Below are 57,671 nucleotides of genomic sequence, written 5' to 3' on the forward strand. Positions count from 1 at the left end.
TTGTCCACAATGGGCCAGGACGATTCTTCTTCGGAAGAGATACAGACCTCCAAGCTCACCGAACTGGCCGATATGCTGGGCACTAGCTATAGACATCTTAATAGAGTCGTTCAAGATCTGTGTAATCGAGATATTATTCGTAAAGTGCAGCGAAAGCTAGTGATCTGTGATCTGGAACAGTTGCGTGTCATCGCAGGAGGCAATATATATGAGTGATGGTATTTTAAAATAAAGACCAAGCCTGCATATCTAAGCGACATGACGCGACACAATAAAATACAATACGGCACAACAAAGAGCACCCTCACGAATAAACCAAGGGGTGCTCTTTTTGCTCTGCACTTCAAGTGGATTAGATATCTCCGTGCTGTTCGAACAATTGAGCGATCTCTACAATAACACGGGTGGCCTTCACCATATTGTCTACCGATACATATTCGAATTTGCCGTGGTAGTTCTCACCACCAGTGAAGATATTTGGTGTTGGCATGCCCATATAGGATAGCTGGGAACCATCTGTTCCTCCCCGGATGGGGCGAATAACAGGTTCGATGTCCAGTCGGGTCATGGCTTCATGGGCAATGTCGACGATCTGGCGTACGGGTTCAATTTTCTCGCGCATGTTATAGTACTGGTCATTCAATTCAACCGTGATGCTTTTCTCTCCATACTTGGTCTTCAGTTCGTTTGCGATATGGAGCAGATTTGTTTTGCGCTCTTCAAACTTCTCCCGGTCGAAATCACGGATGATGTAACTCATCTTTGTCAGCTCAACGTCACCCTCCAAAGACAATAGATGATAGAAACCATCATAACCGTCTGTGAATTCAGGAGCTTCCTCCACAGGCAGGCGTCGATTCAATTCCATTGCAATTTTCAGGGAGTTCACCATCTTATCCTTCGCTGTTCCGGGATGCACATTGGTGCCTCGTACGGTAATTTTGGCGGCAGCTGCGTTAAAGCTCTCGTATTCCAGCTCGCCAAGCGGTCCACCATCAACTGTGTAAGCATATTTGGCTCCAAAAGCAGCTACGTCAAACTTGTGCGGTCCACGGCCAATCTCTTCATCCGGGGTAAAAGCAACCCGAATCTTACCGTGTTTCACTTCCGGGTGCTCAATCAGATAGGCCATCGCCGTCATGATCTCAGCAATGCCTGCCTTATTGTCTGCACCAAGCAATGTTGTACCGTCGGTTGTGATCAGCGTGTGGCCCTTATACTCGTGCAGTTCTGGGAAATCCTTGTTGGACAGTACGACATCCAGTTCCGAGTTCAACACAATATCAGCACCGTCATAGTTATCGATAACCTGTGGTTTTACATTTTTGCCAGTAAAGTCGGTCGCTGTATCGAGGTGAGCCAGGAAACCAATTACGGGAACATCCTTATCGGTATTGGATGGCAGTGTAGCCATGACATAACCGTTCTCATCCATCGTTACATCTTGCAGACCAATGGATGTACATTCTTCAACGAGCAGTTTGCCCAAGGCCAGTTGGCCGGGTGTGGAAGGGCATGTCTCGCTATTTTCATCGGATTGGGTATCCATCTGAACATAAGTACTCAGTCTTTGAATTAATATATCTTTCATCTATTATCGCTCCCTAGCTTAGATTTTTTTCATTTGGGGTATAGTATTTCCTGTGGTTCTCTACGGTTATCATATCATGTTTTGCGGTCATTTCCAGAATGGGGAAGAACCGAAATAGGAGGATGACTAGGTATCAAAAAGGGTACTAGGTCACAAAAATGTACGTACTTGTATTTCTATAACTGAGGTTCATAATAAATGATGAAGAAAGGATGTGTTCAAGACATGCCATTTATCACGGTTAAGGTACTGGAAGGCAAGTCGGTCGAGCAGAAACGTCAGTTGATTGAACGTATGACTCAGGTGGCTTGTGAGACACTGGATGTTGATCCGAGCAAAGTCTTTATCTTCATTGAGGATTTGGAGAAGGACAATTACGGCAAGAACGGAAAACTGTTTTCGGACTTAGACAAATAAGTAAGGGTTCATATATATCATGATCATGGAACAGGAGATGTAACATTAATGACTGAACAATTATTTTCGCCCTATCAATTCAAGAGTCTGCAATTAAATAACCGTGTCGTCATGGCACCCATGTGCCAATATTCTGTCACTGCGAAGGATGGTATTCCGAACGATTGGCATCAGGTTCACTATGTGAGCCGTGCGGTTGGAGGAACAGGACTGATTGTAATCGAGATGACCGATGTAGATCCGGATGGACGTATTACCGATAATGACTTGGGGATATGGTCAGATGAGCATGTGCCGGCCTTCACCAAACTTGTAGATGGAATTCATGCCTACGGCTCCAAAGTAGCTATTCAGATCGCACATGCGGGACGAAAAGCAGAGGATGCTCCACAGCCGGTTGCCCCATCGGTAGTTACATTCCCGGGAGAAAAGTACAAGGAACCACGTGCGTTAAGTACGGAAGAAGTAGAAGCTATGGTGCAAAAGTTCGCAGACGGTGTTCGCCGCGCAGTGCAGGCTGGAGTAGATACCATTGAGCTGCACGGTGCACATGGATACCTGATCCACCAGTTCCATTCCCCGCTGATGAACCATCGTGAGGATGTATATGGACAGGATCTGTCCCGTTTTGGCGTTGAGGTCATTCGTGCAGTGAAAAAAGAAATGCCAGCAGATATGCCGCTGATTTTGCGGATTTCGGCTGTAGAATACGCGGATGGTGGATACGATATCGACCACACCATCAATATCGCTCGTGCCTACCAAGATGCAGGCGTGGACATGTTCCATATCAGTTCAGGTGGCGAAGGTCCTTCCGGACAGCGGAAACCGGGGAACTATCCGGGGTATCAGGTACCGTTTGCCCGTCGTTTCCGTGAAGAACTGAACGTTCCTGTAATCGCAGTGGGTATGCTGGAGGATGCAGCATTGGCTCAGGCGGTGATTGGCAACGGCGATGCGGATCTGGTCGCGGTTGGTAGAGGCATGCTGCGTGACCCGTACTGGGCGAACCATGCCGCTCTGGAACTGGGAGTCAGCAAGGATCAAGCAGCCATTGCAGAGCAATATTCTCGTGGATACTAATCTGCTCCAAATTATACTTACACTTGCCACTCCGATGACAGAATAACCTTCCGATCTGAGGATAAAGGCGAAGTGTATGCTTTCGATGTAGCTTTCTTGCAGAAAGCTTGTAGCTTCGCTTCTTCAAGTTATTTCTGTCCTCTTCGTTTTCGTGTAAATGTTAGTGCAAATTTTATATAGTAAAATAGGCCACAGCATGGGTTAAACCTCATGCTGTGGCCTGATTTTGGATATTGAGAATCATATCCATCCGATTACGGATGACTACGCTCTTCGAGTCGCTTCATAGACGAATTTTTGATTGGACTGCGTGGGTGGTTGATCCGGGTTAAAGTCGGCGTATACTTTAATGTCAGAGAAACCAATGTGTTCGAGAATTAGGCGTAACTCTTCTATGCCGTACCAACGCAAGGTAAGTTGTTGCAGCTCCGTAGCAACAAGAGCACCCTGATGCCATTGTTCGTAGCGAATCAGACTTACTTTATATTGGTGTAGAAGGTTCACCTCAATGGTTTTCACTTCTACCGTGATCGTATCACCATCGGGTAATGAAACGGTTGATGTTTCTACAGAAGAGGGTTGTGTCACATCGGGCAGAAACAGATCAAACACGAGCCTGCCGCCGGGTTCTAAATGCTGAAATAGATTACGTAATGCGTTAATCGACGCCTGTCTGTCTTGGATGAGGAGCAGAGAACCTCCGGGAATGATAATTGCCTCGTATCGATATGGAAGGTCAAGCTTCTCCAGATCGGCAACGAACAGCTCAGGCATGGGTAATGCCCGCTCCATACAACGAGAACGGCAAGAGTCAATCATATCCATTGAATAATCAATTCCATCCACCTTCAAGCCTGCTTCAAGCAAAGGAATGAGCACTCGGCCTGATCCTGACATGGCTTCAAGGATACGTCCATTGCAGCGCTGAAGATAATGGCGATAGAATTCAATGTCTCCTCCCAAGGAGTGTCCCACAGGTTTCGTGAGATCATAAACGGCGGTGCATAATGGACCGTAATAACTGAATGACATAGTATAGGTATCCCCCACATGTAAATGTATTAAAATAAAAACGTGGAAGGGGAATGAGCAGGATTATCCCTTCCGGCAACGGTTGGAATTGGATTTTTCAGAGCAGACTATCATAGGAATCACGCACCTTTTATGTAATATGTTCCAATTATAGGGTGGGGATAAAGCGGAGGTCAACTTCTATTCGGGTAGTTATACGAAATGAAATGTATAAGGAGGTGATTCGAATGGATTCATCATCAAGTTCATCAAGTGCACTGCCAGATATCCGGCAGGAACTTATGCTCCATGCACCTGTAGAGAAAGTGTGGGAGATGGTCTCGACCGAGCAGGGACTGAAAACCTGGTTCATGCCAGGCAATCTGGAACCCGTGGAAGGTCACGAGTTTATATTGGAAGCAGGCCCCTTCGGCCAATCACCATGTCAGGTGACGGAAGTTCTCCCGCTACACAAGCTGTCATTCCGCTGGGGTAAGGACTGGACGTTGACGTTCCAACTGAATGAACAGCCCGAAGGTACGGATTTCACACTGATTCACAGCGGTTGGGATGCGGATAAACTGACCGAGTTTGGACAGGCCCACGCTATCGTACGCGAACGTATGGAAGAGGGATGGGCCGGAATCGTTCAGAAGCTTGCCCAAGTTGTTAAATAAATCTTCATTCAATCAACCCCAGGTCATTTCGCCCGTTCATTCCGGTGAAATTCGGCCTGGGGTTCCTTGGTGTACCAAGAGCTGGCGTAAACAGATAGAGATCCTTAAAATTATAACGAATTTGACCGATTATGATACGGAAACTATTTCCGTGAGCACCAGAAACGTGTAACATGAATTATAGTAATAAATCGACAGAATTAGACGTCTCTCGCCATTGTGGATGGAAGGAATACATAGATGAGAAAACACTGGATTATGCTGACCATAAGCTTCATATGTATTGTCATTGTTCCACTGGGTTGGCTCGCCCAGACGTTAATTAGCGAGCGGATTAACCCCCAGGCTACAGATGGGAAAATTGACCTGACCCAATGGGACTTTGATCGCAAGGGTGCAGCGTCTCTAAAGGGTGTCTGGGATTTCTACCCTGGGCAGTTGCTGAGCCCGGCAGATATTGAAGCAAGTGTATCCGGTCGCAAGCCTTTGCCGGCTTCGTCGGGCACTCAAGTTCCTGCCCGATGGAACAAATCTTTGGGGCAGGCCCATGGGTATGGGACCTATCATTTGCAAGTTCAGCTTACACCCCGGACGATGAAAAATGATTATGGTATACGCACACAGAATATACGCATGGCCCACCGGGTATTTATCGATGGTAAAGAGATTGGCGGCAAAGGCCTGCCAGGAAAGACCAAGGCGACAGATATACAATTAAATCTGCCCTTTACAGGATTCACGTCCATTGAGGGCAATACGGCTGACATTATCATTCAAGTATCAAATTATAGTTACTCGTCCGGGGGCATAGTAGCGCCCATTTTGTTTGGAGACGAGCATAGTATTCTGAAAAGTCAGCAACAAGATTGGCTCAGGGATCTGATGGCCTTATTCGGTTTTATCTTACCAGCCGCCTTTTTTCTACTTCTGTTCAGATTACGACGTACGGAGAAGGAGCTTCGTTTTCTCGGATTATTCAGCCTTTCTGGTGCGGTGTACGCTCTGACACATGGGGAGAAGTTACTGGGTACGTTTGTACCGTTCCTGACCAATAATGAGATACTTCGGATTCAGCTCCTTAGTTCAGCCTTTGCCTATTATTTTTTGCTTCGGTATATGGATGCCCGTGTACCAGGAGCAGTTCATCAGTGGTTTGTTCGTCTGGCTGTTGTGCTAATCGTTACCCAGACTATTGTGGGTCTTACGCTTCCTCCAACGCTTTTCTCGTCTCTTGAGCTTCCCATGTTACTGATCTCACTTGTTGTCATGTTATATACGCTGCGAGCCATTTTCTATTGGTTGAAAGGACGGCCGAATGACAGCCACTTTGCACTGGTGAGTATGATGAGCATACTCATGGTTGTTGTGTTATATACGCTTGGTGCGTTCACTACCCTAGACACAGCGTTCTTTGCGCTGATTGAACTTTTATTATTTGTATTTGCCCAGATGATTGTGACCGCAATCCGCTTTGCACAATCATTCCGAGACGTGGAAGCTCTGTCGGAGCGTTTGCTGGCCATTGACAGCCTGAAGGACGAGTTCATGGCGAATACGTCTCATGAGTTGCGAACTCCCCTGCATGGCATCATTAATATTGCGCAATCCATGCTGGAAGGGGCGGCTGGAGCAGTCACGCCCAAGCAAGCGAAAAATCTCTCCATGATTACTTCAACCGGGAAGCGCCTTTCACTGCTGGTTAACGACATTTTGGATTTTGCCAAATTAAAAAATAGTGAGATCGAGTTAAAACGGGTAGCTGTCGATCTGGAATCCGTTGCTCGTACTGTGGTTGAAGTCTCGGGTTTCACGTTTGAGGACAAGCCGGTTATATTGATTCAACAATGGCCCCAGTCCTTGCCACTTGTTGAGGCAGACGAAGATCGCCTAAGGCAAGTTCTGTATAACTTGCTGGGTAACGCCTATAAGTACACTGAGCAGGGTGAGATTCGATTGTACGCCAGCGTTGAAGGGGACTGGGTGAAGGTATCGGTCGCGGATACAGGGGTAGGCATTGCCTTGGACAAACAGGAGGATATCTTCCAGGCGTATGAGCAGAGTAACGGCACGATTGAGCGATTGAATAATGGAACCGGACTGGGTCTGAGTATTACGCGAAAACTCGTTGAGCTTGGCGGTGGTGAGATCTGGGTTGAATCGGAGCCGGGGCAAGGTTCGACCTTTCATTTCACCCTGCCTGTTATGAAGATGCCACTTTTGCAAACTCATTCGAAACCAGCTGCCGCCCGATATGTTGCTGCACAGGGGGCAGGGGCGAAGGAGCTTGTGACAAGAGAGTCAGATGAGCAGGATGATCTTACGGAAGCGGAGCATACGATTCTGATTGTAGACGATGACCCCGTGAATCGACAGGTATTGCTTAACCTATTGTCGACAGAGCGGTATCGTGTGATTGCAGCGGACAGCGGGTCCACTGCGTTGAAACTCCGTGAGGAGTTCCCGTCCATTGATCTTGTTATTGCGGACTGGATGATGCCTAAGATGTCCGGGCTTGAGTTATGTCGCAAACTGCGCGAGCACAGTTCCTTGTCGGAGTTACCGATTCTGATGCTGACCGCCCGTGGGTTACCTGAGGATATCAAACACGGATTTCAGGCGGGAGCCAATGACTTCCTGAGCAAACCGGTGGATGCCGGTGAATTGCGCGCCCGGGTTCGGACGTTAATTGAGATGCGGAGTTCTGTGCAGGAGGCTATTCGGACCGAAATGGCCTTTTTGCAGGCCCAGATCAAGCCACACTTTCTATATAATGCACTCAATGTTATTATCGCAACCTGTGCAGTGAATCCGGACAAAGCAACCGATCTGCTGATTGAATTGAGTCATTACCTGCGCGGAAGTTTTGACTTCCAGAACAGGGAGCAGCTTGTTCCTTTGACCAAAGAGCTGGAATTGGTGGAGTCTTATGTGCATCTGGAACAGGCGAGATTTGAGGAAAGACTGGTGGTTGAGTATGAGGTGGAATCGGACGTACATCTGTATCTGCCACCACTCAGTATTCAGCCTCTTGTGGAGAACGCCATTCGCCACGGCGTGATGGAGCGGGCAGCCGGCGGGACAGTTCATCTTAGGATTTTCCAAGAGAGCGAGCATGTAGTCGTACAGGTCCAAGATGATGGTGTAGGTATCCCTCCTGAGCGTATGGCTCAGGTCAAGTCTGGGCGTACCGAAGGTCCGGGAGGTGTGGGGCTGCAAAATATAAACCGTCGCCTGATGTCTCTCTATGGTCAGGGGCTGGAGATTCATAGCCATGTGGGTAAAGGCACGCAGATCCGATTCCGTATCCCCGTGCAAAAGGTGGATTATTCCAATTAGTGTGCCAAGTGAAGCAATTATGGTTAACAGACTAGGGGGTGCCGATAAAATCGGTATTCCTATTGAATCTTTCATGGCAGGAGGCTGAAAGAACGGTGAGAGCCATTGTGATCGATGATGAGAAGCCAGCGCAGCTTCATCTGGAGCGACTACTACGAACGGACGGACGAATTACACCCGTGCAATGTTTTTCAACAGCTCGTGATGGTCTTCATTTTCTGGCAAAGGAACGTGTAGATGTTGTATTTTTGGACATTGGAATGCCGGAGATGAATGGCCTGGAAGCGGCTGAATATATACAGCAATTGGATCAGAGTATTCGTATTATCTTTGTTACGGCTTATGCGGACCATGCAGTGGAAGCATTTGAGCTGCATGCACTGGATTATGTACTGAAACCGGTCAGCTCGACCCGATTGGCCAAAACCGTTGATCGAATCGCGGGCATAATGTCGCATAATTCTCAAGTTGCAGCCACCGCCGAGGTACAGGGATCGGAACCCGTACCTGTGGAGTTGGATACTGAAGTTCCGGGGCTGCTTACGTTCAAACATCTGGATATCTACAGAAGTTTGGATCAGGGAGCCAAAAAACATAAGTGGCGCACAACCAAATCACAGGAATTGTTTGCTTTTTTGTTTCATCACAGGGAAGAATGGGTAAGCAAGGAGATTCTGCTGGATAAGCTATGGGGTGATGTTTCCCAAGAAAAGGGATTAACCCACCTACATACTTCCGTGTACCAGATTCGAAAGCTGCTTAAGGAATGGAACATGACAGGCAAGCTGGAGTACAATATGAACCGTTATCGTCTGTTATCAGGCAATCTGGTAAGTGATGTGGATCAATTTGAAAAATCCATGGTTTACCATGTCATCACATCCGACAATGTCGATGACTTGAGGCATATGATACCGCTTTATCGTGGCGATTATCTGGAAGAGCATGATTATCATTGGGCACAGGCCAAAGCAAGGGAACTCAGACGTAAGTATACAGCGCTGGTTATGGATATCGCAGGATGGGACATGGAGCATGGTCGTGGCAAGGAAGCGATTGAGCAATTAACGATATTACAGGAACGGGAGCCTTATTCGGAAGAGATCTGCCGACTCATGATGGAAGTGTATGCATCCATGGATGATCAGCAAGGCATACTTCGTTTGTATCATTCATTTACATTGACATTAAATGAGGATCTGGGGTATCAGCCCGAGCCCGAAACAAGCAGGTTATATAAGAACCTGACGGACCAATAAACGCATGTAATGTAAGTTCAGACAGGAGGGTGAGCATGAAGCTATTCATACACCGCAAAGATTTGCGTACGGATGATCTGGCCGCATTCGATTATTTGCGGGAACACCAAGAAGAGAGTGTGCATGTTCTCATCTATGATTCATTCCTCCTGCGGCAAGGCCGAGAGAAGGAACACAGCGGTGTGAATTTCAGGCAGCACGCAGCGGAATTAGGCAGACAGTATCTTGAAGCCAAACGAAAACTGCATGTCGCTTACGGCAAACCGGCTGAAGTGGTTGAATTCATCCTGAACGAATTCAAAGGTGAGATTAACGAGATTGTGATCCATCGGGACATGACGCCATATGCAATCGAGCGGGATAGGGCCATACGCAAAGTCAGTGAGGCGCACGAGGTTACGTTCACACAACTGACGGATCATCTGCTGATGGATCTGAATGGATTTGCCAATTTTACAGGCAAGTCGGAGCCATATAAGGTATTTGCGGCTTTCCATCGGCGGTGGGTGGAATTCATGAATGAACATCCCAACCCTTCTTCGGCAACAACGGTTGCAGCGTTCAAGGTGAGTGATCGTCAGATTGAATGGCCGGATGCAATGCAGGTACCTCCGGAGTTGCTGGAGGGCAGTGGTTCGAATGACGAGGACCCGCATCTGCTGTTGGATCAATTTTTGTCGGATCGAATTGCTGAATACGGGGATCATCGGGATGAATATGAGGCGTACGAGCCGAGTCATCTCAGTTCTTACGTAGCTGTGGGAGCTGTATCCATTCGCAAAATGTATGATGCGGCGAGTCGCACGGCTGAGGCTGGGGAATGGATCAGGCAGTTGTGCTTCCGTGACTTCTATCTGTATCGAGCGGTCTATGAGAGTCACTATTTTACATATGAAAAGGTGTACGATCTCTCGGCTCTCCATGATGATCACTTTGAACGGTGGTGCAAGGCGGAGACTGGCATTCCGATTATTGATGCAGCGATGACGGAACTGAATGAAACCGGACATATGCCAAACCGGCTGCGGATTCTCACGGCGATGTTTCTCACCAAAAACCTGCAATGCCCGTTCATCTTGGGCGAAGCTTATTTCAGGCGCAAGCTGCGTGACTATGATAACATTCAAAACCGTGGTAACTGGTTATGGTGTGCCTCGCTTGGTGAGAATGCGGCTCCGTATTTTCGCGTGAACAATCCGGTAACACAATCCGAGAAATATGATCCGCAAGGTGATTATATTCGCAAGTGGTTGCCTGAATTGAAGGATCTGCATAGCAAGGACATCCATCAGCCACGCAAAGATGCCATTGTTGATCTGAAGGCATCGAGACAGGCAGCTATTGACGTGTATAAACAGATTCTGGCGAGTCGTGCGAAGTAGACTCAGTCAGGGCGGGATGCATGCCCAAACCCAAATTTACCATTCTCATCCGGTTGAGAGCAGGATGTTCCACAGACCGCGTACTCGCGGTCTTTTTTACATATATAGACATGAAAATAGTGTGAAATGTGTTGAAAATTTAGGAATTATTAAGAAATTGGACTACCCATCTTAAGCAATATGGCTTTTAATAGATAGAGAGCTTTATTGTATTAAGTCATATCTGACATATTGACGAACACATTAAGGAGAAACTTTAAAATGAGTGAAACACTGAAAAGAGAGCGAATTCCAGAGCTGAACCTGGTTCGTGCCTTGGCAATTATCGGCGTACTCAGCGTGCATTCCACGTCCTATGCGACGGTGGACATGACTGGCTCAGGCTACTACTGGCTGTACAATTTTATTAATATCTTTATGAAATATGGTACGCCAACCTTTATTTTTATGAGCAGTTTTGTGCTGTTCTATAACTATTATTCTCGTCCGCTGGATAAGAAACTTGTGAGTAACTTTTACAAGAAAAGATTTGTGTATATTTTGCTTCCGTACTTCCTGTTTTCATTGATGTATTTTGTTTTGCTACATTTCACGCATTATCAGGGCCGACCTTTCGGCGAATCGGCAGTAAGTTTTATCACGAAATTGTTTACAGGTAAGGCATATACTCATCTGTACTTTGTGTTTATTAACATGCAATTTTATCTGTTATTCCCATTGGTGTTATGGTTGCTTAAGAAATATCCTTCTGTGGTGAAATGGTCTGTTCCGATTGGACTATTGATTCAATGGGCATTCATCGTAAGTAATAAATATGGATTCCAGGTACCCAATAAGGGAAGCTGGGCGTTCTCCTACTTTTCCTATTTCATGCTGGGTGCTTTTATCGGAGTGTACTTCCCTAAAATCAAGCAATGGTTTGTCATCAGTCGAGCCAATGCAACCAAAGGACGCGTAGCTTCATGGATTCTGCTCTGGGCGGTATGGATCATTGCTGGGCTTGGCCATGTGTATATCTATTACCTGCTGCGTCTGAAGATCGCATCGTATAACACACTGTGGTATGAATTCTTCTGGAATGTGCATACCTTTGCTTGTGCGCTGGTGCTTATCCAGATTGCCTATCTGCTCTATCGCAAAGGGCCGTCACTCATCGTCAAGCCGCTGAATCGGCTTGGGGCATTGTCCTTTGGCATCTATCTGATTCATCCATTCTTCCTGCTGGTGTATCGGAATTATCCACCTCAAACAGGAGTATCGTGGTTAGTGCATCTATGGTATGCCGGAGGATTCGGTGTAGCTCTAATCGCTTCGTGGATCGTCGTTGGATTGACGGCAAGGTTTGTTCCATATGCATGGGTCATTTTTGGCAATCTGCCAAAACCCAAACCACGTCTCGTCCCACAACAGAACTCGGGGCAATTGGACGTTCGTTAAGATACATTTCCAACACAGGAATAATAAACCGTTTCTTGGTCGACCTTAGGGGAGAGCAGGAAGCGGTTTTTTTGATGTATGCAGATATGTGTAATATGGGGAACGAGTGTTTCTTTTTCATGTAAGAGGGGTAATCATAAGGCGGAACGATAATACATTATGGATAACAGGATTAAGGTGAATATAATGACAACATGCGAAAAATGCGGGAGACCGATGCAGGATATATTGGAATATGTGGAACACATTCTTCACGAATGCAGTGAACAGACACAGGAGTACAACTCGAAAGATTATCAGGCCTATGGCCATGAGGGTGTTCACGAGCAGATGTGATACAATAGAAAGAAACCGGATTCATACGGAACCGAGGTGACAACATGGAGACGGGTCCAGCCCCTTTCCGGCAAGGAAAGACGGAACAAGAAGCGCGACTGAGCAAAACGTGTATGTATTGCGGACAACAGCGGCCGATGTCCGAATTCCGGCGCAGAACCGGAAAGCGGGCAGGTCCCGGAGCCAGGCGTGGAGCCTGCCGCAGCTGTCGCCAGCTTGGTGGACAGGCTGACCACGAGTCAGGTTCAAGCGTGAGCGGACGAACGAATGAACGGATCGAGCATCAACGGGATGGCTTGGAGACACGTGCTGTTACTGCCAGACCCTTTGCATCTGCAAGAAATGAGGCAGGTCGTATCTCCCATGGTATGGAACAGGGATCAGCTACGGTGTCTGAGTCTGACAGAAGTCTGTTGTCTCAACCGTCAGAAGACTCGTCATCTTCGAATGACGATGAACATGCTGACTTGGTGACTTCCTCACCCTCTTCTTCGGGTATTCGGAAGAAGAGGAGAAGACGGAGGAAGAGCAAGCGATCAGAGAGCATAACGGGCAATGAGCTGAGAGAGACGAGTCTGGAGCATGATGGTTTGGCAGGTGAGGTAGGAGATGAGCCACAGCCAGGTGAGCACTGGCGTGGGGAAGAAGGGCATTCGCAGGGGCATGCTGCTGCGAATGAAAAAGGCACTGCACAGCGGGCTGGCGCGCGAGCAGCCGCTGCAGTGCAGGCCGCCGAGCAGACTGCGGCGGCCCATCAGGCTCTGCTGCCAGCTGAGCCGCAAGGCCCGGCAGCAGAGCCCATGGCTGCGGATCAACCGACCGCAGCCAAACGCAAGCGCAAGCGGCGCCGCAAGCGTGCTGCCGCGCTCGCGCCGGGCGCAGGGCAGGCCCGCAGCGTAGCTGCTGAGGCCCATGCGCCGGCCCTGAGCGACCGTGGCGATGCTACCACGGTCGCTGCACCTACGGCGGCGGAGGCACAGCCTGCCGCCACCGGGCGCGAGCCTCGGCAAGCGCCGGGGGCTGCTGCGGAGGCAGGGCCTCCTGCGCCCGTGCGCCAGCCTGGCTCGCCAGGGTCCAAGCCGCGCCAGGCGCGCAAGGAGCGTGCGCCCAAGGCGAGCGGCGAAGACGCTGCCCGCGTTACATCCGGGCAGCGACCCGCCCATGCCAGCCGTAGTCACGGTGCTGGCACTGATGGCCGTCCTCGCCGCCAGACGCCGTCGGCCCCGGTCGCTATCGACCCGGAAGATCCGGCTTCGCTCCGGACCAACCGGCAAGGCATGGTACGGATGAGAGGTAAGACGGACAAAGGCAGACGCTGGCATCAGGAAGTGGACATGGAGCTTGCGGTCACGCTGGTGAAGGAAAAAGCCGCTGTGGTGGTCAATCGGTACACGATTCGCCGATTGTTCAGCAACAAGGATTTCAAGCGGTATATTTTAACCCGGGATCACTACACTTGTTACTTCTGTGGATCGTATGGAGATACGATTGACCATCTATTGCCGCGTGCCAAAGGTGGACATACCACTCCGCTCAACTGTGTCTGCGCCTGTAATCTGTGCAACCAGTCCAAAGCAGCGATGGATGCCGAAGAGTTCATGCGTTCCGGTATTCCCGAATGGAATGCTGCCCATCAGGCAGAATTGATTGAACTGGCCATGCAGGAAGCGCAGCTGGAAGAAGGATAAATGCCCCCGAAGATGGAATCGGGGTTTCGATATGAAGAGCACACCAAGACCACAGAGGTCGAGGTGTGCTTTTTTGATTTAATTTTGATTTGGGTGGGGAGTGAGTTTGCTGTGCAATAATTTCTTCAAATTGACAACGGTGTTCATCGAAGATGTACGTTATACTGGGAGGGAGTTGCTTAAGAAGCTTCATCATCTATATGAATGATGAAATGTATAGTGAACATCAAACCTGAGAACTTAGACTGTATAGATTGGATGGATGCAGATGACCCCGGCAGCATTGGACATTATGTCATATATTACGGAAGAAAATATTCGTTTCTGGCTGGAGAAGTTTCGCTCCCTGGGCCCGTTACCGGGAATTTTGCTTACGTTTATGAAATCATTTGTACCGCCGCTTCCAACGCTGTTGATTGTGGGCGTGAACGGTGCGGTATACGGTCTGTGGGCAGGATTTATATATTCATGGATCGGTATGGTCCTCGGTTGTACCGTTACGTTCCTGATCGTACGGGAGATCGGGAAATCCGCTTTTGTAGAGCGATGGGCACGCAAACCTCGTGTGCAGCGCAGCATGATATGGATTCGGAGGAATGCGTTCGGTTATGTTTTCCTGCTGAGTATCTTCCCGGTAGGTCCGTTTGTCATTATTAATGTGGCGGCAGGTATCGCGCGAATGCGATTATTATCTTTCCTGCTTGCGGTGGGCTGTGGTAAAGCGATCATGATCTTCTCTGTTACGTATATCGGTTCCAATGTGGAACAATTTCTGGAGCACCCAATACGCTGGGTAGGCGTATTGCTGTTTATTGCGGTATCCCTGTGGGCAAGCCGCAAACTGGAGCGACACTTTACCCGGTCATCGTCAGATGGTGAAGATCTACATGATCTGAATCAACCCGCTGGAAAATCGATTTCCTCATGAATAAAAGAATGATCAGTGCGAAGATATAGGATTTCAGTAATCTAATTAGCTCGAAGGAGGACCCAGCATGAATGATAATATCTATGCATTCAGCCGAACGATAAATCGTATGAGTGAAGATGAACTTCGTTCAGTACTGCGTGTGCTCTATATGAAATCAGCACAAGTGGTCAAGCGGCAGGAAGAGCAAGGCGAAAAGGTGGATTTTGCGGAAGCGGTACAGTCACTGTTTCGGAATATGGATATCCCTTTTGATCTGGGGCGTCTGGAACAACAAGCTCTCTCGGAGGTCGACAAGCCAAATGAAATTCATATTACGTTTGGAGAATCACCTCTGAGTAGTCTGAAAATGGGAATGAGTACATTACCTGATCAGGAAAAACGGAGTTTTTTTTCTATAGATGATAATTATGCGGTAGGGCCGTTAGGTGATCTGACCCGGCGTGCAGACTTGCAACGCAGGCATCTCTGGCTGACCGAACGAATGTGTCTCAATGACCGTGAGGCATATGGCATGCATGAACTGGAATCATTATTTGAGCTTAACGCCACAATACAGTCCTTTGATTCCAAGACGTCGATCATTATCTGGTATGCGATTAATGCACGGGAGAAGACGGGACTACTCTATGCCATGTATCTATTGCGGAACACCGAGAGTCCCATATATCTTATCGAAACGAGTGGCTTATATAAGCAATTATTTGATAGACCTGACGTTCAATACGATGTGCTCCACACAGGCGAGATTCTTCCGGAAAAGCTTCTGGCGATGTGGCACGTCTGCTCTGAGCAAGAGCCGCTGTCCAAGGGAGAACGCCGCCAACTGGAACAGGATTGGCTGGAACTTTCGGTACAGCCTGGGCTATTACGTATGATGGAGAATGGCGTGATTCGGAGCTTAACTGAAGATGCGTTGGACGAGTACATTATGCAGAAGGTGAGGGAACTGACACCGAACTGGGAGCCAGGCAAGTATATCCGAGCAGCTCGTATTGTGGGTGAAGTGATTGGTACAAGTAGCCAGCATATAAGTGATGCGTTCGTGGAGTACCGTCTACGACAACTGGTGCTGCAAGGCCAACTTGAAATGGATGGAAAGCCACTTGCAATGAGGTATTACAGTATTCGGCTTGCCGAGCGCTGAAAGGGAATAAGGCTGAAACGCACGGATAGAAAAACAAGCGACGAGATCGCGAAGTTTGAAATAAGACGGAAGATTTGAGCAGTTCCTTGCCCATATAGTAAGATGATCACGAAGAGTTCCCGATACCAGCTGTTCAGACTTAACACTTAAATAGACTGTTCCATCGGTGAGTAACTCCTACTTTTCCGGGGAACAGTCTATTTTTTCTCGTTAAGTACTGAACCAGCTTCGCTTGTGCATTGTCCAATAACATTCATCTTAATGATCTTCATTTGTATTATGATTTCTTCCCATTCCAGATTTCTAGTAGCGGTCCGTGCTGCCCATAGACCGGATCGGTATCCGGGATATCAACTTCTCGGATTTCCTGAAGAGCCTTGGCACGATCGTCTTCCTCACCTGTGCGTGTGTTGTAACTCATGCCGCCCGGATAAGCACCGGCAATACGAAAATTAGTGCTGGACTCCAGACGTTTATGCCCTGTTCCAGCGGGAAGCACGACAACGTCGCCTGTTTGAAGGTAAACTTTCTGACCATTTTCTCCGCCTAAAATCAGTTTCACGAATCCACTCACCACAGCAAGAGCCTCATGAGCATTACTATGATAATGATGATAATTGAACACACCATTCAACCAGCTATTTCCCCATCCATTACGGTTCAGCAACGATTCTGCGTGAAGGGCCTCTTCAGCCCATACATTCTTATACAAAAGCACAGGCAGGGTCGGATGATTGGGAATTACACCGTCATCCTGAAGGAATAACGTCTCTATGTCCTTTTTCCGTTCATTCATCTCACATCACCTCACTATAAATTACCCGATAACCTCAAGGACGAACAAAAAACAATTGTAAAATGATACAAAATGTATCATTTTAAGGGTATACTCAGTACATAAACTCTCTTCAATGCACTCGTTGTATAAATCGCAAGGGGGAATCGTGTGTGAACATTGTGATTACAGGGGCTTCTGGATTTGTGGGATTTAATCTTTCACAGTATTTGGCGCAAAAAGGGCATCGAATTACCCTTCTGGATCGGGATGATTATTGTCAGAGGCTGGTTCATATCTCTCCTCTGCACGAGATGCCGTTCATCTGTTGTGACCTTGCATCGGACCGGATTCATCTACCTCCAGGAACAGATTACATAATCCATCTGGCGGCCATGCCACACGTGGATTATTCGTATCATCAGCCAGGGGAAGTTTTCCGCAATAATACACTCAGCACACAGTCTATCCTGCAATATGCTACGGAACATCACATTCCAGTCTTGCTGGCTTCATCCGTTGAAGTGTATGGCGGCGATTGGGGCAGAGTCTATCACGAATCAGATCCGTATGCACCTGTCTCTCCTTATTCCGCGTCCAAAGTCGCGTGTGAAATGCTGGCTCACTCCTATGCTCAATGTTACCAGCTTCCAGTCAAACTCTTTCGTTTGACCAACCTCTATGGTCCATGGCAGTTGCCAGACCGTATTATTCCCCGAAATTTTGGTCGGATGTTGGACGGACTGCCTCTGGATATTCAGGGATCGGCAGTGCGTGATTTCTTGTATGTAGATGATGCCCTCCGGGCCATTGAACAGATCATGCTGAAAGGCAAAGACGGACAGGTCTACAACATATCAACAGGGCTTGGAACAACCATGCAGGAGATCGGGGAGATCTTGAAACCAATGGATCGATCCGTAGCTGATGTAGAGATTCGGGAGCAAGAACCAACCCAGTCCAGAGGGTCCAGTCTGGTCGTACATTCAGGCAGATTGCGAGCGGAATTGGGATGGTTACCGCAAACCACGTTGGAAAAGGGATTGGAAAAAACCTTCCGTTGGTATCTGGAACATCCCGAATGGGTCAGACAGTTCAGCCGTGAATACCATACAACAAGGGAAACGCGCAGTTTCATTATCGATATGGCAAGATACGCAGTTCCAGCAGTATAAAATGCACAAAAAAAGCCAGGGAAGGGTGTATTGGTCATACCCCTGTCAAGTAGACAGATGAAAAAAGCTATGCTGCCAGCGCGCATCGATATTCAATCGGTGCGCGCTGTTTGAGTTTGGCTTGAAAGCGTCGGTAGTTGTAATTGTACACGTAATCTTCCACGGCTTGTCGAATCTCGGCTTCTGAATTACACTGGATAAGGTACAGCTTCTCTGTTTTGAGATGCGAAAAGAAAGATTCGATGCATGCGTTATCCAGGCAGGTTGCTTTGCGAGAGTGGCTGCCTTTGACGCCGAATGCTTCTAATCGTGAGTTGTACACCTGAGACGTGTATTGGAAGCCCTGATCCGAATGGAGCACGGCTTCCGAAACGTCTCTTTTTTGTGTCCATTGTTCCACCGTATCCAATACGAGCTGAACATCGTTCCGTTTAGATAATTGCCAAGCGACAATTTCGTTGTTGAACAAGTCTTGAATCACAGACAGGTAAACGAATGTGTTTCCATCCGAAATATAAGTTATATCCGTCACCATTTTTTGCTGAGGTGCTGTGGCATGAAATTTGCGCTTTAGGCGATTCGGATAAATCACAGATGGCGTATAGCTGGACTTCTTCCGCTTCTTGCGAATTACCGATTGGATCGATAGTTCCCGCATGATTCGCCATACTTTCTTGTGATTAACGTTCAGACCAGACTCCCAGAGCGCCGTTGTCATGCGAGGATAACCAAACTCTCGATTTGCAAAATGAATAGCCATCATGTGCTCTTTGATCTCACGCTCACGGTCTTGTCTTGCGTCTCGCTGTGGCTGTGTTGCTCGCCATTTGTAGTAACTGGAACGGGGTATTCCTGTAATCGATAATAGGCGTGTAATGCCATGCGAGCAACGCAATTCGTCTATGATATCGTAGTTCTCCCGTTGGCTTAGTGCTTCTCCTTTACTAGATTTGGATACCGCTTTTTTAAATAATCTACCTGTGCTTGAAGGTAGTCCCGTTCCTCTTCTACACTGCTAAAGGCAGTACGAGGCCGTCCTTTCAGTGGATTCGGAACATTGTTTTTTCGCTCATCGAATGCTTCCCCGTTTTTCCATTTTTTTACCCACACCTTCAGTTGTGAACAGTTTCGAATTCCTTCGCGATCAGCGACCACCTTGTAACTTGAAGAACCTTCGACATAGGATCTAACAGCATTCAATTTAAATTCTTCGGTATACGTGTGAAATGTTTGTCCTTTTTTGGCCATAAAAATATCCCCTCCAAGTGTCACTTGAACCCTCATGATAACATGAAGGTTTTTTCAAGTGTCTACTTAAAGGGGATAATACCATATTGAGTAACACCTTTCTTGGCTTTTTTGCGCCTCCGTCTCATTTTCGGATTTCATCCGAACACGGACAGTTAGGCTAGTTCATAACGATCTATTGCACGAAATGATCGTGCTGTTGGACCTCACATTAAAAAATCTAGTGATGATCTTTTTTAATGTCGGCAATTTTATCCTGTACAGCACCTTTGGCTTTGTCTTTTTTACCCTCAGCCTGAAGGGATCTGTTGTTGGTTGCATTACCGATCTGATCCTTCACTTCGCCTTTGGCTTTATTTACGCCTGCTTTGATTTTGTCGCCAGTTGAATTACTCATATCGAACATCTCCTTCGTTTCTGGTGTAGTCCTTATTAACCGGGATGTCCGCATTCTAAACGCAATGGCTTTGTTCCAAGTTTTGCATTCGTGACGCAAGAGGTTCATACTTGAAATAGAAAAGATGTCTCAATGATGGAATAAGGCCGGGCCCAACGCTGCATAATAACGACAGTGACCAATTTCGTTGCATGAAAATTGTGATATTGGAAAAAAATTCCTGAACATTTGGATAAACAAATCCTTCCTTGTGTACATATCGCACATCTGGTCATATGTGATCTTGTCTTAATACCACATGTGGTAGGAATACGGATCTTGGACAGGAGGATCGGCGGCGTTAGCTTGCCTGAATGGGTTGACAAAAAAATCGATTTTGTTACAATGTTCACAATATCTTCACAAGTGTAAAAAATTTCTTTTTCATGTTCATGTGTAAGAGGTGTAATATAAGGGTATAGAGTTCGGTTTCGGCCTGCTTGTCGTTTTGTGCGTCAACACATGTTGTCCGCAATAGATCCAAGATACAATGCATGATATGGGAGTGGCCCTGAGCTACGCTCATCCTATTGTGTGAAATTTGGTACATTTAAATGTATTCGATGTATTTTGTGGTTCGGCTCTGCTTGACAGGCATCATGAAAGTCGCGGACTTCTATCCCAAAGTAAAGGAGGACTTTCTCTTATGTCACAATCGCCTACTCAACAAGAGGTGCCAGTTACAGAAGGTGCCAACGTTTCCGAGCGCCAGTCCTTGGACGTTCTGGATCAACTGATGAAGCCTGAGGTACAGGAGTCTTTAACCGTTCTGGTGGAGAACCTGCCTAAATTGGCTGAAATGGTTACTGCTATGACAAAAGCTTATGACTTTGCACAAAGTGTAGCAACAGACAAAGTTCTGATCAGCGACACAATGAGCGCAATGGGCGAGTTCGCTAAGCCTGTTGTAGACAAAGCTAAAGGTGTAGCTTCTGCTGCCATCGAAGCCAATGACCGTGCGCAAACAGAGCAAACTTCAGTTGGCTTGTTCGCTATGCTGAAAATGCTTAAAGATCCAAACGTACAACAATCGCTTCGTTTTGCTCAATCTTTCTTGAGCATCTTGAACGAGCGTCAACAACCGAAACGTTAAGACTTAGAAGAACGGAGGATGGATATGTCGAAGCAAATTTTGATCTTGGGTGGAGGATACGGCGGTCTGTTGACTGCATTGACTGCGCGTCAATACTTGTCTCCGGAAGAAGCGACAATTACTGTCGTGAACCGTTACCCTACACACCAAATTATCACGGAACTGCACCGTCTTGCAGCGGGAAGCATTGCTGAACAAGCAGTTGCTCTTCCACTTGAAAAATTGCTGCGTGGCAAAAACGTGAACTTGAAAATCGATACGGTGGATACAATCAAGCCGGACGAGAAAAAAGTTCTGATGACCAGCGGCTCCACATACTCTTACGATGCACTTGTTGTTGCCTTGGGCAGCGAAACGGCATTCTTCGGAATTCCGGGATTGCAAGAGTACAGCTTCACGCTCAAATCGGTTAGCGATGCAAACCGTATTCGTGCACACGTTAAAGCGCGTCTTGATGCTTACAAACAGTCCGGCAACAAAGCAGACGCTACGTTTGTTATTGGTGGCGGCGGCTTGACAGGTATTGAGCTTGTTGGCGAATTCGCTGACCTGCTTCCTGCTGTATGTCAAGAAAAAGGCATCGACTTCAAAGAAGTATCCCTGTACACAGTTGAAGCAGGTCCTTCCATCCTGGCAGGATTCCCGCCAGAGCTGGTTGAACGTGCTAAATCAAGTCTTGAGAAACGTGGCGTTAACTTCATCGTTGGCGTAGCGATTACCGAGATGAAAGAAAACGAAGTTCTGCTGAAAGACGGCAGCTCCATCCCTACGAACACACTCGTATGGACAGGTGGCGTACAAGGCAACGCTGTTGTTGCTAACAGCGGAATTGAAGTGGATCGTGGCCGTGCGAAAGTTACGGAAGTTCTGCAATCTACTTCTCACAAAGACGTGTTTGTTGCTGGTGACAGCGCAGTGGTCTTCCCTAGCGAAGGCGCTCGCCCTTACCCTCCAACAGCACAATTGGCTTGGCAAATGGGTGAGACTATTGGTCACAACTTGGGCGTTATGTTCAAAGGTGGCGCAATGGAATCCTTCACACCAGTATTCTCCGGTACGCTGGGAAGTCTGGGTCGTAAAGATGCTGTCGGCATGATCGGTGGCAACCAGACTCGTCTGAAAGGTCTGCCTGCAACCATGATGAAAGAAGCAAGTAACATCCGTTACCTGGCTCATATTCACGGTTTGTTCGCACTGGCTTACTAATCTTAATGCCATTCAAGGGCGCCCTTTGGGCGTCCTTTTTGGTTGTTACCATTACAAAGAATAACAGATATTCTGATGAAAAAAGGTGCGGCAGAAGTGGTCGATGTGAGGTCGCGTATAAAGTACCTAGGGGATATGGCATATTAATGGAACGATGGAATCCTTCACATTTCATAGAGGTACTGAACGGGCATGGACATGAAGCCGGCGCTTAGAAGCGCCGGCTTTCGTTTAAATTATAGGATGAGCATCTTTAAATAAAAGGAACGGGGAGCAACAACAAGCCATCCGTTCAACTGAGAGGAGAATGACGTATGAACGTTTTAGTTATAGGAGCAAATGGACAAATCGGTAAGTTTGTGGTGGAGCAGCTGGCACAGGAAGGCAAACATAAAGTAACGGCTATGATCCGCAAACCGGAGCAGGCGGATGCACTGAAGGAACTCGGTGCCGAAGTGGTAATTGGTGACCTGGAGGGTAGTGTGGAGGACTTGGCTGAGGCAATGAAGGATCATAATGCCATTGTGTTTACGGCGGGTTCTGGCGGATCTACCGGTCAGGACAAAACACTGCTTATTGATCTTGACGGTGCGGTGAAAACGATGGAAGCCGCAGAGCAGCAAGGAATCTCCAGATATATTCTGGTCAGTGCGTATGGCGCAGATCAACGGGAGAAATGGTCAGAGTCCATCAAGCCTTATTACGTGGCGAAACATTACGCGGATCGTGTGTTGTTTGCAAGTGATCTCAATTACACGATTATACGTCCAGGTGGTCTGAAGAATGAACCGGGCACAGGTAAGATCGCAGTTGGAACCGATCTGGAGCCAGGAAGCATCCCGCGTGAAGATGTAGCCCGCGTAATCGTGGCTTCTTTGCAGGAAGAGAAGACGTACCGAATGGCCTTTGATCTGATTGCCGGGGAGCATCCGGTTGAAGATGCCTTGGGCAAATTGTAGATGTTATTGTAAGATAACGGGAGAATGAAATGATGGGGATGAGGGGGAGCGCTGCATGAACGAAGCCGTGCTGGTCATAGAGGATGAGCCCAAAATAGCACGTCTGCTGGAACTGGAACTACAGTATGAGGGATATCAGGTGGGCAAGGCTGGTAGTGGAACAGAAGGACTGGAGAAGTATGCTGAAGGACAGTGGGATCTGATTCTGCTGGATGTGATGTTGCCTGGTCTGAGTGGAATTGAAGTGTTGCGGCGAGTTCGGGCCAAAGATGCTACGGTTCCGATCATTATGCTCACTGCCAAAGATTCTGTAGAAGACAAAGTATCCGGCCTGGATCTAGGAGCCAATGACTACATCACCAAGCCCTTCCAGATTGAAGAGCTGCTTGCCCGAGTTCGGGCTGCATTGCGGCTTAGTGCAGTGGCGTCTGTTGTTTCTTCCGCTTCTTCTTCTACACCTGCTGATATGGGGAATGACTCTTCTGGGCATCAGGATGAAGCTGAGGCGGGCTGGTTGACGGCTGCCGGGTTGAAACTAAATGAAGGAACGCGAGAGGTATCCCGAGATGGTGTGGCCATTGAGCTTACTCCACGTGAGTTCGATCTGCTCGTGTATCTGCTTCAGAATCAACGTCAGGTGCTCAGTCGTGATCAGATTGTGCAGGCCGTGTGGGGATACGATTATTATGGAGATACTAATGTGGTGGATGTGTACATCCGTTATGTGCGCAAAAAGGTGGATAACGGATTCACACCACCCTTAATACATACCGTACGGGGCGTAGGATACGTCCTGAAGGAACAGTTATGAGCCTGCGCAGTAAAATCTACGGATATTCGTCTGTATTATTTGCTGTGCTGTTAATCGCGGTGAACCTGTCGGTCTACATCGTGTTTGAACGGATGTCGATTGATAACGAAGTTAATCGGGTGGAAGCGGAAGCGGAGTCTATTGTCAAAGGAGTGCGTCAGTCTGCCGGCTCCATTCCGCCGGATGACTTGTTACGGGCGTACGCACCTGTGAACGGCATGCTTCGGATCGTTAATGAAGACGGCACCAGTTCCCCAGTGACAACAACAGCAGCTTCCGAGCAGCTGAGCAAGCTGCCCTATAAGTACGAAAGTGAGAAGAAATCGGAGTATACCCAAGTTGAGCAGATTGGTTATGTGTGGGTATCAGTCCCGGTCATCTGGCCTGATGGCGAGGTGGTGAATGTACAGGTCACCGAGAGCATTGCAGAGACGGAGAATCGTCTGTCTGTACTTCGAACTGTGCTTGTGGCGGTCACGATTATTGCTCTCATTCCAGCCATTATCTCCAGCCGGATTCTGGCGAATCGGATGACCAGACCGATTCAGCAGATGACACGTACAATGAGTGACATTCAGTCCAGCGGCCAATTCAAGCGTCTTCCACTGGAGGAAGGGTCTAAGGATGAACTGAAAACGATGGGACAGACGTTCAACCGGATGATGGATCTGCTCGAATCCAACTTTGAGCGACAGGAACGGTTTGTATCCGATGCATCTCATGAGCTCAAAACACCGCTAACCATTATTGAGAGCTACGCCAGTCTGCTACAGCGGCGAGGAAAAGAGCGGCCCGAGGTATTTGATGAAGCGGTGGAAGCGATTCTGTCCGAATCGGTTCGCATGCGAGAGATGACCGAGCAACTGTTACTGCTCGCGAAGCAGCCAGAGCAGTGGAATGTACAGTTGGAGCGTGTGGATATCACGAGACTGGCTACAGACTCAACACGTGCGTTTCGCGAAGCCTATCACCGTGAAGTCCGGTGTGAAGATCCAGGTTCAATCTGGGCGATCAGCGATGAGAGCAAGCTGAAGCAGCTTTTGTTTATTTTGCTGGATAATGCCCGGAAGTATAGTGAAGATGCCATTGAAGTCAGGCTGGAAGCCAAGGGACAAGAGTGCCGTATTCGAATCGTGGATACCGGGATTGGTATGCGGGAGGACGAGCTGGAGAAGGTATTTGACCGATTCTACCGGGTTGATCCGGCCAGAACACGCAGCTTAGGTGCAAGTGGTTCAGGTCTGGGATTGTCACTTGCCAAAGAGCTTGCAGGGGCAGTTGGAGCACGGATCGAACTGACCAGCACCGAGGGTGAAGGCACCGAGGCTTCAATTATTTTGCCTTTATCGGTTCAGAACGGGCCGCTCTCATGAAATTCTCATTCTTCTCTTATATACTAAATAAACTGAACTAAAGATTGTTCACACTGACACTACGATGACAGAACAACCTTCCAATCGCTGTTATCCCCAGATTTTTTTGATTCCCTTTTCTCAAGGGGGAAAATCCGGGGATAGCGTATGCTTCCGATGTAGCTTTCTTTCAGAAAGCTTCTAGGCGAACGCTTCGCTTTTTCAGGTTTTTTCTGTCCTCTCCGTTACTGTGTAAAAGATTAGTTCATTCTATGTAGTAGCATTGGAAACTAAACTCAGACCGAATATATAACAGATGAACTCGGGCTATGGGGAGAGCTATAAGGGGGAAACGTGATGACAGAACATGAGCAGCGACCACCGGAGATGAAACGGCATGAACAGGGGAACAGCGGATGGGCGAAATCGCGAAGATCACTCTGGTGGGGTGCAGGGCTTCTCGTTGTGCTGATTGTGGCAGTTGTGGTGTGGTGGAAGCCTTGGCAATCGACTGGTGCGGTACTTACGGCAGATGCGGCGGCCCAATCCGTACTGGATCAATATCCAGGAGAGATTGTAAATTCGACGTTGAAGGACGGGACGTATATCATGCAGCTCCGTTCGGAGACCGGCCTATATGATGTGCAAGTGGATGCCGTTACAGCTGCTGTGAATTCCATTAAACGGCTGGAGTCGAACCCGCAAGCGGAAGAGAAGACGTTATGGAGCCGCGAGCAGATCAAGACGGCGTTGTTAAAACAACAGACAGATAACCAATTGGTCTCGCTTGAACTTGTGGAGCAGCAAGGCAGTCCGGTATACACCGCGGTAGTAAAGGCGAAGGATAACAGCCGTGAAGAACTCACGATTGATCCATACACGGGAGAGACGATAGCTTCCAAAACAATAGCAGCCCCGACAACTGAACCAACCAAGGATGATCCCAAACCTCAGTTTCTGAGCGAGAAACAAGCCAAACAGAAGGCACTTGCGGAGGTTCCGGGGGAAGTGGACGACATCGAACTGCGTGGAACCAACAGCGGGAATCCATATTATCTGGTTGAAATTGATCTGGAGGATGGCCGGGAGGCTATTGTGCAAGTGAATGCCATCTCAGGAGCAATTCGTTCGGTGACTTGGGATGAGGACGATGATTAACATTTGTACAGGAATCCATTGAATATAGAGTTACACCTTGTTGGATAGATGATTCCTAATTTAGGGGTCATCTTTTTCATTTCTTTTAGATTACATACATAATGAACACTCATTAAATGAGCATTCTCTTCATTTTCTCATCAAATTCTAATCTAACTCTCGCTGATCTCTCATTCCTGCAGGTTATTCTATAAATGTAGACGAGAACGAAACAACAACAACGAGGAGATGAATGATGATGATGAACAAACATAAACTTTGGATTGGTAGCTTGTCAGCAGCAGTATTACTTGGTGGATCGGCCGTAGCGGCTAGCGGGAATGTGAATGGACAATCGGTGCAAACTACACCAACGTCAACAACACAATCTGCAACACAGAATCAGAACAGCACAGGTAAAATGCTGAATGCATCCCAAGCGAAAGCGTTGGCGTTAAAAGCAGCCGATGGTAAAGTGGATGACGTGGATCTGGAGCGTAGAAACGGCCAAACGTTCTATGAAGTTGAGATCGACAGAAAAGGAACCAATGATGTTGTCGTTCGTCTGGATGCTTATACAGGCAAAATCCTTGCGGTCGTGAATGATGAAGACTACGATGATGACGACGATTATAAAGGTACTGTATCCGGCAACACGTCTAATAACTCTGCTTCCAAGCAGGTCAAATTGACGGCATCCCAAGCTTCAAACATTGCGTTGAAACAAGTTACGGGTGGTAAAGTAACCAAAGTCGAGCTGGATCATGATGATGGTCGTTATGTGTATGAGATCGAACTGAGAACTGCTCAAGGTGAAGCGGATGTAGATATCGATGCCAACACAGGTAAAGTGTTATCGTTTGACCAGGATTTTGACGACCAAGATTAAGCAATAAGGGCGAGTATATACGCCGATAAAACATCATATAAAAACCTGCCTATGAACAGCCGCACACAGCTAGAGATCGTTACATCATGGAGGGGCAGGGCAGGTATAGCAGAGGACGCTTCGGGGGAAGCGTCTTTTTGCTGTTGATCGAGAGAGCGGAGTATAAAATTGTACATCTTCCGCCGGATTGTTCACTATTCGAGCAGGAACGTGGCGGATACAATCGGAATCAGGGAGGTGAACGCCAGCCAGTATTGCAAGGAATTCTAATGCTGAAATGCATCATCGATCGGAGGCAGATAAGACATATCGATTTTTATTTTATGTAAGCGCTTCACAAAAAAACATGGAGGTGCATTACGATATGGCTATGAACGATGGATGGTTGAAAAAGAATACACATTCCCGTTGCTTTACCCGCCGCTTTAGTTATCTGCTTGCTTTGATTTTGGCTCTGCAATCCATAGGGATGTTGCTCGCACCCGGACCGAATGCTTCGGCTGCTCCGCTCAGTGTAACGAACGGGATACAGTTCAAGGATACCAATGGCAATGTTGTTCATGCCCATGGGGGCGGGATGATCAAGGCAAATGGGTATTATTACTGGTTTGGGGAGAACCGCAATACGAATGGAACGTTCAAGGCCGTATCCGTGTATCGTTCATCGGATCTGAAGAACTGGGAGTATCGTAATGATGTGCTGACCAGCAGCTCGGCTACCGAGCTAAATATCTCCAACATTGAACGCCCAAAAGTCATCTATAACAGTTCAACTGGCAAATACGTGCTTTGGATGCACAAGGAGAATGGTCTGGATTATGGCGAGGCCCGAGTGGCGGTAGCTACTTCGAATACGGTGGATGGCAATTACACATATGTGGGCAGTTATCGTCCACTTGGGTATGATTCCAGAGACATGACGGTATACAACGATAACGGAACCGCTTATCTGATCTCTGCGACCCGAGTGAATGCTGATCTGAATATATATAAGCTGACCCCGGATTTTCTGGGTGTGGAATCCCTAGTCACAACGCTGTGGCCTGGACAATATCGTGAAGCACCAGCCCTATTCAAAAAAGACGGCGTCTACTTCCTGATTACCTCTGGTGCGACCGGCTGGAATCCAAATCAGGCCAAATATGCGACAGCCTCCAGCATTACAGGCACATGGAGCGGTCTTAGCAATTTTGGAGACAGCACAACGTATGGTTCCCAATCCACCTATGTTGTTCCTGTAGAAGGTTCACAGACCACATCCTATCTTTACATGGGTGACCGCTGGGCTGGTGCATGGAGCGGACCTGTGCAGGATTCCAAGTATGTTTGGCTGCCCCTATCGTTCCCTAATGCAACTAGTCTGGCGATGAACTGGGCCAGCAGTATTACGATTGATACAGTAAGAGGGACTGTGACCGGAGTGAGTACACCGGATGTCTGGGACCCGAATGCTTCATATCAGCTGATTAGTCGTAAGAGTAACAAATTGCTAAATGTCATTGGGGGTTCTTCCGCCAACGGTGCGGACCTGGAGCAGCGAGCAGATGGGGGGATGACAAGTCAACAGTGGCAGATTACCGATGCGGGTGGCGGTTATGTCAAAATCATCAACCGTTCCAGTGGCAAGCTGATCGGTGTGGAGAATGGTGCCACGACGGATGGGGCTGTCATTGAACAGTGGAATGATGGTGGCTGGGCCAGCCAGCAATGGCAGCTCGTCCATGTAGGTGGTGGTTATTATAAACTGAAGAACCGCAGTACAGGCAAAGTATTGGATATCTCCAGTCAATCCCTGGCAGATGGGGCTGCGGCCATCCAGTGGACGGATAATGGCGGCACGAATCAGCATTTTCAGATTGTTAAGGTGCAGTAAGACGTTTTAGATATTATAAAATAAGGTTCAACATAAAGTGGAAGCCCTTGTCTCTTACCATAAGGTGGGACAGGGGCTTTGTGATGTATTCACGCATGTTACGTGATGCTTTTACTCGAAGGGGATATCCAGTTGATGGCTCATATCGTGACCTATTTCCGATCATTACCATACCAATCTGTGGTAAACTAGTAGAATTGTAGAAAAAGATAGAGACAGGAGCTGGATAACGAAGTGAGTGAACAACAAGTGCTATCCATTGAAAGCTTGCGTATGAGATACAACGGACGTTATGTGCTGAACGGCATCGATCTGGAAGTGAATCGCGGTGAGATGATTGGATATATTGGTCCAAACGGGGCTGGCAAAAGTACGACGGTTAAGATTTTACTCGGGCTGGTTGAAGGATATGTAGGCACGGTGCGAATCTTTGGTAAAGATATTGCGGATGGCGATGTAGAGTATAAACGCAGAATCGGCTATGTTCCGGAGGTGGCGGAATTGTACGAACAATTAACGCCTGCGGAGTATCTGACTTTTACGGGAGAGTTATACGGTATGTCCTATGAAGATGCGGATTACAAAGCCAAGCTATTGATGGATTGTTTTGGACTGGAAAAATCATATCATTCCCGCATTGCCTCTTTTTCCAAAGGTATGCGTCAGAAAGTGCTGTTGATCTCTGCGCTGCTGCATGACCCGGATCTGTTGTTCCTGGATGAACCACTCAGCGGATTGGATGCCAATAGTGTGATGGTGGTCAAAGAGATTTTGTCACAATTGTCAGCCAAAGGCACAACGATCTTCTATTCGTCACACATCATGGATGTGGTGGAGAAGATCAGCAGTCGAATTGTACTGATTGCTGAAGGGCGCGTAGTGGCAGACGGTACGTTCAAGCAGCTCCAACAGCAATCCATGGAAGGCACGCTGGAGGAAGTATTCAATCAATTGACAGGCTTCAATGAACATAAAGCCATTGCGGAGCGTTTTGTATCCATTGTGCAGGAGGTGTACTGATATGGAGGAATCCTCCGACTTCCGCACACTCAAGATTCTGGATCGCTTTCGTCCGCTCATCGCCAGAACAGGGGCGGATTATGATGTACTGCGCCTGATCTTGCGAGTGAAGTTCCAGATGGATCAACGCAGAGTACCTACCATTTTGTCCAACAATTCAGGGAAAAAAGAGCGCAAGGAAGGTAATCAGTTTCTTCGATCCTTATGGTTGTATGGATTAATGGGACTGATGATGGTTCCCTTCATCGTCTGGGATACGGGGCATTTCATGCTTCAGATGGGTCTTGTGTTTGGCATCTTAATGTTTATGATCATGACGTCCATGATCTCGGATTTTTCCTCCGTACTGCTGGACATCCGGGATCGCAATATTATTATGACCAAGCCTGTTAATGGACGAACGGTTGGTATGGCCCGAGCCATCCATGCGGGCGTATATCTGCTATTGCTGACGGGTTCATTAACCGGTATACCGCTAATTGCCGCGTTGGTGACGCATGGGATCGGATTCTTTCTGATTTTCCTTGTAGAACTGATTCTGATCAATATGCTGATTCTGGTGACAACGTCTCTGATCTATCTGTTCATGATGAAGTTTCTGGATGGTGAGAAGCTGAAGGATATGATCAATATGGTGCAGATTCTGCTTTCCGTGGGGATTGCGATTGGTTATCAGCTGGTGATTCGTTCGTTCAGTATTATTGACTTTGGTATGGTATTTACACCAGCTTGGTGGCAGTTGCTGTTGCCTCCGTTATGGTATGCGGCTGCATACGAATGGTTATTCGCAGGGGGCGGGAATGTGTGGATCTACACGTTCACAGCACTGGCAGTCTTGGTTCCTGTGGTGAGTATGATCGTATATGTGAAGCTTATGCCGTCCTTTGAATTGTATTTGGAAAAAATGGCACATTCGGGTCAGTCCTCCGGACGCAGACGTGGAAGATGGGATCGGTTGATCTCCAAGGTGGTCAGTCGTTCCAGAGAGGAACAGGCTTGCTTCCGTCTGTCAGCCAGCATGATGCGTAATGAACGGGAATTCAAGCTGAAGGTGTATCCATCGCTTGGTTTATCATTTGTTTTACCTTATGTATTTTGGTTTACCGAATTGCAGTCTTCTACCTGGGCGGAGTTTAGGCAAAGTTCGTTTGTATACACTTTTTATATCGTACTAATGCTGGTTGTAACGGTTGTAGTCATGCTGAAATTTTCAGGACAATATAAGGCATTCTGGACTTTTCGCGCTGCACCGATGGCGAATGATAGCGCGTTGTATAAAGGCGCTCTAAAGGCATTCTTATGCAACATGTTCCTGCCTATATTTCTGGCAAATGCCATTTTGTTTACCTGGACATTTGGATCACGGATACTGCCGGATATTGCAATTATTATGCTGACAGCTACGGCGCTTGTCCCACTGGCAGGCAAATTGTTGTTGCGTAAGCCGCCGTTCTCCCAATCCTTCAGTATGGCACAGCAAAGTGATGGCTGGTATGTATTCGCCGCCCTTCCTGTGCTTGCTATGTTATGGGGAGTCCATGTCTTTTTCCGATCAGTGTCGGGGGGCGTATGGATCTATGGTGCGCTACTGATCGTAGCGAATGTGTTGCTGTGGACGCTACTGTTTCAGGAGAAGAAGACAGCGAAGAAGAGGCCGGTTGCAGTTTGAGAAGTTGCAGCAGGACAGAAGAATAAAAGAGTAAAAGAAGGAAAGAAAAGAGGTGGATTACGTTGAGAGGGACGGTTTACAAGAAAACTTAATGTAATCCGTACAGAGAGCGATTGGAAAAAAATGAGCCAAAGGGTCAACGTTCTAGAGAAGTAAGAGATTAGAGTACAGTGCACCAGAGAAGCATGAATTAAACACCGAAGAATGAAGAATAAAGAGCCAGAGCAAGAGCAAGAGGCAAAGCGATAAGGATTAGAAAGTAGAAGGACGAAGTGATAAGAGCCTAGAAGAGTTAAGAGTGCTAAGAAGAACTAAAAAGAGCTAACCGGGACACTTACGTCTAGGTTAGCTCTTTTTGAAAGGTGATGCTACCCCCAAAGAAACCTTCGCCGCAGCGCTAACGAACCTGAGACAATCTATTAAGGGTCAAAATCTGAAATATAAATTCTAACGAACCTCAGGAACGCTATCCTTCGGAAAAGTAGTTATTTAGCTTGAAAAAGAACCAAAATAGGCACAATAACGTGCCTAAGATTCGTTAGATTTTAGATCCATGCTAAAAGGGGCAAATAGCGTGAATCAGGTTCGTTAGAATGAAGTAAAGCAGTGGAGGTTCCCCAGGAGGAGGCACCCTATTTTGTATGGTCTGATCGGAGGATGGATTCGGCTAGCCGATCGGCTGCATCGGCTGTGGAGATCGCAGATTGCGTAGCTTCTGCGTATACCTTGCTTAGCGTGCCTGCAATCCCCGCCACCTTTTGGCGGATCAGGTCAGGCCCGGCGCCTTCCAGCTCGTAGGCGGTGGAGATGATTCCGCCTGCGTTGAGCACATAATCAGGCGCGTACAGGATGCCGCGCGCCTGCATGCGGCCTGCAACCAGCTGTCGTTCACTCAGCTGGTTGTTGGCCGCCCCGGCAACGATGGAGCAGCGCAGCTCCTCCACCGTTGCCGGGGTCAGTACGCCCCCTAGGGCACAGGGGGCGAAGACCTTGCAGTCAGCGGCGTGGATATGGGCCGGATCGGCCGAGATGGCGCCGCTGAACTGCACAAGGGCACGTTGTACACGCTCCGGTACAACGTCTGCCACAATGAGCCGTGCCCCGGCTGCATGCAGGTAACGGCACAGGGCATACCCGACCTTGCCCAGTCCCTGGACGGCAACGGGAATGCCCTGCAAAGATGCAATGCCTTGCTGGCGCAGCGAGGTCACAATGCCGATGTGTACGCCATAGGCGGTCATCTCGGCAGTGAAGTCATCCTGCGCCCCAAGCGAACCCGTGGTGTCCGTTACATGTGCGGTCTCCAGTCGGATCTGGTCCATGTCTGTCGCCGTGGTACCCAGATCAAGACCTGTCACGTACCGTCCGTTCAGCCGCTCCAGACAACGACCCAATGCGCGAAAGCGCTGCGCCCGCTTGGATACGTCCGTATCCAGGCTTTTATCTTGTGGATGCGTACCCTCATCGGCGACGACTTTCCGTTCAGCGGCAGCGCCCTTTTGCTGCTCTACCCCTAGATCTCCAGCGACCTGCTCAACACTTTGAGATCCGCAACCATCCTCATCCGGTTTTGTATTCTTCACTAAAGGCACATTCCATATGACTACTTTCCCGCCGCCATATGGCAATCCGGAGATTGCATTTTTGTACGTCATGCCTTTGGCGAGCTTCACAGCATCCCGAACAGCTTCTTCCTCGGAGGCATACGTCCAGTAGCGGCATCCGCCCAGCGCAGGCCCAAGGACCGTGTTATGAATGGCAATGACCGCCCTCAATCCACTATCTGCATCATGGCAAAAAATGAGTTCCTCCATGCCTTCCCGCTCCATCTCCTGCCATAGCTGCATGACGGTACCCCCCTTTTTGTTTTGACCCATCCATCCTGGTTCTGACCTGATATCCTGTGCCAGCGTGCTTGGCTTTATGATGATACAGCATATTCAAAGACTCCCATTTTCGCCCCTGGGACCTCCGCCGGGTTGATAATCGGTACAAACGGTTCTATAATTGCAGTTCCGGCATGCCAGAGAGCAGAAAATGCCTACGGATTTACATTCAACCGTTTAGAATGAGGGTATAACGTCCAATGATGGAGATAGAGCAAACATACAGGAAGCATAGATGAAACGAAATCGTCGAGTATATGCAGCAAAGGGCCAATTCCGTTGTGAAGGCCAGGAAAGAGGGATTGTGATTGTTTAAAATATTGGTATTTATCTTTTTGATCCAGATTGTCTACGTATCCGCTTATACACTCCGGATGATTCTGACACTCAAAGGCCAGAAATACATCGCCGCACTGATCAGCATGGGTGAGATTGTGATCTACGTGCTCGGTCTGAATCTGGTGCTCCAATACCTGACTCAGCCTTCGGCCCTGATCGTGTACGCGGTGGGTTATGGACTGGGAGTGTTGCTCGGTGCGTGGATTGAAGAGAAGATCGCGCTCGGTTACGTTACCGTTAAAGTCATCTGTAACCAGATGGGCAACAACGTCGCGAATGCCCTGCGAGATAAAGGATATGGTGTTACTGCATGGGTGGGCAGTGGACGTGATGGAGATCGGCTTGTGATGGAGATTCTGGCAAAACGTAAAAACCAGAAATTGCTCTACCAGACGATTCTCGATCTGGACCCCAAAGCATTTGTTATTACCGTGGAGCCCAAACAGTTCCATGGCGGCTTCTGGACACGTTCCATCAAAAAGTAAAATCGAGCAGGTCTGCGGCAGATGCAGTCCTGCTTTTTTAATTTCATCCCATCTGGAATGTTCTTGTTACCACGATATATCCCTGAAACCTTACTCCCCAAGTTAACTCTGTACGATTCAAGGTTGCTTATAGTACAATTCCTTGCTGTACCAGCCATTCCCGCCTACATGTGAGATAGGGATTATTGTTGTAATCGCTTTCAAAATGTACATTGAGAACATGTCCTTCGTAACACGGCATGGCAGCGATGGACGAATGTCATCATCATATTTTGGGAGGAATGGAATCGATGAAAACTAAATTTCGAAGTTTATGCAGCACAGCTCTGGCTCTAACGTTGGGGTTAACTTTATTGTCCGGCCCGGCAAGTGTGCAGGCAGCGGGTAACGCAGACTACAATCTTACAGGCTTCTCCCAAGGGAACGCGGGCGGCGGCATCATTAGCGAATCAAACACAGCCACGTATAAGAAAGTGTATAATGCGACCGATCTGGCATTGGCGCTGAAAAAGAACTCCGGTGTCAAAGTTGTTGAGATCATGAACGATCTGAATCTGGGATGGAATGAAATTCCGAGCGCAGCGCAGACTTCTCCTTTTGCCAAGCATAATGATGCGCTGACACATCCCGTATTAAAACAGACCGGTGTTAGCAAGCTCACGATTGATGGTTTCAATGGACTCACGATTTTCTCCGCCAATGGTTCCAAGATCAAACACGCTGCGATCAGCGTGAAACGAAGCTCAAATGTCATCATCCGCAACCTGGAATTTGATGAGTTATGGGAATGGGATGAATCCACCAAAGGTGATTACGACAAGAACGATTGGGATTACATCACCCTGGAGGAGAACAGCAACGTATGGATTGATCACTGCACATTTAATAAAGCCTATGACGGACTCGTCGATTCGAAAAAAGGAACCAGTGGCGTGACCATCTCCTGGTCCCTCTTCAAAGGGGATGACGGCAGCTCGAACAGCTGGGTTACCCAGCAGATTAACGAATTGGAAGCAAACAAGGCTTCCTATCCCATGTACAACTACCTGCGCAGCAGTGCTGTAGGTCTTAGCAAAGCCGATATTATCGCCATCTCAGGACCACAAAAGAAAGGACATCTGGTCGGTTCGACCAGTCTGGAATCAGCTAACGCCAACCTGTCCATGACGCTGCACCATAACTTGTACAAAGATATTCAGGACCGGATGCCACGCCTGCGTGGCGGCAACGCACATGCATACAACATCGTGATGGATTCGACAGGGGCACGTGCCGCTAAAGCCAAAATTACAACGGCGATGGCAACAGCGATTGCGTCCAAAGGTTATAAGTTCGATATCATTGGCAATGGGGCAATCTCCACAGAGAGCGGAGCCGTATTAGTTGAGAAATCAGTCATCAAGGACGTGCTGTATCCTGTTCGCAACAATCAGACCGATCCGGCAGATCCAACCTATACCGGCAAAATCAGAGTGACCGATACCATGTATTCTTTGGATGGAAGCTCATTCCGTGGCAGCAGTGATACGTCTGGCAGTCCACTGGCGCCAATCCCGGCCGTGGTAAAATCCTTCTCCTGGAACGGCTTCTCGACACTTCCTTACAGCTATACCACGGATGATCCATCCACGTTGAATGCACGCCTCACGGCTTCCAATGGCGCGGGTTCGGGTAAATTGACCTGGTCCAAGGACAATTGGTTGAAGACAAGTTATTAATATCAGAGTACCCTGTTGCTTGTTCATTCTTCAAATAAGGAAAAGAGTGCTCCTGCAGCTACGATAGCCGGGAGTGCTCTTTTTATATAATTTAGCTTCATAAACAGTTTGGCGGGCCGCTTGAAAAGTGACTCCTTGTTAGGGTGGATCATCTCCAGCTACAGCATGTGTTGGTCTCGCCGGTGATCGTTGTGAATCTTTATTTATCTTCATTACCTTTGTGAGTAATTTATGACAAATTAACCATTTATACAAGTACGCCTTGTAATTTTACTTACCGGTAAATATAATTTATTAGAATTAACCAATAAGGATGGTGAAGCAGCTTGGATGTATGGATATACTCCGTACTTACTCTTGTTTATTTGATACTTGTTGTTTGGATGGCCGTCGATTTAACCCAGAGGAAGCAATGGCTCGCGTATTCCAGTTTTCAGCTATTTGTAGCATTCAGCTTGGCATATGACAATGGAATTATTGCTATAGGTAATTTGATAGGGGATGGGGAAGTGTTAATGGTCCTCAGTAGCCTTCGATTTTGGCTACATGCCTTTGCTACCCCTACCCTTATTCTTGTTGGCTACCATATCTTGCGCAGCTCAGGTGCCAAGTTTGCTAATAGAAGTATAACGAGTGTGGTGGCATGGCTGATAACTTTAGGTCTGGTTGTCTACCAGATTGTAGGTTTTACTTTATCCGAGGTTAAAAATCTCAAGGTGATAGAAGAGTATGGAGTACTGAGATATATGGCAGAAGGTCATGGAGGTCCGCCGATGATGGTGATCATCGTGGGGATTGTTCTGTTATTTGTTAGCCTGGTCGTTCTTTTCAAACATAAATGGGTTTGGCTGTTTGTTGGAACTGCCTTGTTGTTTGTAGGGCAGTTAATCTCCCTGCCAGTGGAAACCGGTACTTTAACCAATGTGTATGAGCTGATCCTCATCCTCTCGATTTGGAGAACGACTACATTTTTGATGGATTCAACAAATCATCGCCGTCGTTAAGCTCCAATGCATCAGAAAAGACTGGCCAGTAAGATAAAGGCCAGTCATCTGTGTTCGTTTATTTCATTTTTTTAATTCAGATATCCATAGTATCTGATGAGGCAGACACAGTACTCACCGAGTCACGATAGATGATGTTGCCTTTCACGTGTACACGGCCGAAACTGCGGTTTGGGTTGTCGACCTTTTTGAGCATGGACTGAACTGCCGTGCGTGCCATCTGTTCCACATCCACTTCAACAGTTGTGAGCTTGGGATCGGAGAGCATCGCATAGATATCATTATCAAAACCAACAACAGAGCATTGGCCAGGCACCTGAATATCCATTGAAGTCAGTTTTTGAACGAGCAGATGAGCGACCTGATCACAGTTGCATACAAAAGCGGTTGGCAGCTGTTCCGGCAGATCAATCTCAATAAACGTACCCCGTTCATCCCGATCATTCAGAACCAGATCCGGATTCATCGGCAAGCGATGTTCCAGCAAGGATTTGTAGTACCCGAGGAATCGGTCCTGGATACTGCTCGTGGAATACAGGTTACCTACATAAGCAATGTTACGGTGGCCCTGCTGAACCAGATAGTTCGTCAGCTCATAGGCAGCGTAGAAGTTATCAGTAACGACGGAATCGATGTCCGAATGTTCATCGTAGAAGTCGAGAAACATTTTGGGAACTTCCATCGATCGCACCAGTTCAATATACTCTTTGCTGATCTGTCCGAGCACGATGAAACCATCGACCTTGTTATCGCTGTACAGCTTGGGCAGTGTTAATTCCTCCTCATCCTCCACATTCAGAATGTGCAGAATGCCGTAGTAGCCCTGTTCCTCCAGATGTTTGGTGATGCGCTGGAACACGCGTACATAGAACGACTGCGTAGGCCCGGTAAAACGCTCCGGGATAATTACACCAATATTATGGGTTAAGCCTTCCTTCATGGAACGGGCAGCAGCATTATACCGATAGCCCATTTCAACAGCAAGCACTTTAATTTTTTCCTTTAATTCGCCACTCACGCCATCTTTATCATTCAATGCTTTCGAGACGGTCACACTGCTGACCCCGAGCCTGTCGGCGATATCCCGCATGGTGATATTGTTCTTCAGTATGGTCGCCTCCTTCAAGCCGGTATAGGCACAATGTGCTGTCATTATGATGAACACTTTCTTCCAACATAATAACAATCCATATCAGTATACATCGTTACCCACTTGGAATAAAGCCATTCTGGCTGTTGTTTCGCTAATTTTCAGCACATTGCAGGTTTCCCTGAGAGGACGCTCTACCGATGTTACGTTAATTGTTTCTGTAAAAGCTTCTCATTCTGTTCAATCAGCTGACCCCGCTGGCTGGCACAGTCCAGGGAACGATACGGATCAGCCGGTGTATTGAACGTATAATCGACCAGTTTCTCCAGAGTCGTTGTTGCCACATGACAGCGGGTATCGCTGGAAGCGTAATAGATAAAGACTTCTTCCTTCTCATTGACCACAGCACCGTTGCAGAAAATAACATTGGACACATCGCCTACCCGCTCATCGTCATAAGGAGCAATGAAGTGGCCGCCCGGCTTGGCAATAATACGCGCCGGATCATTCAGATCCGTAGCGAAGGTGTATAACACGTAACGCAGGCCTGCTGCGGTGTTCCGAACTCCATGAGCAATGTGAATCCAGCCACGATCCGTCTTAAGCGGAGCAGGGCCTTGACCGTTTTTGACCTCATATACCGTATGATATTGCCGTTCGTCGATAATTGTCTCTTCATGAATGACAGGGTTCAAGATATCCTCACACAGACCAAAGGCGATTCCGCCGCCGCTGCCTGTGGAGATGAATCCGTCTTGTGGACGGGTGTAAAAGGCATACTTTCCATCCACGAATTCCGGGTGCAAAACGACATTGCGCTGTTGAGGGGAATTCGTTGTGATGTTGGGCAACCGTTCCCAGCTTATAAGATCCCGTGTACGAACCAGTCCTGCCTGTGCAACTGCGCTGGATGTATCAAATGCAGGAGCATCAGGGTCTTTGCGTTCCGAGCAATAGATGCCATAGATCCAGCCGTCTTCATGTTGAACAAGGCGCATATCATACTGATTGGTTTCATCCGCATCGATATCTTCCCAGACCAATGGTTTACCCGTGAAACGGAACCCGTCAATCCCATTGTCGCTCTCGGCGAGCGCAAAGATCGATTTGCGATCCAATCCTTCGGTACGAATAACCATGACGTATTTGCCATTGAAATAGATGGCTCCTGGGTTCAGTGTAGCGTTAATGCCCAGACGCTCCATAAAATGCGGGTTTGTCGTCTCATCCAGATCGAATCTCCAATGCAGCGGTACATGATGGCGAGTGATTACTGGATATTGGTACCGATCGTATATGCCGTTGTAAAAGGAAGAATTGATCTCATTAGGGCGAGTAAGCAGCTGCTCCTGTTTCTCCAGTAACTCCTTGTATTTCGGGTGTATCATTCTGATCCCATCCTCTCAATTAGTTCAATACAGAATCTGCTATTGTGATACGGGCATTTCCACGGTCCGGCAATTTCGCTCTGATCCGGTGTTCCGTTTCCATCAACCGACCAGTACCATTCCCCACCAGCGCGCTGATCAATGATGTTTTCTTTGGTATAGGTCCACAAGCGTTCCACTCTCTCCAGAAACAATGGATCACCTGTACGCTGATATGCATTATAGAAACCGACCATCGCCTCGGCCTGAACCCACCAGATTCGCTTCTCATCGATATGTTCACCTTCTTGTTCATTGAGCAGGGAACCATCCGCATTCACGGCTACATTGGAGATGTTATAGGCGATATCTGTTACCATCGCCGCATACTCCAGATGTTGCTCCATCCCCAGAACTTTCAGTGCTTCGTCGATTAGCCAGCTGGCTTCAATGTCATGTCCGAACGAGCGCAGATCGATGATGGATTCCCACTGTTTGTTGAAAAATACCCCGAGAAACTTGGTGTCTTGGTCATACACACGTTCATATAGAATCCCGAGCAGGCGTTCCAGCGCCGTCTTCACTTGTTGATCCGGCCACACGCGATAGAGCGTGGTGTAGGCCTCTAACACATGAATATGCGTATTCATTGTGTAATCCGCAATAACTCCATTTTCACTCAGCATTTCATTGGGCTGCTCATTCCATGTGCGATCAAATTGTTCCTTGTACGCAGGTAGTTCGGCATCCAGACCTTTGTCCTCGATTAGAGCAAAAAGCGTTTTCGAAAGTTCCAATGCAGAAGCATCCCCGGTTGCACGATAGTACTCACTGAGTGAATACACGCCGAATGATTGCGTATACACATGTTTGCTCGTATCGAGCGCTTCCCCTGTGTAATCTACCATCCAGTACATACCGCCATATTCGGTATCCATCACATGGTCAGCGAGAAAACGATATGCATGCGCCGCGTGATCGCGCCATCTTTCGTTTCCAGTAACCCGATAGGCTGCTGCAAAAGACCAAAGTTGCCGTGCCGTGGCGATCCCGCCTTTGGGTGCCTGTGGATTCACCTGAAGATCGTTGCCGACCCAGCCGTAGAATCCACCGTGGGTTGTATCCTTAAGGTTGGACCAGAAGGGTAAAATCTGCTTCTCCCAATGCTCCTTAATCTCAGATTGAAGTTCGGTTGTTTTTGTATTCATAAGTGAGCGCTCCTTCAAAATAGTGCATCAATCTAATTAAATTAAGTTAACGGTAACTTTATTAATCAATATTAGTGCCCTGAAAAACAGATGTCAACAAATTCACTCGCAATTTTTCTTGTTAAGTTATAAATAATTTAATTGACAGGTAAGCGTTACCATAATAGAATTCATTTTGTAACCTTAACGATAACTTAATTAACTTAAGAGAGGGGTCGAAACAATTGAGAAAAAACAAAGGTTGGATGATGTTGCTGACGATGCTGCTCATCACTTCACTACTTGCTGCATGTTCATCCGGAGGTGGATCTTCGCAGGCAGGGGAGGAGATCAGTACAGATCCGGCAGATATCAAGGGGGAAATTACCGTCCTTACACAACGTACAGATATTGTTGATACCGTATTTAAAGATTACGCTGCTGAGTTCAATAAGGAATACCCGGATGTCAAAGTGAACTTTCAGGCACTGGCAGACTATGAAGGACAAGTGAAAATCCGTATGAGCACCAAGGATTATGGTGATGTACTGATGATCCCGACCAGTGTTCCGATCGCAGATATCCCGGACTTTTTCGAGCCGCTCGGCACTTACGATGAATTGAAAGACAAATACACAGCCATTGAAGAACGCATGGTGGATGGTCAGGTCTACGGTATTCCTACCGTAATTACGTTCTCTGGAATCATTTATAACAAACAGGTCTTCAAAGACGCAGGCATTATGGAAGTTCCCAAAACACCGGAGCAATTCCAGGCTGCGCTTCAACTGGTCAAAGACAATACAGATGCGGTTCCGCTCTACACCAACTATGCATCCGGCTGGGCTCTCACCCAATGGGAATCGGATTTGCCAACCGTTGCAGGCAGTGTGGATTACGTTAACGTGGACCAACCGAATACAGATGAGAACTTTGTGCCTGGTCAGCCGCACTATGAACTATATAAGGTGCTCTATGATGCAGCCAAGAACGGTCTAATCGAGAAAGATCCAACAACAACCGACTGGGAAAGCTCCAAAGCAGATCTTGCCAAAGGCAAAATTGCCACAATGGCACTGGGCTCTTGGGCGATCACACAGATCCAAGGCATGACAGATACTCCAGACGACATTGGATTCCTTCCTTTTCCTACGAATGCAAGCGAGGTTGTGGTTCCGCTCTCCGCCGACTATAACATCGGCATGAACGTGAACAGTGAGAACAAACCTGCTGCCAAAGCCTGGATTGACTGGTTCCTGGCGAAATCGAACTATGCAGTTGAACAAGGCGGCGGTATGGATGCAGACAAGAATGCTGAATTACCACCAATTTTGGATCAATATAAAGACGTTAAATTCTCCACGCTTACACCTGCCAAAGAAGGTCAGGAAGGTCTGGTCGACAAGATTGATAATGAAGGCGAAATCGGTCTCTGGCAGCCTGACTTCAAGAAACGCATTATCGAAGCAGGTATTGGGAACCGCAAGGAATCGTATGACGACATCATGAAAGATCTGAACGACAAATGGGTCAAAGCAAGAGCAGAACTCACGAAATAATTGGATTAACGTAAGTGGATCAGGTGATGAATGGACTGCGGGGATATAGGAATCCATATATGAATGGAGCATGGAGTATGTGGTATTTGAAAGCATGATACCCATACTCTTCTCCGGCAGTTATTCCGCAGGAATTCCATTGGAGTCTTTCGATATATAGGCGGGAAAACCGCTTGGAGGTGTGGAGAGCATGAAGTACTTAAAACTTTCGAATTGGGGCTACTCAGCGCAACGCATATTTATCATCTGTGCCTTCTCAATTATTCCGCTGGCGTTGCTGTTTACATTTGCATACTTACCGGTCATTAACATGTTCAAATACAGTTTCACCGATTGGAACGGATACAGTAAAAGGTTTGATTATGTTGGGTTTGAGAACTACACGCGCATATTCAGTGATCCCGAATACTTCAAAGTATTTATTGTCAGCTTGTATTACTTCGTGGCTACGTTCTTACAGATGGGCTTGGCGCTTTACTTTGCCACCATTCTGAGTTTCAAGGTTCGAGGCAAAAACTTTTTCAAAGGCATACTGTTTTTCCCTTATTTGCTGAATGGGGTAGCCATCGGTTTTATCTTCCTCTTTTTCTTCAAACCGGACGGTACACTCGATATGCTCATGCATGCTGTAGGGCTGGGACAATACACGCAGCTCTGGCTCGGTAATCCGAATATTATCAACGTGTCACTCGCAGGTGCATCAGTATGGAGATACATGGGCTTCAACTTTATCATTTTCCTGGGTGCAATCTCTTCCATTCCGAAGGATGTGTATGAAGCATCCGATATTGATGGCGCCAATCGCTGGCAGCAATTCCGCCACATCATCCTGCCAAGCATTACACGTATCCTGCAGCTCAACCTGATCTTGGCGATTAGCGGCGCAATTAGTGCGTTCGATATTCCATATATCATGACCGATGGTTCCAACGGTAGTATGACATTTGTAATCCAGACGGTTCATTTGGCGTTTAAATATGGCAAGCTGGGACTGGCATCCGCCATGGCTGTGGTGCTGCTCTTAATCGTTATTCTCGTTACGCTTGTGCAGCGCGTCACCATGAAAGGGGAGGAATAAACGTGACACAACTCAAATACACCCTTGCGAGCGTGGTTAAATATGCTTCCCTGGTGCTTGCGGCGTTTATCGCGCTGTTACCCATCGTGGTCATCCTGTTTGCATCTCTCAAAACGAATGCGGAATACGCTACCAGCAGCCCGCTTGCCCCGCCAGCCAACTGGCTGAACTTCGCGAACTATGCAAAGGCTTTTGTGGATGGCAACATGCTGGTTGGTTTCAAAAATACAATTATTATTCTGATCATCTCTATTATAGGAGCGACCTTAACGGGTTCCATGATCGCGTATGTGCTGGATCGGTTCAAATTCAAGGGCAAGAAAATTATGGTCGCGGCATTCCTGCTCGCTACCCTGATTCCAAGTGTTACAACGCAGGTCGCCACATTCCAGATCATCAACGCGCTCGACCTGTTTAACACACGCTGGGCGGCCATCGTGATGTACCTGGGTACAGATATCATCGCGGTTTATATCTTCCTACAGTTCCTGGGCTCCATCTCAAGTGCACTGGATGAATCCGCCATGCTGGACGGCGCGTCGTACTTCACGATCTACTGGAAAATCATTCTGCCACTGCTGAAACCGGCCATTGTAACGGTCATTATCGTGAAGGGTGTGAACATCTATAATGACTTCTACACACCGTTCCTGTACATGCCAAAGACCGATCTACAGGTCATATCGACCGCCTTGTTCAAATTCAAGGGACCGTTCGGATCGCAGTGGGAGGTCATCAGCGCCGGCATCATGATCGCCATTATTCCAACGATGATCATCTTCCTGCTGTTACAGAAGTACATCTACAATGGCTTCGCGCAAGGCTCAGTTAAATAAAAAAACGAAAGGCTATATGAAATGCATATGAGAATACACAGGAACGAAGAGGACAGAAAAAAGCTGGAGAAACGGAGTGTTCGCATTTATAACCGGATTTTTCCCTTTTATAAGGGGATCAAAAAAAATCTGGGGATAACGGCGATCGGAAGGTTGTTCTGTCATCAAAGTGGTCTAGTGCAATTTTAAGTATTCATTTCATAAAGCCTAACCGAAGGGAGAAATGAAAAATGTCAGTTGCTGAAACAAAAAACGTACACATTGTTGGGGACGCTTTGCCGAATATGCCGTGGGAGAACAAACCGGAGGGAACGGAAGGCCCGGTATGGAGACATTCGGCCAACCCGGTGGTTCCGCGTAACCCGGTCAAAGGTGTTGCCCGCATTTTCAACAGTGCCGTTGTACCGTATGAAGGAAAATTCATTGGGGTATTCCGCGCCGAAACCGTTAATGGACGTCCACACCTTCACATGGGCGCAAGCGAAGATGGTCTGGAGTGGACAATTGAAGAGGAACGCATTGCATTTGTAGATGAAAATGGCGATCCGTTTATGCCGAACTATGCTTACGACCCACGTTTGGTCAAAGTCGAGGACACGTATTACATCATCTGGTGTACAGACTTCTACGGCGCAGCACTGGGCCTGGCCAAAACAGATGACTTCAAAACATTTGTCCGCCTCGAAAATCCAATGCTGCCGTTTAACCGTAATGGCGTGTTATTCCCACGCAAAATCAACGATAACTATGTGATGTTGTCCAGACCGAGTGACAGTGGACATACTCCATTCGGGGACATCTTCCTGAGTGAAAGCCCGGATCTCGTGTATTGGGGCAAACATCGTCATGTGATGAGCAAGGGCGGCCAAGGCTGGTGGCAATCGGTCAAAATTGGTGGCGGGCCTGCTCCGATCGAAACGTCCGAAGGCTGGCTGATGTTCTACCATGGCGTCACTGGGACCTGTAATGGTTTTGTCTATAGCATGGGGGCGGTCATTCTGGATCTGGATGAGCCATCCAAAGTAAAATATCGTTCCTCCAACTTTGTACTGACACCGGAAAAATGGTACGAAGAACAAGGCTTCGTTGATAACGTCATCTTCCCGTGTGCAACACTGCATGATGCCGAGACCGGACGTATCGCTATCTATTACGGCGCCGCCGACACGTATGTGGGCGTGGCGTACACAACCATCGAAGAGATCGTGAACTATGTGATCGAGACGGATGAAGTTATTGCCGGAGATCATGAAGAGGGCAAGCTGTAATGCATATGGATTATATCAAGGGATTTACATTTGGCTGGATGAGTGGCAAGGGTGACTTCCGTAAGCCGGAAGCCAAAGAATCTTTGCGCCTGATGGCAGAATGTACAGGCAGTTCTCATGTTATTTTTGCACTGGCGGCACATCAGGATCATCCGCAGGCGGTAGAGGTCAAGTATCGGGGCACACATCTGGTGGAGGATGATGAACTGGTGGACATGATTCGTTATGCCCGTACACTCGGGCTGCGTGTCATTCTGAAACCCACCGTCAACTGCATCGATGGCACATGGCGTGCACATATTAACTTTTTTGATATCGATGTGCCTTGTGAGCCGAAGTGGAAGGATTGGTTCCGCAGCTATACGGCATTTCAGAAGCATTATGCAGTGATTGCAGAGCAGGAAAAGTGTGAGATGTTCATCGTAGGCTGTGAGATGGTGCAATCCGAGCGTCGGGATGAAGAGTGGCGCGAGGTGATCGCCGGTGTGCGTGAAGTGTACACAGGACTGGTGTCGTACAACACGGATAAATATCAGGAAGGTCATGTGAAATGGTGGGATGCCGTTGACGTCATCTCTTCCAGTGGTTATTATCCCATCGGAGATTGGGAGGCGCAACTGGATCGTATTGAACAGGTGATTGCTCCCTATGGCAAACCCTTTTTCTTTGCGGAAGCAGGTTGTCCCAGCCGCAGTGGATCGGCCCAGGTACCGAACGATTGGGGGCTGGAAGGTGAAGTCAGCGCGGAGGAACAGGAGCATTTCTATGAAGCCATGTTTCGGCATGTCAGTCAGCGTGACTGGGTACGCGGATTCGGTCTGTGGGATTGGAGCGCACATCTGCACGCGGAGAAGGATGCGCTGACCGATGACGGATATGGAGTTTACGGCAAGCCAGCGGAGCAGGTAATTCGTCGGTTCTATGAGGGCATCGCTGTAGAAGTTTAAACGAGAAACAAGAAGGTGTATGTGATGATGAATCTCAGTGATATATCTCCATATGTACTTTCGTGATTTCCATGCTGTGAGCAAGGAATAACAGATTATGGTGGAGCTTATTTTTTCAGTTGTGATTCATATGCAGGTCGAGAGGCTCTTCCTCATACAGGAAGGGCTTTTTTGGCATATTTAGTAGTGATGCATACTATGTCGAATTTTGTTGACAAAAGGAGGGCTCCTGCCTATTCTTAATGGATGAATATGATAATCATTATCATAAAATAGAGAAAAGGGGTTCAACATTCATGTCTGTACAACATCGCAAATCTTCGGCCCTCACGTTGGCAACTATGCTCTTGTTGTTATTCGTTATTGTGGGTTGCAGCAATACAGGAAGTGGAGATGAATCCTCATCTGCTGCTTCGGATCAAACATCTACGAAGTCGATTACGATGTCATGGCCACGTGATATCGGTACAATGAATCCGCACACGTACAATCCTTCGCAATTATTTGCCCAATCCATGCTCTATGAGCCACTGATCAGTTACCAGAAGGACGGAAAACTGGAACCTGCGCTGGCAGAATCATGGACCATCTCCGATGACGGCAAAGTATATACATTTAAGCTTCGCCAAGGTGTGAAATTCTCAGATGGTACGCCATTTAATGCTGAGATTGTGAAAAAGAATTTTGACGCTGTGATGAAAAATAAAGCTACACATAGCTGGCTGGGCATTGTAGGTGTGCTCGACAAGACAGAGGTTGTGGACGACCACACGTTCCGTATGACACTCACAGAGCCGTACTATCCTGTTCTTCAGGATTTGTCTGTGGTTCGTCCTTTCCGCTTCCTGGGTGAAGCCGGATTCCCGGATGACGGAGATACATCCCAAGGCATCAAAGAGCCAGTTGGAACGGGCCCGTGGATGCTGGCTGATTACAAGCAGGACGAATATGCTGTTTTCAAACGCAACCCGAATTATTGGGGAACCGCACCGAAGGTGGATCAGATTACGGTTAAGATCATCCCTGATGCAGAAACCCGCGTGCTTGCTTTTGAAAAAGGTGATCTCGACCTGATCTATGGTGAAGGTATGATCAGTCTGGATGCGTTCCAACAGCTTCGTGACAACGATAAATATGTGAGTCAGCTGTCTGATCCGGTAGGTACGCGAGATCTGCTGCTGAATTCCTCCAATCCGAAGCTGTCTGATCTCAGAGTACGGATGGCGCTCCAGCAAGGATTTAACAAAAAAGCGATGGTGGAAGGCATCACTCTGGGTCTGGAAGAACCGGCAGATACGGCACTATCCAAAAACTACCCATACACCAATGTTGACCTGAAACCGATCGAATATAATGTGGAACAATCCAAAGCTTTATTGGATGAAGCGGGTTGGAAGATGCCTGCGAATGGTAGCGTTCGTGAGAAAGACGGCCAACAGCTTGAATTCGAAATGATTTTTGACAAGACGGACCCGATTCAGAAAGCGATGGCTGAGACCATTCAGGCGGAATGGAGCGAGCTTGGGGTTAAAGTAAACCTCACTGGGCTGGAACTGACGGTACAGATCAAACGTTTGAAAGCCAATGATTTTGACCTGTATTTCTGGTACAACTATGGTGCTCCGTATGATCCACATTCCTTCATTAACGTTGTAGCGAGCCCTGGATTTGGTATCTCTGAGACGCTCAGTGCCTTGCCGATGAAAAAGGAACTGGACGAGCAGGTACATGCCGCACTATCATCAACAGATGAGACGAAACGTCAGGAGCTGTATGGCTCTATCCTGACAACACTTCAGGAACAATCGGCGATTGTCCCCATCTCGTATGTTAAGAAAACGGCGGTATATCAGAAGAAAATTTCCAACTTTATTTTCCCGGCAAACCGTGATGAAAATCCGTTTGTAGGCATTGAGTTGGGCAATCAATAAGTAGTAAATACTTTAATTTCGGAAATAGTAAGGCCTTGGTAAGGTCTGTGTAGCTTGATAAAAGGGAGGAAGTTTGTTGATCAGTTATATCGGGAAACGAATGATCGCGATCATTCCTATCGTTTTTATCGCTACACTAGTTACCTTTGCGCTTATTCATATTTCACCAGTTGATCCGGCCGAGGCTTATCTGACAGCCGCTCATATCTATCCAACACCGGAGCTGCTTGCGCAAAAGCGGCATGAGTTCGGTCTGGATCAGCCTTTATTAACCCAGTATGTGCATACGATTCAGAAGATTGCCAAGCTCGACTTCGGTACTTCGTATCTCACCAACAAACCCGTATGGGATGAAGTGAAACTAAGGATTCCCGCTACGGCTGAACTAGCCTTCTGGAGTATGTTGTTATCCGCTTTGGTGAGTATTCCATTGGGAATACTGGCGGCGGTGTATAAGAATAGCTGGATTGACATGGTCAGTCGTGCGATTTCCTATTTTGGAGCATCTATTCCGCAATTCTGGCTCGGTTACTTGCTGATCTTCTTTTTCTCGGTGAAGCTGGACTGGCTACCTGTGGAGGGGCGTGGATCGTGGGAGAATCTGGTTCTGCCTACGATTACTCTCTCCTTGATTCTTATTGCGGTCTACACCCGATTGTTACGTTCCAGTGTACTGGAGCAATTGCAGGAGACATATGTACAGTATGCGAGAACACGCGGGATTCGCGAAAGAGTGATTATGCTCAAGCATGTCCTGAAAATCGCCATATCGCCCCTTATTACAGGAATGGGGATGAGTATGGGCAAGCTGCTCACAGGCACCATTATTGTAGAGCAGGTGTTTTCCTGGCCTGGGTTCGGACGTTATTTTGTCGATGCGATATTTAATCGGGATATTCCCGTTATTCAATGTTATGTCTTCCTGGCGGCCTGCCTGTTCATCGTATGCAATCTGCTCGTTGATCTGGTGCAGCTCGTTATGGACCCACGGATTTCAGCGAAAGGACGGGCAGAACATTGATAAACAAATGGCGTGTGGTATTTAAAGGGCAGAGAGCCATCCAGATATGCTCGGTGATCATATTGCTTTTCTTCGTGATCGCGTTATTAGCCCCATGGATTGCTCCTCATGACCCGGTGAAGGTGAATCTGTTGCAGAAGCTGGCGAGTCCATCGCTTGAGCATTGGCTCGGAACGGATCATCTGGGACGCGACAATCTCACCAGGCTGATGTATGGAGCGAGAGTGTCGCTTGGATTCGCTACCCTGATCTTCCTGTCATCTTTGCTCATAGGTGTCATTGTAGGTTCAATCTCCGGTTACCTTGGTGGTTGGGTGGACAGTCTGTTGATGCGCTTGTGTGAAGGCATTATGGCGTTTCCGAATCTGGTGCTGGTGCTCGGTATTGTAGGGATCTTTGGTCCAGGTTTGATGCAGGTGCTTCTAGCACTCATGATGGTACAGTGGGTGTATTATGCACGTATCTGCCGGAACATGGTCGTTAGTCTGAAAGAACGGAACTTCATCGCAGCGGCGCGGATTAGCGGCTCCTCTTCGTGGACGATTATTCGGAAACATATCATCCCCAACGTGCAGCGTCCGATCGTTGTGATGGGTACTCTGGAGATGGGGTGGGCGATTATGGATATATCTGCTCTGTCTTTCCTGGGACTTGGTATTCAACCACCGAATGCAGAATGGGGCGCTATGATTCATGAGGGGACAGGTTATATTCGCAGTCATCCGGAGTTGATGATCTACCCGGGGGGGTTGATTCTGCTCGTAGTCATTACGTTCAACATTTTGGGAGAAGCGTTATCCGAGCGTTATGGCATTGCAAAAAGGTAGTGGTTCGGAATCGAAGGCATATGAGGGGTGAACGTAACGATGGATGATGCAGCGAAGGTACTCGAAGTTCGTGGTCTGCAAGTGAATCTAAGAACAGCGGAGGTTTCAGTCCCGTTACTGGAGCCCATTGATTTTGAATTAAAAAAAGGTCGTGTCTTCGGTCTCGTCGGTGAGAGTGGCAGCGGTAAGACCGTTACATGTAACGCGTTGCTCCATCTGCTTGATCCGCGCAGGATGGAAGTGTCGGGCAGCATCCGCCTGAATGGACGGGAGCTTGGCTCGTTGTCAGGTGAGGAGATGCGGCGCATCCGCGGCAAGGAAATCGGATTTATTATGCAGAATCCGATGAATGCTTTTACACCCGTATATACGATTGGATCTCAATTCATTGAAACCTTGCGTACGCATACGGGAATGTCCAAAGCAGCTGCCAGGGAGCGGGCCATTGCTGCCTTGGCAGATATGAACTTACCCGAACCAGCTAAACTGATGAAGCGATATCCCTTCCAACTGAGTGGCGGTATGTTGCAGCGTGTGATGATCGCCATATCGATGTGCCTGCGACCGGCTTTGGTTATTGCTGATGAACCAACGACGGCACTGGATGTCGTGAATCAGTTCAAGGTGCTTCAGGAATTGGATCGGCTACGTACGGAGTATGGCACATCCATCTTGCTCATCTCCCACGATCTGGGCGTGATCTCGCAAATGGCGGATGAAGTCGCGGTCATGCAGAAGGGGCGAATTGTGGAGCAGGCAGATGTGTACCAACTGTTCGATCACCCGCAGCATGAGTATACCCGGATGTTGTTAAATGCCAGACCCAGTATGTCTTTGGGACGATAGCGAATGACAGATGTGATGAAGCGTTCAGTGAGTGTGTAGATCGGGTATGAACTGTATTTTGAGTGGGTAGCGGAGGGGTGGAATGAACATGGTGATGTGTAGATTCGGCTTCTTCGGAGATTGCTTCTGCCAAGTACAAGAGAGGGGGATGACCTGATGCTTCAGGTACGTGGAGTAAGCCATAGCTATGGCAAACGCAACTGGCTGGATCGTTCGGGAGCGCGTCCTCCTGTGCTGGCAGATATCTCACTTACGATCGAAAAGGGTGTGTGTCTGGGGCTCCTGGGTACGAGCGGGGCAGGTAAAAGTACCTTGGGTAAAATCATTCTTGGTCTGGAGAAGCCCAGCCAGGGTCAGGTTTTATTTCAGGGTCAGGATATCTATCGATCCAGCAAACCCGTGCTTAAGGGATTACGGCGCGATCTGCAGGTCGTGTTCCAGGACTGTTATTCGGCTGTGAATCCACTCATGACTGCCGCGCAGATCATCGGTGAGCCACTGGATAATTACGAGCGATTTTCGGCAAAAGAACAACTTCGTATGGTCGGGCAACTGCTTGAGCAGGTTGGGCTTACACCTGAGGATGGGAGCAAGCTTCCGCACCAGTTCAGCGGTGGGCAATTACAGCGAGTTAACATCGCACGAGCCATTGCGCTCAAGCCAAAGTTAATCGTACTGGACGAATCGATCAGCAGCCTGGACATGGTGCACCAGACGCAAATTCTATCCTTATTGGGAGAGTTAAGAGCATCCTACGGGTTGTCTTACCTTTTTATCACACATGACATTCGAGCTGCCATGACGATCTGTGACCGCATTGCCGTGATGGATCAGGGAAAGCTGGTATATAGCGGTGATGCCGGGGGTTCGGTAATGCAGTCGGATCATCCGGCTGTGCAGCAGCTGGTTACAGCTATTTTGCCTGAGCATCCATCAGGTCGTATTTCGTTTGGGTAATGCGTTGTTTGTATTTGTAGATGGCTGTTCATTGGGGCGCTAACCATGGTCGTTTCCATTGCATTACTGATGCGAAGTCGACTTTCCAAAGGCGGGCGATTGGCATATCAAGCTGACCTGTAGTGCAGATTTGTCTCTCTAAGTGCAGGTCGCTAACGAACCGAGTCAGTGTTAAATGGCGATTTAGCGTGGAATGCAAAATGTAACGAACCTCAGTGAAGTTATTCCAGTGCAAACTAGTTTAAAATCATAAAATGATACACAGATCGAGGATATAACGCGTCTACGATTCGTTAAACCTCAGACTTATCGGAAATGGCGCTAATAACGTGTTTACGGTTCGTTAGATCATAATGAATACTAAAAGGGTTGTCCCCTACGTCTTGTTCAAGACGTAGGGGACAACCCTTTTTTTGTAACTGGGAATAGGCACATTTCTGCTTTCTGTTATAAGTCAGACTATAATTACAATTGTGCCACTTGCAGATTACAGGACTACCTTCAAATTGCGCGTATCCACAGATTTTTGATTTAACTTACAACGTGAAAATCTGGAGAGAAGTATATACTTCCCATGAGGCTTTCTTGCAGAAAAGTGTTTACCCCATCTTCCGCCCAAGCTGTTCGATCTTATCCAACCAATTCTTTCTCTGTTCATCTGACTTTTTACCAACTTGATCTACAGATGTTATCCGCACAGGTTTGATGCCAGTCAGTGCAAATGTGGAGATTTTCATCATTTTATGTGCGGGCTCACCCTGGAACCATTTGAAATACCAGCTTGGGCCATCCATCGTAGTGATCATGCGAGCGGTGCGGCCTTTGAGCAGTTGATCCGGGAATGGTTTTCCTTTCTGATACTTGAAGGCGTAACCTGGCATGAAGATTCGGTCAACGAAACCTTTCAGCAGGGCAGGTGGCCCTCCCCACCAGATTGGGAACACCCATACGAGATGCTCGGCCCACTTTATTGCTTCTTGGGCCTCCAGCAAATCTGGTTCAAGTGGAAGTTTATTACGATATCCTCCTTCCAGATTCATGTTGAACGTCAACTCGTTCAGGGTGATCATGCGGACGTCGGCACCCGCCTGCACCGCACCTTTGCGGTAAGCTTCGGCTAGTGCGTCGTTGTAACTGGGGGAGACGGGATTGCCTTGAATAATTAGTATTTTCTTCATGGAAGATGACACGTCCTGACTATTTTAGTTAATGAACACTAACCTCATGTGCAAAAAGAAAAGGTCACGTATGACCCGGTAATCCATCTGTATATCCTAATGGTATGCTGACGATTCTCTTTAGAAGTTATTCAACAAGTCCGCTTTTGTTTACGAATCATGTCTAGCGGCATCATCCGCATCGAATATGGGATTCAGCTGAGATAAGCGGAAACTTACGAAGGTTGTTTCCTTCGGAAACAATGTAGTTGCTCACGTCGTTTTCCCTACGCTCCGCTAATCCATTTCTAGCTTCATCCCATTTCCATTGTTACTCCTTGGGTACCTGCCCTAACATCGATGCAAGTCTGTGAACCGTTTCCCCCGTATAAGGTACCAACAGCTCCGGTAGTTCACCTTGCATACTGGAGACCGCCATACGTGTAATTGCACCGATCACCAGCACGGCTGTGAGCCGTGAATCCTGCTGAGGCAGTTCGCCCCGCATCATTCCCTGATCGATCAGATCCATTAACGCATCCAATGGCTGACGGTAATCCTCGCTGCTTCCGGCTTCAATGAATATTTCATGATTCTGTGAAATCAGCAGCAGTCCGTAGGGATCTTCATCATGCAGATGGAGAACCTCGGTAACCAGTTGCTTGAAGCGTTCCAACACCGGACCTTCCTGTCGAACATACCCGTCAATCAGTGCAGTATAGTCGACACAGTATTGGGTGAAGGCTTCCAGGGCAACGGCATCCTTGTTTTTAAAATGTTTGTAGATCGCCGCATCGGTTACTCCGGCGGCGTCACCGATCTCTTTGACGGATATGCCGTCAACGCCTTTGGTTGCGAACAAGCGCATCGCCGCTTGTAGGATATCTTTCTTTTTGCTATCCACATGAGATTTGTTCTTCATGATTGTATAGTAAGTGATTACTAACTAAAATGCAATAAGCAATTTTGAAACTCTGAATTGAGACACTGAATAAGCGCTTACGACCAAAGCTTGCAGGCTTGTGAGCGGCAACGTATGATGAATAGAAATCAACATCGGAGTAGCAGGGAGAACGAAATGGATGGTGGGTAGCGTGAACGAAGAGTTGGATGCATACAGCTGGGTGACGCCCGAAGGAATGCTGAATGATCAATATATAACAAGCCGTGAACAGTTGTATAAAGGAATGAACGGACGATATGTGGAGCGATTCACTGTTCCTAGCGGTGAAAGTTATATTTTCAAACCGTTGACGAATCCTGTACAGCATGGACGGGAACGATGGATGTACGAGCGTGTGATGTCTGGCTTACCACCAATCTATCCGCAACTCATTGCAGCGTCGGATCTTACCATTGCTCCAGCACAGAGCTGGATGATCTACGAGGATCTGGGGCAACTGGTGCATGATTCGGAAGAAGCGATGATGCTCGGCGCAGCGGCACATATGGCAGCATGGCATGCATTGCCTGTTACGAATTGGAGTGAGCTGCCTCGCGTGGGCCAGAAACCGTCCATTCACACCATGTTGGATGAGTTGCAAATGCAAAAGCAGTCTAACGATGAACTGTTATCCAGACTGGATATGCAGCTGTCCGCATCGAATTGGGACAAGATTGCCACGTTGATTCTCACAGCTGAGGAGCAACTTCCAACCGTTTTATGTCACGGAGACTTGCATCCCGGTAATCTAGCGGAAGTAGACGGCAGACTGGTCGTCTTGGACTGGGAGCATGCTCATCTGAATACACCGCTATGGGATGTAGTTCATCTAGTGGATCTCTCGCATCCGCTGTTTCCCAGAACGGTTACGTCTGCTTTGCGAGAGCGGGTTATAGATGTTTATTTGGACAAACTGGGGAGCTTGGGTGTACAGATTGAACGGGTTTCTTTTGCAGAATGGTACAACGCCTATGCTATTGTATTTTCGCTCTGGATGCTTCGTTTGATTGACGGTGACCTGAGAAGTGAGGAATGTGTGTGGCCGAAGGAACAGTTGCGTAACCAGTGGCATGAGACGGCAGCAACGCTGGAACAGTGCATGAAGCACTTGGATGAGGAATAGAAATGAGGGGTGAGAAGCTTGCGTAAAGTCGGACTTGTTATGCGTAAAATTCAATTCACGGAAGCTCAGGGGCCGCGCGTATTTGCGGATCGGCTGAAGCAGATTGGTCTGGAGCTGGGCGTGGATATTGTGTTCATCTCGCCGGAGCGTCATGTCAGCGGATACGACTGGTTGCCGGGTTATGAGCATGAGAAAGGTGACCTGGTGAACTACGATATCGTGCTGGATCAGATTCATAGCCAAAATATAGAGCATGTTATCTACACCGTATCCGGGTTTACGTTTTTGAAGATGTTCTTACCGAAGAGTGTATTGTTCCCGCACAGTTTTCCCGATCCCGCGCTAACAGGATATGAGATGATGAAGCCATTTTATACGATGGTGGATAAAGCGATTGTACAGACGGAGTTTTTAAAAACAGAACTTGGTCGCAATTTCGGTGTACATGACGTGAACGTTATTCCGATTGGCTTTAGCGAAGAGCTGGCGAACCGGCACTATGATCCGAGCCAGGTTGTGCATAATCGGGTGCTCTGGATCGGTAGGGATGAAGCGAATCGTCGCCCGGATCTGGTGCTGGAATACGCTCGGCAGAACCCGGACAAGGAAGTGTATATGGTGTTTGGTGGTGTGCGCTATAAGGAAACCATGAAGAAGTACGACATTCCTGCCAACGTGAAGCTGAAGTTTGCGCTCACGCAGGATGAGATATTTACGTTGATGAACTCATCCAAGGTATATTGGAACTGTTCGGCCTTTGATACGTTTGCGATGCCGCTGACGGAAGCGATGGCGATGGGCAAAATGGTCGTGAAACCGGAGCATGCTTGCTACGGTCACATTCGATCCACGCATGCATTTGCAGGTAACGAGGATAACTGGTTTGAACTGGTGAACATGGCTGCGGCTGCGCCGCGCAGTGTGTCAGAAGACAACCGGGAGTATGCGTTTGGTGCTTTTTCGCGCACGAAGATGAAAGAAGGGTACCGGAACTTTTTCTCAGATTGGTTGAAGTAATGTAAAGTCTGTAACACAGTGCTTGATCCATCCAGCAACAGGAGGGGAACCTTATGGAAGTACTGATCTTGTGGACATTGGGAATGTGGGCAGTGCAGCTACTGATTGAATGGTTTATCTACCGGTTACAAGGACGCCGAATGACGTGGGTACAATATATATTGCCATGTGTGGCCTTGCTCGGCGGTGCCGTTGTAATCATGATCAGCATCGATATTGGCGGGTGGAACGGCATCGGATATGCCCTGCTCGGCGCATCACTGGGTACCTCGGGAATGTTAACACTTATTACGGTGGCAATCAGGGATGTAATGCTTCGGCGACGGGGCAGGAATTAAGCGTAAGAATGAAACTACTGTACAGTATGATTGAATTGGGCGAAGGGATGGTTGCGGAAACGCATTCGTCTGTGATATATTGACATTAATTATGACAAGGGAGGTGAAGACAGGTGAATCACGAGATGCTTAACAACCGTATTAGCCAGCTGCCGATTGCTATGGCTGGCATTGTTCATACTTTTCTGACCAACGGGAGAAGTCTGTCCAATTTTGAATATACGGAAGTTAACATTTGCGAGAAGATGCCTGCCTTGACCTCATTCGGACGATAAGCGATATTGCTTGAATTCTGAAGGGCCGCGGAGCTAACCTCCTGCGGCTCTTTTTGTGTTGCGGTCAGGATCTTCCATACCATAGGAGGAACCTTATTATGATAATGATTAGCGCGCAACAACTGACTCAATACCACGGAGCACATCTGGTGCTGGACGGCATTACGTTTGAAATTATGGAAGGTGACAAGGTCGCCCTGATTGGCCGCAACGGAAGCGGCAAGACCACACTTATGCGCCTGATGGCAAGACTGAACAAGCCGGATGAAGGGCAATTGATGATCAAGAAAGATACACGAATGGGATATGTGGCTCAGGTTCCAGAAGGATTGGATGACCATACCGTACTGGATGTACTGAGTCTTGGATTCAAGGAGCTTATGATATGTCGCACGCAAATGAAGGAAATGGAGCAGCAGATGTCCGATCCGGCATGTGTAGCAGACCCTAATCAATTGGAGCGCCTGCTGAAACGCTACGCGGCACTGCAAGACCAGTTCGAGCGTGAGGGTGGATATGAAATGGATGCCCGGATCG

51 protein-coding genes and 1 pseudogene (2 of these 52 only partly in view) are annotated in these 57,671 nt (G+C 47.8%); 40 read left to right on the top strand and 12 right to left on the bottom strand.

Annotation, left to right across the window (positions count from 1 at the left end; all coding sequences use genetic code 11):
• A protein-coding gene (locus MKY28_RS27390) for a Crp/Fnr family transcriptional regulator (RefSeq protein WP_340937528.1) crosses the window boundary here: on the top strand, positions 1 to 216 show its 3' portion. It extends 477 nt beyond the left edge of the window; only the last 216 of its 693 coding nucleotides appear in the window; its start codon lies beyond the left edge, outside the window; the stop codon is at positions 214 to 216.
• Positions 217 to 352: 136 nt separating this feature from the next.
• Here MKY28_RS27390 and pepT read toward each other — a convergent pair whose 3' ends face one another.
• Positions 353 to 1,591, bottom strand: coding sequence for a peptidase T (gene pepT, locus MKY28_RS27395; RefSeq protein ID WP_076213957.1), 1,239 nt, complete (start codon positions 1,589 to 1,591; stop codon positions 353 to 355).
• Between the two features lie 225 nt (positions 1,592 to 1,816).
• Here pepT and MKY28_RS27400 point away from each other — a divergent pair, with 225 nt between their 5' ends.
• Positions 1,817 to 2,008 carry a tautomerase family protein gene (locus tag MKY28_RS27400; RefSeq protein WP_017691642.1) on the top strand — a complete coding sequence of 64 codons (192 nt, stop codon included), beginning with the start codon at positions 1,817 to 1,819 and terminating at the stop codon, positions 2,006 to 2,008.
• Positions 2,009 to 2,056: 48 nt separating this feature from the next.
• The gene (locus MKY28_RS27405) at positions 2,057 to 3,091 is read left to right on the top strand and encodes an NADH:flavin oxidoreductase/NADH oxidase (RefSeq protein WP_017691643.1); all 1,035 of its coding nucleotides are present in this window, start codon (positions 2,057 to 2,059) and stop codon (positions 3,089 to 3,091) included.
• Between the two features lie 264 nt (positions 3,092 to 3,355).
• Here MKY28_RS27405 and MKY28_RS27410 read toward each other — a convergent pair whose 3' ends face one another.
• Positions 3,356 to 4,123, bottom strand: coding sequence for a class I SAM-dependent methyltransferase (locus MKY28_RS27410; RefSeq protein ID WP_036612131.1), 768 nt, complete (start codon positions 4,121 to 4,123; stop codon positions 3,356 to 3,358).
• A gap of 227 nt (positions 4,124 to 4,350) precedes the next feature.
• On the opposite strand from MKY28_RS27410, the gene MKY28_RS27415 reads away from it, so the two are divergent.
• The 8 genes and pseudogenes from MKY28_RS27415 (at position 4,351) to MKY28_RS27450 (ending at position 16,292) form a co-directional block, all read left to right on the top strand.
• Positions 4,351 to 4,779: an SRPBCC family protein gene (locus MKY28_RS27415; protein WP_340937530.1), complete on the top strand. Its 429-nt coding sequence runs from the start codon at positions 4,351 to 4,353 to the stop codon at positions 4,777 to 4,779.
• Positions 4,780 to 5,019: 240 nt separating this feature from the next.
• The gene (locus MKY28_RS27420; protein ID WP_340937532.1) at positions 5,020 to 8,115 is read left to right on the top strand and encodes an ATP-binding protein; all 3,096 of its coding nucleotides are present in this window, start codon (positions 5,020 to 5,022) and stop codon (positions 8,113 to 8,115) included.
• 95 nt (positions 8,116 to 8,210) lie between these two features.
• Positions 8,211 to 9,374, top strand: coding sequence for a response regulator (locus MKY28_RS27425; RefSeq protein WP_340937533.1), 1,164 nt, complete (start codon positions 8,211 to 8,213; stop codon positions 9,372 to 9,374).
• Positions 9,375 to 9,409: 35 nt separating this feature from the next.
• Positions 9,410 to 10,756 carry a cryptochrome/photolyase family protein gene (locus MKY28_RS27430; RefSeq protein ID WP_340937534.1) on the top strand — a complete coding sequence of 449 codons (1,347 nt, stop codon included), beginning with the start codon at positions 9,410 to 9,412 and terminating at the stop codon, positions 10,754 to 10,756.
• A 261-nt stretch (positions 10,757 to 11,017) separates the two neighbouring features.
• Entirely contained in the window at positions 11,018 to 12,193 is a 1,176-nt protein-coding gene (locus MKY28_RS27435; protein ID WP_340937535.1) for an acyltransferase, read from the top strand.
• A 1,580-nt stretch (positions 12,194 to 13,773) separates the two neighbouring features.
• Positions 13,774 to 14,217, top strand: a pseudogene (locus tag MKY28_RS31745) (HNH endonuclease); the annotation flags it as partial.
• A 292-nt stretch (positions 14,218 to 14,509) separates the two neighbouring features.
• Positions 14,510 to 15,145, top strand: coding sequence for a TVP38/TMEM64 family protein (locus MKY28_RS27445; RefSeq protein ID WP_340937537.1), 636 nt, complete (start codon positions 14,510 to 14,512; stop codon positions 15,143 to 15,145).
• 67 nt (positions 15,146 to 15,212) lie between these two features.
• Entirely contained in the window at positions 15,213 to 16,292 is a 1,080-nt protein-coding gene (locus MKY28_RS27450) for a DUF1835 domain-containing protein (protein WP_340937538.1), read from the top strand.
• Positions 16,293 to 16,569: 277 nt separating this feature from the next.
• Here the strand turns inward: MKY28_RS27450 and MKY28_RS27455 are convergent, their stop codons facing one another.
• Complete coding sequence (locus tag MKY28_RS27455; protein WP_340937539.1) at positions 16,570 to 17,088, bottom strand: cupin domain-containing protein; 519 nt, start codon at positions 17,086 to 17,088, stop codon at positions 16,570 to 16,572.
• 152 nt (positions 17,089 to 17,240) lie between these two features.
• On the opposite strand from MKY28_RS27455, the gene MKY28_RS27460 reads away from it, so the two are divergent.
• A complete protein-coding gene (locus MKY28_RS27460) occupies positions 17,241 to 18,242 on the top strand; it encodes an NAD-dependent epimerase/dehydratase family protein (protein WP_340937540.1) in 1,002 nt (333 codons plus the stop codon).
• A gap of 67 nt (positions 18,243 to 18,309) precedes the next feature.
• Here the strand turns inward: MKY28_RS27460 and MKY28_RS27465 are convergent, their stop codons facing one another.
• The 3 genes from MKY28_RS27465 to MKY28_RS27475 all read right to left on the bottom strand — a co-directional run bounded on the left by MKY28_RS27465 (position 18,310) and on the right by MKY28_RS27475 (position 19,887).
• Positions 18,310 to 19,149, bottom strand: a complete 840-nt coding sequence (locus MKY28_RS27465; protein ID WP_306821969.1) for an IS3 family transposase — start codon at positions 19,147 to 19,149, stop codon at positions 18,310 to 18,312.
• 20 nt (positions 19,150 to 19,169) lie between these two features.
• Positions 19,170 to 19,490: a transposase gene (locus MKY28_RS27470; protein ID WP_076319340.1), complete on the bottom strand. Its 321-nt coding sequence runs from the start codon at positions 19,488 to 19,490 to the stop codon at positions 19,170 to 19,172.
• Between the two features lie 220 nt (positions 19,491 to 19,710).
• A complete protein-coding gene (locus MKY28_RS27475; RefSeq protein WP_074092719.1) occupies positions 19,711 to 19,887 on the bottom strand; it encodes a CsbD family protein in 177 nt (58 codons plus the stop codon).
• Positions 19,888 to 20,572: 685 nt separating this feature from the next.
• Here MKY28_RS27475 and MKY28_RS27480 point away from each other — a divergent pair.
• From MKY28_RS27480 to MKY28_RS27525, 10 genes are all read left to right on the top strand, one after another.
• Entirely contained in the window at positions 20,573 to 21,019 is a 447-nt protein-coding gene (locus tag MKY28_RS27480; protein WP_017691658.1) for a DUF1641 domain-containing protein, read from the top strand.
• Between the two features lie 24 nt (positions 21,020 to 21,043).
• Entirely contained in the window at positions 21,044 to 22,225 is a 1,182-nt protein-coding gene (locus tag MKY28_RS27485; protein WP_340937541.1) for an NAD(P)/FAD-dependent oxidoreductase, read from the top strand.
• Between the two features lie 314 nt (positions 22,226 to 22,539).
• Complete coding sequence (locus MKY28_RS27490; protein ID WP_339190684.1) at positions 22,540 to 23,184, top strand: SDR family oxidoreductase; 645 nt, start codon at positions 22,540 to 22,542, stop codon at positions 23,182 to 23,184.
• 55 nt (positions 23,185 to 23,239) lie between these two features.
• Entirely contained in the window at positions 23,240 to 23,995 is a 756-nt protein-coding gene (locus tag MKY28_RS27495) for a response regulator transcription factor (RefSeq protein WP_100528216.1), read from the top strand.
• Positions 23,992 to 25,368 carry a sensor histidine kinase gene (locus tag MKY28_RS27500; protein ID WP_127550369.1) on the top strand — a complete coding sequence of 459 codons (1,377 nt, stop codon included), beginning with the start codon at positions 23,992 to 23,994 and terminating at the stop codon, positions 25,366 to 25,368. The genes MKY28_RS27495 and MKY28_RS27500 overlap by 4 nt, the downstream gene beginning before the upstream one ends.
• A 336-nt stretch (positions 25,369 to 25,704) precedes the next feature.
• The gene (locus tag MKY28_RS27505) at positions 25,705 to 26,505 is read left to right on the top strand and encodes a PepSY domain-containing protein (protein ID WP_165789942.1); all 801 of its coding nucleotides are present in this window, start codon (positions 25,705 to 25,707) and stop codon (positions 26,503 to 26,505) included.
• Positions 26,506 to 26,743: 238 nt separating this feature from the next.
• A complete protein-coding gene (locus MKY28_RS27510; RefSeq protein ID WP_179087883.1) occupies positions 26,744 to 27,373 on the top strand; it encodes a PepSY domain-containing protein in 630 nt (209 codons plus the stop codon).
• 364 nt (positions 27,374 to 27,737) lie between these two features.
• The gene (locus MKY28_RS27515) at positions 27,738 to 29,246 is read left to right on the top strand and encodes an RICIN domain-containing protein (protein WP_445670912.1); all 1,509 of its coding nucleotides are present in this window, start codon (positions 27,738 to 27,740) and stop codon (positions 29,244 to 29,246) included.
• 234 nt (positions 29,247 to 29,480) lie between these two features.
• Positions 29,481 to 30,266 (top strand): ABC transporter ATP-binding protein, encoded by a 786-nt coding sequence (locus MKY28_RS27520; RefSeq protein WP_047840868.1) that lies wholly within the window; start codon positions 29,481 to 29,483, stop codon positions 30,264 to 30,266.
• A 1-nt stretch (position 30,267) separates the two neighbouring features.
• The gene (locus MKY28_RS27525; protein ID WP_340937542.1) at positions 30,268 to 31,935 is read left to right on the top strand and encodes a hypothetical protein; all 1,668 of its coding nucleotides are present in this window, start codon (positions 30,268 to 30,270) and stop codon (positions 31,933 to 31,935) included.
• Positions 31,936 to 32,567: 632 nt separating this feature from the next.
• On the opposite strand, the gene MKY28_RS27530 is transcribed toward MKY28_RS27525, so the two are convergent.
• Entirely contained in the window at positions 32,568 to 33,782 is a 1,215-nt protein-coding gene (locus MKY28_RS27530) for a Leu/Phe/Val dehydrogenase (RefSeq protein ID WP_340937543.1), read from the bottom strand.
• Between the two features lie 347 nt (positions 33,783 to 34,129).
• Between MKY28_RS27530 and MKY28_RS27535 the strand changes: the two genes are divergently transcribed.
• The 3 genes from MKY28_RS27535 (at position 34,130) to MKY28_RS27545 (ending at position 37,367) form a co-directional block, all read left to right on the top strand.
• Positions 34,130 to 34,645, top strand: a complete 516-nt coding sequence (locus MKY28_RS27535; RefSeq protein WP_036606590.1) for a DUF2179 domain-containing protein — start codon at positions 34,130 to 34,132, stop codon at positions 34,643 to 34,645.
• Between the two features lie 290 nt (positions 34,646 to 34,935).
• Complete coding sequence (locus MKY28_RS27540; RefSeq protein WP_307415667.1) at positions 34,936 to 36,363, top strand: pectate lyase family protein; 1,428 nt, start codon at positions 34,936 to 34,938, stop codon at positions 36,361 to 36,363.
• A 326-nt stretch (positions 36,364 to 36,689) separates the two neighbouring features.
• Positions 36,690 to 37,367, top strand: coding sequence for a hypothetical protein (locus tag MKY28_RS27545; protein ID WP_100528222.1), 678 nt, complete (start codon positions 36,690 to 36,692; stop codon positions 37,365 to 37,367).
• 76 nt (positions 37,368 to 37,443) lie between these two features.
• Here MKY28_RS27545 and MKY28_RS27550 read toward each other — a convergent pair whose 3' ends face one another.
• The 3 genes from MKY28_RS27550 to MKY28_RS27560 all read right to left on the bottom strand — a co-directional run bounded on the left by MKY28_RS27550 (position 37,444) and on the right by MKY28_RS27560 (position 41,032).
• A complete protein-coding gene (locus MKY28_RS27550) occupies positions 37,444 to 38,520 on the bottom strand; it encodes a substrate-binding domain-containing protein (RefSeq protein WP_076320107.1) in 1,077 nt (358 codons plus the stop codon).
• 140 nt (positions 38,521 to 38,660) lie between these two features.
• Positions 38,661 to 39,845 carry a glycoside hydrolase family 130 protein gene (locus MKY28_RS27555; RefSeq protein ID WP_340937544.1) on the bottom strand — a complete coding sequence of 395 codons (1,185 nt, stop codon included), beginning with the start codon at positions 39,843 to 39,845 and terminating at the stop codon, positions 38,661 to 38,663.
• A complete protein-coding gene (locus tag MKY28_RS27560; protein WP_340937545.1) occupies positions 39,842 to 41,032 on the bottom strand; it encodes an AGE family epimerase/isomerase in 1,191 nt (396 codons plus the stop codon). The genes MKY28_RS27555 and MKY28_RS27560 overlap by 4 nt, the downstream gene beginning before the upstream one ends.
• Before the next feature lie 224 nt (positions 41,033 to 41,256).
• Here MKY28_RS27560 and MKY28_RS27565 point away from each other — a divergent pair, with 224 nt between their 5' ends.
• The 10 genes from MKY28_RS27565 to nikE all read left to right on the top strand — a co-directional run bounded on the left by MKY28_RS27565 (position 41,257) and on the right by nikE (position 52,281).
• Positions 41,257 to 42,570, top strand: coding sequence for an ABC transporter substrate-binding protein (locus MKY28_RS27565; protein ID WP_100528225.1), 1,314 nt, complete (start codon positions 41,257 to 41,259; stop codon positions 42,568 to 42,570).
• A gap of 190 nt (positions 42,571 to 42,760) precedes the next feature.
• Positions 42,761 to 43,648: a carbohydrate ABC transporter permease gene (locus MKY28_RS27570; RefSeq protein WP_017691677.1), complete on the top strand. Its 888-nt coding sequence runs from the start codon at positions 42,761 to 42,763 to the stop codon at positions 43,646 to 43,648.
• A 2-nt stretch (positions 43,649 to 43,650) separates the two neighbouring features.
• Positions 43,651 to 44,484, top strand: a complete 834-nt coding sequence (locus MKY28_RS27575) for a carbohydrate ABC transporter permease (RefSeq protein ID WP_036606605.1) — start codon at positions 43,651 to 43,653, stop codon at positions 44,482 to 44,484.
• A 230-nt stretch (positions 44,485 to 44,714) separates the two neighbouring features.
• Positions 44,715 to 45,752 (top strand): glycoside hydrolase family 130 protein, encoded by a 1,038-nt coding sequence (locus tag MKY28_RS27580; RefSeq protein ID WP_339190713.1) that lies wholly within the window; start codon positions 44,715 to 44,717, stop codon positions 45,750 to 45,752.
• A 5-nt stretch (positions 45,753 to 45,757) separates the two neighbouring features.
• Positions 45,758 to 46,699 (top strand): glycoside hydrolase family 113, encoded by a 942-nt coding sequence (locus MKY28_RS27585; protein WP_445670937.1) that lies wholly within the window; start codon positions 45,758 to 45,760, stop codon positions 46,697 to 46,699.
• 296 nt (positions 46,700 to 46,995) lie between these two features.
• Entirely contained in the window at positions 46,996 to 48,630 is a 1,635-nt protein-coding gene (nikA, locus tag MKY28_RS27590; RefSeq protein WP_127551534.1) for a nickel ABC transporter substrate-binding protein, read from the top strand.
• Between the two features lie 76 nt (positions 48,631 to 48,706).
• Positions 48,707 to 49,651 (top strand): nickel ABC transporter permease subunit NikB, encoded by a 945-nt coding sequence (nikB, locus tag MKY28_RS27595; RefSeq protein WP_047840858.1) that lies wholly within the window; start codon positions 48,707 to 48,709, stop codon positions 49,649 to 49,651.
• Positions 49,648 to 50,478, top strand: coding sequence for a nickel ABC transporter permease subunit NikC (nikC, locus tag MKY28_RS27600; protein WP_340937547.1), 831 nt, complete (start codon positions 49,648 to 49,650; stop codon positions 50,476 to 50,478). Before nikB ends, nikC begins: the two co-directional genes overlap by 4 nt.
• A 39-nt stretch (positions 50,479 to 50,517) precedes the next feature.
• On the top strand, positions 50,518 to 51,324 hold the full coding sequence (gene nikD, locus MKY28_RS27605; protein WP_340938062.1) for a nickel import ATP-binding protein NikD: 807 nt from the start codon (positions 50,518 to 50,520) through the stop codon (positions 51,322 to 51,324).
• Between the two features lie 156 nt (positions 51,325 to 51,480).
• Positions 51,481 to 52,281, top strand: coding sequence for a nickel import ATP-binding protein NikE (gene nikE, locus MKY28_RS27610; protein WP_315371448.1), 801 nt, complete (start codon positions 51,481 to 51,483; stop codon positions 52,279 to 52,281).
• A gap of 599 nt (positions 52,282 to 52,880) precedes the next feature.
• Here the strand turns inward: nikE and MKY28_RS27615 are convergent.
• Entirely contained in the window at positions 52,881 to 53,459 is a 579-nt protein-coding gene (locus tag MKY28_RS27615; protein WP_340937549.1) for an NAD(P)H-dependent oxidoreductase, read from the bottom strand.
• A 310-nt stretch (positions 53,460 to 53,769) separates the two neighbouring features.
• Positions 53,770 to 54,360, bottom strand: coding sequence for a TetR/AcrR family transcriptional regulator (locus tag MKY28_RS27620; protein WP_340907424.1), 591 nt, complete (start codon positions 54,358 to 54,360; stop codon positions 53,770 to 53,772).
• 160 nt (positions 54,361 to 54,520) lie between these two features.
• Between MKY28_RS27620 and MKY28_RS27625 the strand changes: the two genes are divergently transcribed.
• The 5 genes from MKY28_RS27625 to abc-f all read left to right on the top strand — a co-directional run.
• Positions 54,521 to 55,504: a phosphotransferase family protein gene (locus MKY28_RS27625; RefSeq protein WP_340937551.1), complete on the top strand. Its 984-nt coding sequence runs from the start codon at positions 54,521 to 54,523 to the stop codon at positions 55,502 to 55,504.
• An 18-nt stretch (positions 55,505 to 55,522) separates the two neighbouring features.
• A complete protein-coding gene (locus MKY28_RS27630) occupies positions 55,523 to 56,521 on the top strand; it encodes a glycosyltransferase (protein ID WP_340937552.1) in 999 nt (332 codons plus the stop codon).
• A 53-nt stretch (positions 56,522 to 56,574) separates the two neighbouring features.
• Entirely contained in the window at positions 56,575 to 56,859 is a 285-nt protein-coding gene (locus tag MKY28_RS27635) for a hypothetical protein (RefSeq protein ID WP_017691696.1), read from the top strand.
• Between the two features lie 113 nt (positions 56,860 to 56,972).
• Positions 56,973 to 57,134, top strand: a complete 162-nt coding sequence (locus MKY28_RS27640) for a hypothetical protein (protein WP_017691697.1) — start codon at positions 56,973 to 56,975, stop codon at positions 57,132 to 57,134.
• Between the two features lie 98 nt (positions 57,135 to 57,232).
• Positions 57,233 to 57,671: the 5' end (the start) of a ribosomal protection-like ABC-F family protein gene (gene abc-f / locus MKY28_RS27645; RefSeq protein WP_340937553.1), read on the top strand. The gene runs 1,643 nt beyond the window's last position; only the first 439 of its 2,082 coding nucleotides appear in the window; it begins with the start codon at positions 57,233 to 57,235; its stop codon lies off the right edge, out of view.

Origin of the sequence: Paenibacillus sp. FSL R5-0473, from assembly GCF_038004565.1 — a bacterium.
Taxonomy (GTDB): domain Bacteria; phylum Bacillota; class Bacilli; order Paenibacillales; family Paenibacillaceae; genus Paenibacillus; species Paenibacillus amylolyticus.

Coding starts and splice junctions, on each gene's coding strand:
- pepT (WP_076213957.1), bottom strand. CDS start 1,591: ATGAAAGATATATTAATTCAAAGACTGAGTACTTATGTTCAGATGGAT.
- MKY28_RS27400 (WP_017691642.1), top strand. CDS start 1,817: ATGCCATTTATCACGGTTAAGGTACTGGAAGGCAAGTCGGTCGAGCAG.
- MKY28_RS27405 (WP_017691643.1), top strand. CDS start 2,057: ATGACTGAACAATTATTTTCGCCCTATCAATTCAAGAGTCTGCAATTA.
- MKY28_RS27410 (WP_036612131.1), bottom strand. CDS start 4,123: ATGTCATTCAGTTATTACGGTCCATTATGCACCGCCGTTTATGATCTC.
- MKY28_RS27415 (WP_340937530.1), top strand. CDS start 4,351: ATGGATTCATCATCAAGTTCATCAAGTGCACTGCCAGATATCCGGCAG.
- MKY28_RS27420 (WP_340937532.1), top strand. CDS start 5,020: ATGAGAAAACACTGGATTATGCTGACCATAAGCTTCATATGTATTGTC.
- MKY28_RS27430 (WP_340937534.1), top strand. CDS start 9,410: ATGAAGCTATTCATACACCGCAAAGATTTGCGTACGGATGATCTGGCC.
- MKY28_RS27435 (WP_340937535.1), top strand. CDS start 11,018: ATGAGTGAAACACTGAAAAGAGAGCGAATTCCAGAGCTGAACCTGGTT.
- MKY28_RS27445 (WP_340937537.1), top strand. CDS start 14,510: ATGTCATATATTACGGAAGAAAATATTCGTTTCTGGCTGGAGAAGTTT.
- MKY28_RS27450 (WP_340937538.1), top strand. CDS start 15,213: ATGAATGATAATATCTATGCATTCAGCCGAACGATAAATCGTATGAGT.
- MKY28_RS27455 (WP_340937539.1), bottom strand. CDS start 17,088: ATGAATGAACGGAAAAAGGACATAGAGACGTTATTCCTTCAGGATGAC.
- MKY28_RS27470 (WP_076319340.1), bottom strand. CDS start 19,490: ATGGCCAAAAAAGGACAAACATTTCACACGTATACCGAAGAATTTAAA.
- MKY28_RS27475 (WP_074092719.1), bottom strand. CDS start 19,887: ATGAGTAATTCAACTGGCGACAAAATCAAAGCAGGCGTAAATAAAGCC.
- MKY28_RS27480 (WP_017691658.1), top strand. CDS start 20,573: ATGTCACAATCGCCTACTCAACAAGAGGTGCCAGTTACAGAAGGTGCC.
- MKY28_RS27485 (WP_340937541.1), top strand. CDS start 21,044: ATGTCGAAGCAAATTTTGATCTTGGGTGGAGGATACGGCGGTCTGTTG.
- MKY28_RS27490 (WP_339190684.1), top strand. CDS start 22,540: ATGAACGTTTTAGTTATAGGAGCAAATGGACAAATCGGTAAGTTTGTG.
- MKY28_RS27495 (WP_100528216.1), top strand. CDS start 23,240: ATGAACGAAGCCGTGCTGGTCATAGAGGATGAGCCCAAAATAGCACGT.
- MKY28_RS27500 (WP_127550369.1), top strand. CDS start 23,992: ATGAGCCTGCGCAGTAAAATCTACGGATATTCGTCTGTATTATTTGCT.
- MKY28_RS27505 (WP_165789942.1), top strand. CDS start 25,705: ATGACAGAACATGAGCAGCGACCACCGGAGATGAAACGGCATGAACAG.
- MKY28_RS27510 (WP_179087883.1), top strand. CDS start 26,744: ATGATGAACAAACATAAACTTTGGATTGGTAGCTTGTCAGCAGCAGTA.
- MKY28_RS27515 (WP_445670912.1), top strand. CDS start 27,738: ATGGCTATGAACGATGGATGGTTGAAAAAGAATACACATTCCCGTTGC.
- MKY28_RS27525 (WP_340937542.1), top strand. CDS start 30,268: ATGGAGGAATCCTCCGACTTCCGCACACTCAAGATTCTGGATCGCTTT.
- MKY28_RS27530 (WP_340937543.1), bottom strand. CDS start 33,782: ATGCAGCTATGGCAGGAGATGGAGCGGGAAGGCATGGAGGAACTCATT.
- MKY28_RS27540 (WP_307415667.1), top strand. CDS start 34,936: ATGAAAACTAAATTTCGAAGTTTATGCAGCACAGCTCTGGCTCTAACG.
- MKY28_RS27550 (WP_076320107.1), bottom strand. CDS start 38,520: ATGACAGCACATTGTGCCTATACCGGCTTGAAGGAGGCGACCATACTG.
- MKY28_RS27555 (WP_340937544.1), bottom strand. CDS start 39,845: ATGATACACCCGAAATACAAGGAGTTACTGGAGAAACAGGAGCAGCTG.
- MKY28_RS27560 (WP_340937545.1), bottom strand. CDS start 41,032: ATGAATACAAAAACAACCGAACTTCAATCTGAGATTAAGGAGCATTGG.
- MKY28_RS27570 (WP_017691677.1), top strand. CDS start 42,761: ATGAAGTACTTAAAACTTTCGAATTGGGGCTACTCAGCGCAACGCATA.
- MKY28_RS27580 (WP_339190713.1), top strand. CDS start 44,715: ATGTCAGTTGCTGAAACAAAAAACGTACACATTGTTGGGGACGCTTTG.
- MKY28_RS27585 (WP_445670937.1), top strand. CDS start 45,758: ATGGATTATATCAAGGGATTTACATTTGGCTGGATGAGTGGCAAGGGT.
- nikA (WP_127551534.1), top strand. CDS start 46,996: ATGTCTGTACAACATCGCAAATCTTCGGCCCTCACGTTGGCAACTATG.
- nikD (WP_340938062.1), top strand. CDS start 50,518: ATGGATGATGCAGCGAAGGTACTCGAAGTTCGTGGTCTGCAAGTGAAT.
- nikE (WP_315371448.1), top strand. CDS start 51,481: ATGCTTCAGGTACGTGGAGTAAGCCATAGCTATGGCAAACGCAACTGG.
- MKY28_RS27615 (WP_340937549.1), bottom strand. CDS start 53,459: ATGAAGAAAATACTAATTATTCAAGGCAATCCCGTCTCCCCCAGTTAC.
- MKY28_RS27620 (WP_340907424.1), bottom strand. CDS start 54,360: ATGAAGAACAAATCTCATGTGGATAGCAAAAAGAAAGATATCCTACAA.
- MKY28_RS27625 (WP_340937551.1), top strand. CDS start 54,521: ATGGTGGGTAGCGTGAACGAAGAGTTGGATGCATACAGCTGGGTGACG.
- MKY28_RS27635 (WP_017691696.1), top strand. CDS start 56,575: ATGGAAGTACTGATCTTGTGGACATTGGGAATGTGGGCAGTGCAGCTA.